The organism is Dethiosulfatarculus sandiegensis, assembly GCF_000931935.2.
Classification (GTDB): domain Bacteria; phylum Desulfobacterota; class Desulfarculia; order Desulfarculales; family Desulfarculaceae; genus Dethiosulfatarculus; species Dethiosulfatarculus sandiegensis.
The window spans coordinates 1-57,671 of the sequence record NZ_AZAC01000038.1 but is presented as its reverse complement, the minus strand read 5'-3'; the positions used below and the strand labels follow the sequence as shown (position 1 = coordinate 57,671).

Sequence of the window (57,671 nt, the reverse complement as noted above, 5' to 3'; positions counted from 1 at the left end):
GGACCAGCTCACCCAAGGCGTGAGTGTAAGCGCCGAACAGTCGGCCAAGGCTTCGGAGGAACTCTCTCGCCAGGCGGGCGAGATGCGGGAGATGGTGGAAAAACTGACCGCCCTGGTGGGGCGGCCAGGCAACGGAAAAGAAGATTCTCCCCCCCCCTCCCAGATTAAGTGTCACTAATGTTAAGCAATTGGAAATTTTAGATTCTCAGCCGGATGATTTCTCCACTGAAGCTTGATTATGGCCCTGATACAATTATTTTATAGCTACATATTAGCTAGGCATGGTAATCTGATCCCGGCACCTGAATCAGTTCGGTGATTAGCTTTGCTTTGGGCAAGAGGAGGGTGACACCGTATCCTTAGGGTGCTGGCAGGGCCGGTGGGTTTCCGACCCTGCCTTTTTTTGTCTGGATCAAGGCCTGCCAAGCAGGATGCGGTTTTCCTAGAGGTTTGACTTGCGCAGCTCCCTTGAATAGAGGCTGATTATATCCCTGTGGGAAATAATGCCGGTGAGCAGCCTTTGCTTTTCATCGTTTATGACCGGCAGGGTGGCATAGTCCTTGGCCGAGATGATATTCAGGGCCTTTTCCAAGGTGTCATCTGGAGTTACGGTGCGCACGTCTTTGGTGGCAAGTTCCTGGACCACCACCAGGTCCCAGAGGTCACGGTCAAAGGAATGACCGGCATAGTCTGCATGGGAGACGATTCCCACCAGCCGGTTATCCTTATTCACCACTGGAAAAGATGCGTGCTTGGAGTGAATTACATATTGGTTGAAGTCTCCTAAATTCATGCTTTGGGGTACGGAATCCACGCTGGTGCGCATGGCCTGCTTGACCTTGAGTGAACGCAGGAGATTCATCTCCTTACCGGATTGGATGTCCACACCCCTGCGTAAAAGTTTGAGTGTGTAGATTGATTCGGGCCTTATCTGGCGGGCCACCAGGGTTGAGAGCACGCAGCCTATCATAAGGGGCAGAATTATCTGATATCCGCCTGTCATTTCAAACAGGATTAAAAAGGCGCTTAAGGGTCCGTGGGTGGTTCCCGCCACCACTGCGGCCATGCCCACAATGGCATAGGCCCCGGGGCCGGCGGTTATTTCCGGCCACAGACTGTGGGCGGCAGAGCCAAAGGCGCCGCCCAGCATGGCCCCCATGAAAAGGGAAGGCGCAAAGATGCCGCCGGACATGCCGCCGGAAATAGTGAGGCTGGTGGCCAGTATCTTCACCCCCAGAATAAGGAGCATCATCCACCAGACCAGTCTGTGGTCCAGGGCAAGTTCAATTCCCTCATAGCCCACCCCCAAGACCGAGGGGAACAAAAGGCCAATGCATCCCAGAAGCAGCCCGGCCAAGGGGGTTTTGAGATACTCGGGGAATTTTATGGAATCCACCAGGTCTTCCATTTTGTAGAGGCAGGTGGTGAATCCCACTGCCACCACACCGGCCACCAGCCCCAGAACCGCGTATATGGCAAATTCATAAGGCGAAATCAGTTGGTAATCCGGCACCAGAAAGGCGGGAAAGTCCCCCAGGTAATAGCGGGAAATGGCTGTGGCCAAAACAGCGGAGATAACAATGGGTGAAAAGGTGGTTATGGCAAATTCACCGAGTACGATCTCCAGGGCAAACATCATGCCCGCAACCGGCGCGTTAAAGGTGGCTGCAATTCCCGCGGCAGAGCCGCAACCAACCAATATGCGCATTCTGCCCGGAGAAGCCTTGAGCAATTGCCCCACAGTGGATCCGATAGCAGAGCCGATCTGGACAATGGGGCCTTCCCTGCCCACTGAACCACCGGCGGCTATGGAAAGGGCGGAGGCCAGCGATTTGATTATGACCACCCTTTTACGGATCAAACCGTCTTTTAAAGTGACGGCCTCCATAACTTCAGGCACGCCGTGGCCTTTAGCCTCCCGGGCCAGGAAATAGATGATTGGCCCGACCACCAGGCCGCCCACCCCGGGGATCAGGATTTTCTGCCACCAGGGCAGAGCAGCCAGAACATCCAGAATGTTGCCCGCTGAACCATAGCAAAGGGTTCTCAGAAGATCAATGAGCAGGCGGAAGCCCACAGCACCATAACCACCTAAAACTCCGACAATAAGGCCGAGAATCATCAGTCCGAATTGATCTTGAGTCCAGGCCGTTCTTTTAATTTTTGTTGATTCCGGCATTTTTCCTTTGTTTGTTCTGGATTTTTTCAGTGTTGGCTTAGGCTCGGTCACATTATGCCCATAATACATATCAGGGTTTGCAGGGGAAAGAAAGGTTTCAAATAACGCAGGGTTAGGTGTTTAACCTCTTGCTGCTTCATGTAAACGAAAAATATCGTACAGTGTTAGCGGCTTGGATTGCAAACATAAAACCGGTTTAGCCGGAGGGAGGTCAGGCAGGAGCCTGAAAAGACAGATGAGAAGTGAATTCTTTACAGGCTGGATGCAGAATCAACAGCCTATTGATTGGCGCCAAGTAGATAAGAATCCCTGGTCAGGGAGAGCGGCCTGGTAAAATCAAGTCTTTAACAATTGTTTTTTCAAGTCAGGGAGGACTTTGTCAGCAAGCTAAAGCCGGACCCTGAAACAGGGCCCGGCTTTTATCAGACTTGAGTTATTGATCTATCAGGCCTTGGGCTTTCTGTAGAAGTCAATGGTCTGTTTCAGGCCCTGATCCAGGGGAGTTGTGGCCTCCCAGCCGATGACGTCTTTGATGTGGGAGACATCCGGTATACGGCGGGGGATATCCTCATAGCTCTTGCCAAAGACTTCCGCATGGGGCTTGAAGACCAGGTTGTTGTCAAAACCTCCGGCTTCTTTCATGGCCTTGGCCAGCTCCAGGATGCTGGTCTCCAGGTTGGCGCCGATGTTAAAGCAGCTTCCCAGGGCGGCGTCGTCCAGGGAGAGTTTGACCACTGCGTCGGTTGCGTCTTCGATATAGGTGAAGCAGCGGGTCTGTTTGCCGTCGCCGTGGACCACCACATCGTCGCCGTGCAGGAATTTTTCCAGGAATATGGGGATAACCCGGCCCTGGCCCAGGTCATCGCAGCGGGGCCCATAGACGTTAAAGAAGCGCATGATCACAAAAGGCAGGTTTTCCTGCTGGCCATAGGCATAGCAGTAATGCTCTATCAGGGCCTTGCCTGTGGAGTAGCACCAGCGATTGATGTTGGGCGGTCCCAATACCCGGTCGGCGTCTTCTTTCCAGGGCACATTGGGGTTTCTGCCCATGACTTCGCTGGTGGAGGCGAACACGAACTTTTTGCCTCCCCTGGCGCAACGGTCAAGAATAATCAAAGAACCCTTCAAGTTCACATTAAGCACATTCAAGGGCTCGGTGACATAGCGCTTGGGGTCCGCTATGGCGGCCAGGTGTATAACGATGTCGCTTTGATCGACCAAACGCTCCACCACCTCCTGGCCCAGGATGGAATCCTGCACAAAGCGGAATCTGTCTGATTCGAAAAGATGCTCAACCTTATAGGGCGAGGCATTATCTAAAGCGGTGACCTGATGACCGGCCTTGATCAGGTATTCACAAACATAGGAACCAATAGAACCGGCTCCACCAGTAACCAAAACACGTTTCATGTTCTGCTCCAAAATGCCCGCCGCCAGTCCGCATACTGCAAAAACGGCGCGGGTTTTAAACCTTAAAACAACAGGCCGGGGTTATCGCGGCCTGGATTATTTTGTTGAGCTCTTACGAGGGCATTGCACCCGTTGGGTTGGGCTGGTAGGCCTGGTTAACCCAGAGGTGAAATGGAGTATAAAAAGCTTCCTGAAGCGTCAATGTACCGGACAGGCCTTTGTGGGTCAAGGTAAGCCGGGTCAGTCTTTTGGGTGTAATTATAGCAAAACCTTATATCTTGCACAGGTGCTGAAAACCGGTGAATCTCGGTTAAAAGTGAGAATAGAGGTCCCTTCATGACTTAAATGAATCCAGTGGCGAATTTTTTATCACGAAATTTCTTTTAAAATAAATAGTTATGGAATATGGATTTTCAGGGGTGGAGCCCGACCCCGGACCGTAAATCCATCTATGGGGTCAGATAACTCAGATCTACACCCCGGTTTCTTTTCAATTGCGTGAGTTTCGAGGGATGCTTTTGAGCTGATTACCTGAAATTCGGGTTTGCCCAATTGGCCTTCCTCAAAGTTCAGGAGGCCTTTGGCAGCAATCTGGTATAGTTGCTCTAAGAGTATGGTGAGGTGCCTTTTCACCTGCCGTAAAATTTGTTTAATCTGTTTTTTTTCGGATATGATCTCGCATATGATTAGAATCTTGCAAAATAACCTGCCGGTGTTGAAGTTTTCCTCTTTGAGCAAATTAGACGGGTTGGTGCATGCCGTCACCACCCGCCAGGGTGGTGTGAGCGATCCTCCTTTTGACAGCCTCAACCTGGCCGGAGCGGAAGACAGCCGGGAAGCCATACAGGAAAACCTGAGCCGTTTGTGTAAGGCCATGGGCCTCAAGGAGCTGGTTCAGGTCAAACAGGTGCACGGCAGGGAGATAAAGGCGGCTGAAAAAGGTGATGCCGCCTACCTGGGAGAGGGTGACGGCTTGGTCACCGACCGTCCCGGATTGGGGCTTTTGGTAAAACAGGCCGATTGCCAGGCCGTGATATTGGCTGCGCCGGGCAAGGCCGTTGCCAATCTGCACGCCGGTTGGCGGGGCAATGTGGCTGATATGCCGGGATACGGGGTCGAGTTTTTGGAAAAAAACTACCATGTAGATCCCGGTGAAATTCACGCCGCGGTTTCCCCCAGCCTGGGTCCTTGTTGCGCTGAGTTCACCAACCATGCAACAGAGCTGGGCAGGGCCTTTTTGCCCTATGAAGTCAGTGAAAACCATTTTGACCTTTGGCGGGTTACCTTTGATCAACTTACCGCCAGGGGAGTAAAACCCGAAAATATTGAAATAAGCGGCTTGTGCACCAAATGCGGCCGCGAGTTTTTTTCTTATCGAAGGGAAGGCAAAACCGGCCGTTTCGGCACGGTGGCCGCCTTGACTAGAGGAGAAGACAGATGAGTTTGCGGGTCAAGGTGATATCCAATCAACCTGCAGGTGAGGGTGTCTATTTATTGGAATTAGAGCCCCATGAATTGGGACGGGGGGCTATGCCCGGTCAGTTTGTGATGCTGAAACCCGCGCCCGGCCGGGACCCGCTTTTGGCGCGTCCTTTTTCCATTCACGGGGTTACTGAAAACAGCCTTTCCGTCCTTTACAAGATTATCGGGCGGGGGACAGCCCTTTTGAGCGGGTTTTCGGCAGGGGATATAGTGGAGGCCTGGGGCCCTTTGGGCACGGGCTATAACCTGGATTATAGAAAGCCCCTTTTGCTGGCAGGAGGCATGGGCATTGCCTCCCTGGCTTTTGCCGCCTCTTATCTGCAGGAAAACGGGGTGGATCCTGAATCTATCTATGGAGCCGCCACGGTGAGAGACCTGGTGGAGGGATATTATGATAGTGACGGTCGTTACTTCATCTCAGGCGCCCCCTGGCAGATCATTACCGAAGACGGCACTTATGGGGAAACGGGGCTGATCACCGGCGGCCTGGATGAAAAACTGGCAGGTATAGACGGGGTGCTGGCCTGCGGCCCCTTGCCTATGCTCAAGGCAGTGGCCCAGGTCTGCGCCGAAAAACAGGTTCCGCTGGATGCTTCTCTGGAAGCTCCCATGGCCTGTGGCCTGGGAGCATGTCTGGGCTGCGCGGTTCCCGCCAGCCAAGGCGGCTATCTGAGGGTCTGTAAGGAAGGGCCGGTGGTGGATGCCGGAAAAGTGGATTGGGAAAGAGTTTAAAAAGCCCTGCTTTTGATTGTTGCTACGGGCTGACAGGGTCATGAAAAAAGGAGTTTTTGAATGACAAAAGAGCCTTCACTGGCTGTTGATATAGCTGGGCTTTTATTTTCCTCTCCGGTGATCGCGGCCAGCGGCACCTTTGGCTATGGCCGGGAATATGACGATTACCTGGATCTGGAAAAAATCGGCGGTTTTGTAACCAAGGGAGTGAGCCTCGAGCCCAGGGACGGCAACCAGCCTCCGCGCATTGCCGAGACTGCCTGCGGCATGTTGAACGCCATTGGCCTGGCCAATATAGGCCTTGAGAAATTTTTAGCGGATAAACTGCCTTTGGTGGAAAAAACTCGGGCCAGGTGTGTGGTCAACCTTTATGGTGAATCGGCCGAAGAGTTTGAAAAACTGGCCCAGGCCCTGGATGCCCGTCAGGGGGTGGACGCCCTGGAATTGAATGTCTCCTGCCCCAATGTAAAGGGCGGGGGCATGGCTTTTGGCCAGGATGCCAAGGCCGTGTATGAGCTTACCCGTGTGGTGCGCCAAAAGACCAGCCTGCCGCTCTGGGTCAAGTTGACTCCCAACGTGGCGGACCCCGTGCCCATGGCCAAGGCTGCCGCAGATGCCGGGGCCGATGCCTTGAGCCTGATCAACACCATCTTGGCCATGGCTATTGACGCCCGCACCAGAAAACCCAAGCTGGGCAACGTATATGGCGGGTTAAGCGGCCCGGCTATTAAACCCGTGGGCCTGCGCATGGTGCATCAGGTGTCCCGGGCCGTGGATTTGCCTGTTGTGGGCATGGGCGGCATCATGACCGGTAGTGATGTGGCTGAATACCTCTTGGCCGGGGCCAGTGCGGTTCAGGTGGGCACCGCCAGTTTCTCGGACCCCGCTTCCTGTGTGCGTATTGCCGATGAGCTGGCTGCTTTCATGAAGGAGCAGGGAATCGCCGAGGTCAGGGAGTTGATCGGCGGCCTTTTAAGCTGATAAAAGCTGCTTTAGAGCTAAAAAACCCGGGCCAGGCGGCCCGGGTTTTTTTAGATTAATTTTTCGCTAAGGCTAGCAGACCTTGGTCACCCAGCCAAAGGGATCGGGACGTTCGCCCCACTGGATGCCGGTGATCTCGTCATACAGGCGGCGGGAGATATCGCCCGTCTCGCCCTTGCCCACCGGGATTTCCTGGCCGCGGTAGGTGAAGGAGCCCACAGGGCTGATCACCGCGGCGGTGCCGCTGCCAAAGGCCTCGTCAAGCCTGCCGTCTTCCTGGGCCTTGATCACCTCGTCGATGGTGATTTTGCGCTCGCTCACCGGGATGTTCCAATGCTTGCAAAGGGTGATCGCCGAGTCGCGGGTGATGCCTGGAAGGATGGTGCCGTCCAAGGGGGCGGTGGTGACTTCGCCGTCGATCACAAAGAACATGTTGGAGGTTCCGACCTCTTCGATGGTCTTTTTGTCGCAGGCATCGAGCCAGAGCACCTGGGTGTAGCCTTCCTCATGGGCCTTTTCTCCGGCAAACAGGCTGGCTGCGTAGTTGGCCGCTGTCTTGGCCTCTCCCAGGCCGCCGGGCGCGGCCCGCACGTATTTTTCTTCCACGTAGATTTTAGTGGGGGCAAAGCCTTCGGGATAGTAGGCTCCCACAGGTCCCACCATGATATAGAACAGGTAGTTGTCGCTCACCTTGACCCCCAGGGCGGCCTCGGTGGCGATCATGTTGGGGCGGATGTAAAGGCTGGTGCCCGGAGCCTTGGGGATCCAGCCTTTTTCGGTGCGCAGAAGCTCCATCAGGCCTTCTAAAAAGATGTCCTTGTCAGGGGCGGGCATGCAGAGCCTGGCACAGGAATTGGCCATGCGCTTGATATTGGCCTCAGGGCGGAACAGATAGACTCCCCCGTCCTTGCCATAGTAGGCCTTCATGCCTTCGAAAACCTCTTGGCCGTAATGCAACACCAATGCGGCCGGGTCGAGGGCGATGGGGCCGTAGGGGTCAATGCGGGCATTGATCCAGCCCTTGCCCTCTTCATAGTCCATAGCAAAAAGATGATCGGCGAAAATACGACCAAATCCCAAGGCATTTTCATCTTTGGGTTTGGGTTGCAGTTTGTCGGCAGGCAGCAGGTTTTTTTTGATTTCCATGATTCCCTCACTCCTTGGATATGAGTCCCGCTTTCGCGCGGGACAGACTCTCGATATAAGGCGCCTTGAGAACTCCCACTTCAGTAATAATTCCTGTAATCAGGTCATTCGGAGTCACATCAAAGGCAAAATTTAGGGCGTCTGCTTCCGGCGGAGCCAGAAGGCGGCCCCCTATATGGGTTACCTCGGCCGGGTCCCGCTCTTCGATGGGGATGGCCTCTCCAGTGGGGGTGTCCAGGTCCACAGTGGAAAGCGGCGCGGCCACATAAAACGGCACATTGTGCCTCTGGGCCTGCAAAGCCAGGTTGAAGGTGCCGATTTTGTTGGCCGCATCGCCGTTTTTGGCTATGCGGTCCGCACCCACAACACAAATATCCACCATTTCCCTGGACATAAGTACGCCCGACGAGGAGTCTACCGCTACCTTTACGGGAATGCCCTCCTGGACCATCTCCCAGGCCGTTAGACGGGCGCCCTGCAGAAGGGGCCTGGTCTCATCGGCAATAACACTGACCTTTTTACCTGCCTCATGGGCTGCTCTGACAACCCCCAGGGCCGTACCGTAACCACCGGTGGCCAGTGAACCGGCATTGCAATGGGTAATGATCACCGCCGGGTCCGGAACCACGGCCGCGCCGTTTTTACCCATGGCACGGTTTATCTCTATATCCTCATCCAGCATGCGCTGGCTTTCGTCCTTGATAAGCGCTTTGATGCCTTCGATATCCAGGTCGCTTTTGGCGACCAGGTTCAGGATTCTGTCGCAGGCCCAGCTCAAATTCACAGCCGTGGGCCGGGCGGCCCTCATAACCTCGACCTTTTCGGCAAAACGCTCCATGAAAAGGTCTTTGTTTTTAATTCGGATGCTTCGGGCAGCCAGGGCCAGGCCCATGGCGGCGGCTACGCCAATGGCAGGCGCGCCCCTGGTGGCCAGGGTCTGAATGCAGTAGATCACCCGGCGCATGTCGCGACAAGGCATGAATACAGTCTTGCCCGGCAGCTTGCGCTGATCCAGGATCATTACTACATCGTCCTCCCAGTACAATGTAGGAATCACTTGTCTTAACCTTTCAAAAGGGTATCCAGCAGCTGGTTGACCAGCTTGGGGTTGGCCTGTCCCTTGGTGGCTTTCATGGCCTGGCCCACGAAAAAGCCTTTCAGCTTTTCCTTGCCTGCCCTGAACTGTTCCACCTGTTGGGGGTTATCGGCCAATATCTGTTCTAAAACGGCGGTAAGCTCTCCCATATCGCTTACCTGCCTGAGGCCTTTTCGTTCCACAACCCTGCTTGCGCTTTCGTTGTTTTCGAACATTTCGGAAAAGACCTCTTTGCCCATCTTACCGCTTAATTCTCCCGAGTCCACCAGGTTTAGCAATTCGGCCATGGCTTCCGGAGAAACAGGGCTTTGACGGATATCCAGACCGGCCGCGTGGAGCTGGCCCAGAAGGTCTCCCATAATAAGGTTGCTGGCCGCCTTGGCAGGGACCTTTTGTTGTACAACCTTTTCAAAATAGTCGGCCAAATGCCTTGAGGCGGTCAAGACTTCCGCGTCATAGGCCGGCAGGCCGTATTGTTCCACAAACCGAAGCCGTTTGGCCTCGGGAAGTTCGGGCAGATTTTGGTTAAGGCTTTCCACCCAGTCTTGGTCAACCAAAAGTGGTAAAAGATCCGGGTCCGGGAAATAGCGGTAATCGTGGGCTTCTTCCTTGCCGCGCATGGAAAGTGTCTTGCCCCCGTTTGCGTCCCAAAGCCTGGTTTCCTGCCGCACCTCTCCTCCGCTCTCCAAAAGAGCCCTTTGCCTGCGGATTTCATAATCCAGGGCTTTGGCCACATTGCGGAAGGAGTTCATGTTTTTTATTTCGGCCCTGGTGCCGAATTCTTTTTGCCCCCTTGGCCTTAAACTGATGTTGGCATCACAGCGGAAAGAACCTTCCTCCATGTTGCCGTCGCAGATCTCCAGGTAAACCAAAACGTTGCGCAAAGCCCTTAAATAGGCTGCCGCCTGCTCAGGGGTGCGCATGTCCGGTTCGCTGACTATTTCAATTAAGGGGACGCCGGTTCTGTTAAAGTCCACATAGCTCACCTGCTGGTGAGGATCATGGACCAGCTTGCCTGCGTCTTCCTCCATGTGGATTCTGGTAATGCCGATGGTGCTTTTTTCGCCTTCGACTTCAATATTGAGATGCCCGTGTTCGGCAATCGGCAGTTCGTACTGGCTGATCTGATAGGCCTTGGGAAGGTCCGGGTAAAAATAATTTTTTCTGGCCCAAACGCTTTTGGAAGCAACCCGGCAGTTGGTGGCCAGGGCCGCTTTTATGGCAAACTCCACAACCTTTTTGTTCAGAACCGGCAGCACGCCGGGCATGCCAAGGCACAAGGGGCAGACATTGGTGTTGGGCGGCTGCCCGAAGCTGGTGGAGCATGAGCAGAATATTTTGGTTTTTGTCAAAAGCTGGGCGTGGACCTCCAGCCCTATGACGGCTTCAAAATCCATGGAGTCCTTCCCGGAAATTTAGGGGGGATCAAGCATTAACAATTGATAAAAAATACCCTTCGTAAATGAGGCAGTCAAGACTTGGTAAGAGGTGTTCACGCGGTTTGACGATTTTTGTTTCTTAACCTGGCATTGTGACTATGGGTAAAATCGGTATACTTGGAATATGCCGGGAAAAGATTAGACCTTGGATTTTTCGTTGTGATCTTTGCCTAGAGGTTTATGGGATGACATCCCAAGGTCGTGTAATTTTTAATCTATGTGGCTTGGTCGGGCCGCGTTCGCCAAAAGGTGGGGGTAAAAAGTTTCCCCAAAAAGGCTGACATAACAAAACCTACCTTTGGCCTGCCCCGCCGAGGATCGGGCATGATTCAAAACGAGGTGGAAGTGCTGACAAAAGAGGCCCCGGTGCTCTTGGTTTGGATGCCCACCGCCTTGAGCGGGCTGCTGGAGATAGCTCCGGAGTTTTTTGAGAAATGGCTGGCTCCTCATTTGGATCTGGGGTCCTCACCCATATTCCAGCTTTCTTCTATTTTGTCCAGAAAAGACCCCCAGGAGATGAATCTGGTCTGCCGGGCCGTATACGATAATCCGGAAGTAGGGGTGACCCTGACCCGACGCTGGCCGGACAGTTTTATCCGCCAGCTCATTGCCGCGAACCAAAGGCTCACGGAGATGTCAGGCAGAAGCCTTCGGCAATTGCTGAGAACCGGTGATATGCGGCTGTTTCAAACCAGGCGGCACAGCGCCAAAATCAGCGCCTCCATGCAGGCCAAGACCGAGTTTTTGATTCCCTACACCGGGCGCGCATCCTGGAAACGCCCGGATGCCAGGCCCAATATTTTTGAATTTGTAGCGATTCCTTTTTACCTGGGCGAAGAGCTCTTTGTGGCCGGATTTGATCGGGAAGTGACGGATTAATGGCCCCCCTTCCCAATCTCAGATCCGCACGCAGCTTTAATTATTGATAGGATCTAAAATAACCCCTTCAAATCAGCCGGTTTTTCAATAATGCGTTTTGCGCCGGATTCCTCAAGTTCGGCTCTGGTCCCAAATCCCCATAAAACCCCGATTCCGGAAATTCCGTTTTCACGGGCTCCTATGATGTCATGCCTGCGGTCGCCTATCATCAGGGTGTCTGCCGCGGCCATGGATTCTTTTGCCATGATGTGGGCCAATAAATGGATTTTATTTGTCCGGGTCCCATCCAGTTCACTGCCGTAAACCTGTTCAAAATAGATATCCAAACCAAAATGATCGATAATCTTTCGGGCGTAGACTGCGGGCTTGGAGGTGGCTACAAACAATGAATTGCCTGCTTTTCGTAAAACCCGCAAGGCCTCGGGAATGCCCTCATAAACCTGATTTTCAAACAAACCCTTTGAGCCGAATCGCTCTCGATAGTGAGCCAAGGCGGTTTCAGCCAAGTCTTTGTCATCGGAACCCAGTAATTTTTCCAGGCTGCCTAATAGAGGCGGCCCTATGCACCAGGTGAGGTCCTTTCGAGCCGGTGGTTCTATCCCCACTTTCTTCAAGGCATAGATAATACAGTTGGTAATGCCCGGAAAAGGATTGGTTAGGGTTCCATCCAGATCAAACAGCAGGTTCATTATCATCCTTTTGGGTTAACTGGAATCATAGCATTACGCTGATTTTTGAACTCTTCATGCCCGATATTGATGAATTTATTCTTTGGCGGGCTGTTTGGGGATAGCCTGCCGGGATTTTAGAAACAGCCTTCTTCTTACCGTCCGGACGAGTTGTTTCTAAGGCAACGGCCTTTGGTTTAGGTGTTTTTCGGTTAATCCACTTTTGACTTGGTCATCAAAAGCACGGCCACTGCGCCCAGGCCGGCCAAGGTTCCGGCCAGCCAAAAAGCGGCGTTTATATTCCAGATATCCGTGACCAGTCCTGCCAAAAGCGGGCCGCTGAAAAAGCCCACGCTCATGGCTAGGGTTAGAAGGCCCATCACCACTCCCATGCCCGAGCCCAGGCGGCGTCCGTGGCTTACCGCCAGGGCGCTTAAGGGGGGGATAACCATGCCGGCCCCTATTCCGTCGAGCATCACCAGGATGAGCAGGGTCTCAAATCCTCCGGCCAAAGGCAGCATCATGCGGGAAAGGGCAATGGCCAACTGGGCCGAGCCTGCCATGAGCGCTCTGGGCCATTTGTCAGCGAGCCTTCCGGCCAGTGATTGCAGGGCAGTCATGACAAACATGTTTGCCCCCAAAAGCAAACCTACTTTGATGCTGGAAAGCCCTTTTTCCTGGCTCAGAACCGGTAAAAAGGCCAAAAGACAGCCCATGGCCGCCGCGTTTCCGGCCCTGCAAAGACATATGCCCCATATTTGGCGATCTTTTAGGAGAATTAACTGATTGGTCCAGGCGGAGTTTTTGTTTGCTGGCTCCTGGACGGCTTTCGGGTCCTTGATTTTGAGGGCTATCATCAAAAGGCTGACGGCGCTCATGGCGGCCATAATAATGAAGTTGGCGGCTACTCCAAAGTAGTCATAGATTGCGCCGCCCAAAAAAGGTCCCATGCCCATGCCCAGGAGCAGGGCGGTGTTAAAGGAGCCAAAGGTGCGCCCCTCCCGTCCCGAGGGCGAGATATCCGCCACCAGGGCCATGCTCACCGGCAACACCATGGCTGCGAAAACGCCGTGCAAGGCTCGCAGCAAAATAATGTCCCAGGCGCTGTCTGCTGTGATCATGGCCAGGGCTACAACACTGTAGCCTCCCAGACCGGCGACAATGAATCTTTTGCGCCCATGGCGGTCGCTAAGTGCCCCCACCAGGGGCATGGCAACCGCTCTGGCCAGGGAAAAGGCACTGAAAATGAGGCCCAGGGTGAGGCCCGTGGCCCCCATGGTTTGAGCGTAGATCGGTAAAAAGGGAACAATAATGCCCACACCGAGCATGGAGACAAATATTGCCGCGCCAAGTATGGCAAGACGCACCCTATTTGGGGAAGTTGTCATATTTTTATTATCACTGAACTAATGCTTAAGCCTAGCGTGCGGCTTTTTTCAGAATAAAACCGTTTTAAGAAAGTGCATTCTAAAATAATTGTAAGTTTAGTCAGATAGACGGATCGAGACTCGCACCAACGCCTTACTGGGCTTAGTTTTGCGTGTGGACTTTATTGGGTTTTGAAAACCGGGTGACCAGAGGTCGAAATCAGGCTTTGGGGCCTTTTTCTTCTTTTTGGGGTTCTACTGCACCGGCTTCCAGTATGGTGAATACTGGTTGCGCCTTTTGGTCGTGCTCGTGGTGTTTATCATCTTCATGACAGTGATGACCCGGGTGGCTTTTTCCGCAACAGTCGCACATGATGCGTCTCCTTAAACCGAAATATTGTCCCTGAATTATGCCTTATATTTTTACAGTAAATGGCTTTTTTTTGAAGTTTTGTTTTTCCCGGTGGAGTGATTGGTAAAAAAAATAAGAGAATTATTTGAAAAATGCGGTCTGACTTTCAGGTGTATAAACAGGCCGCCCGGCTATATTCAGATAACCGGGCAGCTTTGAATTTTATTTGACAGGCCCTATGCTTACCTGGTCAACCTTCAGCACCAGCCGGTCGGCCGCGCCCCTGGGAGTGATTGCCGAGACCCGCACCCCTTTCAGATCCAGCCCGATCTTGTCACCGTTATTTGTCTTATATAAAATTTTCCCCAGGGTGACCTTGGTGCGGGCCTTGAGCAGTTTTTTGAAATCATCCTGGCGGGCATGAGTTTTTTTCACAACAAAGAAATTATAGGGACGCTTTTTAGAGGTGAAGATTTGGGCTGAGATGCTGCCCGGATTAGCCAGAAGTTTGTCAATCCGCTTCAGTCCTTTAATGCTGAACATGACGTTTACACAGTCAAACCATCCCCCAGAGCCCATTATCCGGTGTGGGCCGTCCACACCTTTCAGTTTAAAAAAAGATCGATAGTTCGTAGCGTTTGCCGGAAGTACCAGAGCCAAAAGAAGAACCAGACAGACAAACAGGCTGAGCCGCATTTTTTTCATGAGGTGTTTTCCTTTGGATTGTCGGTTTGAATTGACTGCAGGTTCAGATGCTAGCTTTTATCGGCGTGTCAGTCAAACAAGGTTTTTTTGTGATCCGTGATTGTAAGAAAAATCGGCTGAAAGAGGATGTGCTTAACGCCTGCCCTGATCCCACCGGCCAGTTGAATCAGTGGCTGTCTCCGCGCCCTGGACCTTTCTTTGGCGCAGACTTGAAAATAACCTGGCCAAAAGCAACCAAAACGGCAGGGAAATGGCCAAAAACAACCACTCGGCCGATGTGTCCGGCTCCGCCCGCCATATGTCGTGAAAGGCGGCCAAGTCCAAGAACAGCCAAACCAGGGCCAGTCCAAGCATCCCCTCCTGTTTATATTTAGCTGGAAGCATTTGACCAGACCTGCCTTTGTTTTACTCCCCGGTTAATTAAGTGACTGCCATTTCAGGCGGCATCAACCGTTTTTTAGCCCAAAATGATGTTTTATTTGGGGCCTTAAAGCTGCAATCAGCTTGCTTTTGAAGCTAATGACACACCGTGTCGGGCTGTTGCGGGCAGCTCCGTCGTTTCAGCGAACCGGCCTCAACTCACAGCGGCAACCCAGATGAATTGGGACCAGGGCAAGTTTTCTGAGCTCATCGGGGGCAAAAACGCGGCCATGATATGCCCGGCAGTCCTGACAAGTAAGTTTGTCCTGCCTGGTGACCCATTTAAGCCCGGCAAGTTCACTGCGCCCCGCATCATAGATCACTCTTTTCCACATGGCCCTTTTTTCAATTTCAAAGCCTCTGGCTTCTTCGGGGCTCAATCCTCCCTGGTAGGGCAAGTTTTTGTACCAGTCCGGGTCTTCCCTTATCTGACGGTCTATTTCCTGCTCCGCCTCCACAATAAACTCGGCCATTGTGCGGTGGGTTGCCTCTGGGGAGTCGTTTTTTTTACGGGCTTTACTAAAGGGCCAGACCATGAAAACCTCCCGGGCTGTTTTTTCTCAACGCAAAAGTACAGGCGGGTGCTCCTTCAAAAAATCATTCGGGGTTATTGTTCCGGCTGCCAGGGCCTTGAAGGCCTTTTGCGGAGCGGAGATCCTGTTTTCGAGCCTTTGCGGCACGGCATAGGGATCATCGGACGGTGATATTTCACCCTCAATAACTAAAACCAGGTTCTCAATTTCCGGCAGGGGCAAGAGATCGTCCCCGCAGGCAATGGCGAGCGGCAGGGCGCTGTTAATCGTGGTCTGGGCCAGAAAAGGCGCCTTGGCCAATACTCCCCAGGTGGGTTGTCTGAAGTGAAAACGCACAGTCAGGGTTTTTTCTTTCAGTGAAAAAGAAGGCCAGGCGAATCTTACCCCCAAAAAGGGGCAGGAAAGCTGGATTTCCTTGAAAAAGGCAAGGCAGGAGGCGGTCAGGGCGCTTTGGTCCGGGTCCTTTTCCATCCCCTGGCCCATGATGTCCTTGAGCCTGTGAAGGACCATCACCCTGCTTATGGGAGGCAGGGTGGCGTCCCTGTTAAGCATGGTCAATTCCGGTGTGACCACCCTGCGGCGGACATCCTGATAGACAACCTTATCTGTGTATTGTGCAAAACCCGCCGCCTTGGTGCGAAAACGGAATATGGTTTCATAGTTATAGTCACGGTCTCTGACCTTGGTGCCCAGGGTGCGGTCTTTGGCCTCGGCCCGCCATTTCAGGGTTACTTCACCTTTTTGATCGGTCACAAAAGGACCCTGCCCAAAAGGCGAACCGCTGATGGGTTCGATAAGCAGGCTCACGCCTTTAACTGGACGATCCCTTGCGTCAAGGGCCCGCAAAGTCACGGTCTGGTGCATTTGCGGGGCTTTTTCGAGGCTTTTTACCAAAGAGGCCTTCTCGGGGGCGGCTGCGCAGCCTGCGCAAAAAACGGTCAGCAACAAAAGGCCGCAGAAAAGTTTTCCGAAATGCCCGAGGCCCTGGGGTGAATGTTTCACTTTTTCTCCTCTAACTTGGCAAAGCGCTTAACCTTGGGAATCAGCCGTTTTAGATATCTGTGTCTTGCCGAGCCGTGAATAGCGCCGTCTTCCCAGCTCAGGGTAAGGTGAAAGATCGGTCCGTCTTTTGTCTCAAGGCGCTGATAGCTTTCAATGGCAGCCAGAAAAACCGGTTCATGCTTGGGGTCGGGTTCCGGGGCCTCAAAAGACACCTGTGCTGTCTTGGGATTGATGTTGTATATGTCCATCAAAACATGACTGCCGTCTATGAAAGGGGTTTTCAAGGCCAGGACACACCCCTTGCCGTTAAGCGATATTACATCAACCTGCACCTGTCCAGTCAAGGGTTCCAGCTTCTTGGCGTCAAGCATCCTCAGACAGGCCCTGGCTATGGCTGATTGGCCTGTGGGAGTGGGTGTATTTGTCATCACTATCCTTTGTGGTTAGCCGCGCTTGGGGTAGAGCCGCGAGGTTATGTAAACCATAATGCAATGCATTCCAGCAAAAGGGCCGGTCTTTCCCCCCGTTGTTGTTTTAGTAGGCCGGCTCCAGCTTTTATCACGGTCCTGTTTTGCATGCTGCTTATGGAAATTCTGTCTCGGTAATTAAGTATTTGCAACTGATTTTACCCGTTCGGGCCGGGCATTTAAAAATAATTACCGGAAGTTTGTTTTATATCTATTCATAAATAAACAAATTTTCAGAAAAGAAAAGCTCAGCTGCCGACTGATTGACACCCTGGCAAGGGCGTGTTAATTTTGGCGCTTAAAGTTTCTAATACATTAGGAGACGAGCCTCCCATGCTTCAAATAATGCGCGATAATGTCGGCAACTGGTTCATCAAGATTCTATTGGGCGCCATTGCCGTGGCCTTTGCCCTGTCTTTTGGGTTTTATGACTACGGCGCCCCCAAGGTTGTTGCCCTGACGGTGAACGATCAGGATGTCACCGAAAGTGAAATCAGGGAAGTCCAAAACCGTCAGACTGAGCTTTTGCGTAAACAGTATGGCGATCAGTTCGACAAGATTGCTCCCATGTTGAAGCTTGAGGAGCGGGCCAAGGAAATCCTGATCAACCAGATCCTTTTGGACCAGGCTGCCCGGGAGATCGGCATCGAGGTGGGCAATGCGGAGGTTCAGGCCTATATCCAGAATATTTCCATCCTGAAGGTGGATGGGAAATTCAACAGGCAGGCTTACCAGTATCTTCTCAACCAGCAGAAGATGACCGCCCGGGATTTCGAGGATCAGGTGCGGCATGATATTGCCATGAACAAATTGAGATCCCTGGTTACGGCAAACGCCCAGGTTACTCCCCTGGAGCTTAAGCAGGCCCTGAGTCGGGATCTGGCCAAGGTGAAGGGCGCTTATCTGGCCTTTAACGCCAAGGATTTCGAGGACAAGGTCAAGTTGAGCCAGGAAGAGCTGAAATCCTGGTACGACCAGAATAAAAGAAGATTCCTGGTGCCGGAAAAGTTGGTTGTGAGCTATGTCAAGTACCCCCTGGCCAATTATCGCGACCAGGCGGATGTGCGCGACGACGACATCGAATACCAGTATGAAATCGACCGCAAACGCTACTTTACTCCGGAAAGGGTCAAGGCCAGCCATATCCTGTTCAGGCTGCCTGAAGGCGCCAGTAAAACCGAGATAGAAGCGGTGCGTAAAAAGGCCGAAGAGGTGATGGCCCTGGCTAAAAAAGACGGAGCCGATTTCGCCGAGCTGGCCAAACAGCATTCCGAGGGACCCACCTCCACCAGGGGCGGGGATCTGGGCTATTTCGCCCAAGGGAATCTTTTCCCCTCCTTTGAGAAAAAAGCCTTTGCCATGAAAACAGGCGATATTGACCTGGTCAAAACTCCTGTGGGCTGGCATGTGATTAAGGTTTTTGATCACAAGGACGCCTCCTTGACCCCCTTGGAAAAAGTCAGGGGCGAGCTTCGCGCCAGGTTGGTTGAGAATCAGGCCAGGAACCTGGCCGAGGCGGCGGCGGAAAGGGCCTTTGACCTGGCCGCCCAGGGTCTTAAGCCCGAGGAGCTGGCCAAGGAAACCAAGGGTGACTTGGGAACCGCAGGTCCCATGCCGATTAGCGGACCGGTGCCCGGTCTGATGGGGCTCAAGGAATTGCAGCAGGCCCAGGCCGGCATCGAGCCTGGCCAGGTCATGAATGTGCTGAACTATGACGGCGGCAGCATTGTGGCTTATATAGACAAAAGGATCCCCGAGACTGTGGAGCCCTTTGAGCAGGTGGAAGAAAAGGTTCGCCTGGCCGTGAAGAGCAAGAAGGCCGCTGAGATGGCCGAAAAGGCCGCCAGGGACCTTCTGGCCCGGCTGGCGGGCGAGTCCGACCCCGGGGCCAAGCTTTTGGCTGAACAGGGCGCCAAGGAAACGGACTGGCTCGGCAGGATGGATTCCGTCAAGGAAATTATGGCCTCCGGCGCTTTGCAGAGGGCCTTGTTCATGCGGCCGGATTCCAAACCCGTGCTTACCGCTCCGGTGAGGGTGGGCGACACCTTTATCGCGGCGGTTAAGACCGGTTTCCAAAAGCCTGCCGACTCTGAGATGAAGGCCAAGGAAGATGACGTCAAGCAGCGTCTTCTGGTGGCCAAGCAAAGGTCTTTGGAGACCAAGTTCATGCAGGATTTAAGGGCAAGCGCCGTGATCAAGGTGGACGCCTCCCAATAACGGCCATTTCAGCCCTCATAAAAGCGTTAAACAGCCCGGGGGCGCATTTTTGCACGCCTCCGGGTTTTTTGTTTGGGTGAACACCCGGAAATCAAACTGGGATCAAATGAATATGCAAACCGTGGAACTCAAGCCCATCGGAATCTTGCGCACCGGGCTGAAAACCAGAAAAGACGCTCCTTTCCAGGGGGCGGAATATGACCATGAGGGTTGGGTGGAGCTGGACCCGGAATACGCGAAAGGGCTTATGGGACTTGAGCCCGGCCGGGACCTGTGGCTGCTTTGCTATCTTAACCAGCACCGCACCCCGACCATGACCCTGCATCCCAGGGGCGATGCCGCAAGGCCTCTCACCGGCATCTTCAACACCCGCACCCCCAACCGCCCCTGCCCCATTTCATTGACCCTCACCAGGCTTTTGGAAGTGAAGCAAAACCGGCTTTTGGTCTCCGGGGTTGATCTTTTGGACAACACCCCGGTTTTGGATATCAAACCCTATTTAAAGGGAGTTGACAGCCCTTTAAAGTAAGGCGAGTGGGTTATGGAAAAAGACAGGTATGATGATCAGCAGCATTTCTGGTGCCCCATGTTGGGCCAACCCATGACCTTTGCCTATTGCCGCAAGATGCGTGAAGGCAAGCCCTGTCACAGGGTGGTTGCCTGTTTTTCCCCCCATTTTGACGTGGAAGCCTATCTAAAAGAGCAGTATGGTGAGGAAGAAGTGAAACAGATTCTCGCTCCGGCTTCCGGCCGTATGGAAAAGATAATGGACACTCTGGCCGGAGAGACCGGGAAGAAGGGGGATTGAAAGACACATGAGCAAGCTGACTGTTGTGGTTGAAAATACGGCTCAGGATGAAAAGTTGGGTTCTGAACACGGTTTGAGCCTTTGGCTTGAACATCAGGGAAAAAACCTTTTGTACGACACGGGCGTGGGTAAAAACCTTTTACCCAACCTCAAGGCCCTGGGGCTGAACCCGGCGGTTCTGGACGGTGTTGTACTGAGCCATGGTCATTACGATCATGTCGGCGGCCTGGCCGCTCTGTTAAGGGTGCGACTGGAAAAGGGGCTTGGAACGCCCATATGGTGCCATGAAGCGGTTTTCGCCCCCCACCTCAAGCAAAAGCCGGGGGAAGTGGTTTCCATCGCTCCCGAGGGGCATGAAAAGGCCAGATACGAAGACCTGGGCGCCAGGTTCACCTTTGTGGAAAACAGCCTTTCCTTATGGCCCGGCGTGCGCCTTTGGGCTCCGATTCCCAGGGTGACGGATTTTGAGGGCCCGGCCCCCAGCCTGGTAACCATGGATGGCGACAAGGTGGTGCCCGATCCCTTTACCGACGATCTGGCCATGACGGTCGAGACTGAGCAAGGGCTTAACGTTATTACCGGCTGTGCCCATTCCGGGGTTATAAATGTGCTCTTGGCCGTTGAAAACGGCTTGGGTAAAAAAGCGGATCTTTTGATCGGCGGAACCCACCTGGGGCCCGCGCCCAAGCCCCAGCAGGACAGGGCCCTGGCCGAGCTCAAAGCCAGGGAGGAACTCAAGGTGGCTGCGGGCCATTGCACAGGCGAAGACATCCAGAGAAAAATGGCCCAAATACTGGGGTCCCGTTTTCTGGGGCTTAGCGGAGGAATGGTCCTTTCCCTATGAGTCGTCGCGCCCCTTTTTTGCAAAGAGAGATGATAAGCCTCTGCGGCAAGGCCATGCATGGCTGGGCCATGCTGGAAGAAAATGACCAGGTGGCCGTGGCCCTGAGCGGGGGCAAGGATTCCCTGGCCCTGCTCTGGCTTTTGGCCGAACGCAGACGCCGCATACCGATTGACTTCGGCATCAAGGCCATACACATAGAGATGGGCTTCGGCACGGTGGATGTCCCGGCCTTGCGGGAGTTTTGCCAGGGGCTTGGGGTCGAGTTCCATCTTATTGAAACGGATTACGGACCCAGGGCTCACACCCCGGAAAACCGGGAAAAGAGCCCCTGTTTTTTCTGCGCCATGCACAGGCGCAGGGAGCTTTTTCAGAAGGCCTCCCAACTGGGCTGCCGCAAACTGGCCCTGGCCCATCATCAGGACGATATCCATGAGACCTTTCTCATGAACCTTTTGTACTCGGGCAACCTTTCCACCATGCTGCCGGTGCAACCCTTTTTCGGCGGCGAACTGGTGGTGATCAGGCCCCTTTCCCTGGTGAGCGCGGACCACACCAGAAGGTTCAGTAAACTGATGAACTTCCCCGTGCAGCCCCCCTGCTGCCCTTCGGCCTCCGAAGGTAAAAGGGCCAGGGTGCGGGAGCTGCTCAACTCCTTATACCGAGAGAATAAAAAGGTGCGCCCCAGCATCTGGGGCGCGCTCACCAACTCGGGGCTCAAGATGCTGCCCAGCGCGCCTTCCACCCAGCCTTTGCGAAAATCCAAAAAAGACAAAGAAAATTAAAAAAAAGGCCATCTGGGGATATAGCCTTCCTCAGGTGGCCGCTAATGACCGGATGGTGGCTTTTCTCCTGGTTGGACTAAGTCCACTTTATTCAAAGCGTTGCTGAGATCGATTATCTATTTCTTTTTCTTGGCGAATACGCTTTTTAATATTAATTAATTTTTTTCCTGCAAATTCAATTACCTCCTGTGATGGGTATTCTAGGAGCTCAGTAAAGGCTTTTGCTCGGACCTCAAGCAAGTGTGTAAGTGAGCCTCTCATTGCGTGGATAAAAGTGTCTTTAAAGATAAATTCTGCTATGCCGATTTTATTTTTAGCAGCGCTTAATAACCCTAATGCATGCTCACTTATTGTGACGCATGTTGGACTTTCCAAATCGTTTTCTTCTCCTCCTACAGGCGTATAACATGATATTCCGGCAGCAGCTGTTTGAATCCTTTCTTCATCTCCATTACACCATTTTAATATGCGATCTATTGGAATAAGGTTAAGGATGGGTCGTCGTGTTGGAAAACAATCTCTAAATAGTAAGTTCATTATATCAGTTTTTTCTTTAGAAATATTGAATACAACATCAAGGAAGAGTTCTGGAAAATTTCGGATAAGAGTTTCTATTATGTAAGTTAATTCAAATGAGTGAAATCTAAAGCTATCTACTGCTTCACAGAGCGATTCAATGATTGCGATAATTTCTGTTGCTGGCGTAGTAATTGAAAGACACTGTTCGCTGATTAAATCTAAACTAGGCTGAGAGTAATTATTGTTTTTAGCCATACTAAGAAATTTGTAGATTGTCTGTCTTGCCACAGCTAGTAAAATATGATCAGGTTGTTTTTCCCTACTATTAGTATCAAACAACCGCATGTCAAGAATATCTAATGTGGTAAAAATACCCTCTTCTAGTTCATTAATTGCGCTTAAAATTTTTGCCAGATCAAGGTCGGAAATTGATTCATGTATCTGAGTATACATGAGGCTTCTAAATCTCCAAGCTTCAAACTCGCCACTACAAGCTATTTGATTCAGTTTTTTTACTCCCCATGGAGTTATTGGCGTAGCTCCTAGTAAAAATACAAAATGCGGCTTAAGTTCTAGTATATTTAGTGTTTTTTCCTGTAGTTGCTGAGCTGAATCGGGGTCTTCAGGATGAACGCCTTTAATGAATCCACTAAATAAATAGGGAGTAATTTCGTCAAGTTGGTGTGATTGCATTAACCTTACAAGAAAATCAAATTTTGCTTGTTTGTCTGGTGAACCCTTAGCTAAACCTTCACCAAACAAAACGAGAGAATTAGAGTTTGTTTTCCAGGGTTTTTCCCCAAACTTATCGAGGTAAGCTACCTCATGAGCGACAAGTTCTCCTAATTCAATAATTCTATTATTTATTCGTTTTAGCTCTTCTTGGCTTTTGGGGTAATGCCTATAAATTGGAATAAAGACATAAGCTTCTATTTCAGAATAAGGGTCGGATGGGGCGGCTAACTTTTCAAGTTTTTCGAGGCAGCTAAGGGCAGGATTTGATTTTTTAGATTCACGATTTATGGTTAGCTTTATGGATATCCATAGGTCTGGCCACTTTCCACCTAGGGCGTGCTCTCTTGTAATTTGCTCCAATGTTTTGAAGCATCCTACAAGAGACCATAATTCAAAAAAATTACTCGCCAGCATGTCCCTTGCCCAACTTCTAATATCCTTTTGATCTGCTTTTCAAAAAGGCCTTAGCTGGTCAATAAACCCTTCGTACCAATTCAGTCTTTCTGGATTTATTTTTGGCTCCCAACCGAAATCTCTTATTCGTGCACCGAAGCTAAAGGATTCCATTGCAATCCAATGAGAAGTTTTAAAGGCGGAATCAAATAATTTTTTTCCAATCTCTAGATTCCTGGGGTTGCCAGAGGTTACTAAACGCTTAAGGAATTGTTGTCTTTGTGCCGGACTGGCTTGTGTCCCAGACAGGTATAACGAAAAAAGCTGGCTAAAAAGATGCACAATGCTGTTATTGTTTTCATCTTTTCTTTCTGTTTCAGCGAATTTCAGAATAATTGTTGCGGCGCGCTCAAATCTTTCATCATCATACGCGAGTTTGCATAAAAGCCTTACGACTTGATGGGAGTTTCCGTTGTTTCTTGAGGTGAATTCGGGATTGAGTGCTGCATCTTCAATTGCTTCCAGCACTTTATCGGGTAAAACAGGAGCGATATAGTAAAGAACATTTAAGAGGTCTTCTCCACAGCTTGTAATATCTTCTAGTGGAGCTCCTTTTTGCATCCAAGATTTGACCAGGTCACGTGCAGGTCCAAAATCATGGAGAAAACTAAGTCTATGGGCACAGGATTTTAACAATCGTAGGTTTTGAAATTTAAAAAGTTCCTTATTTATTTCAGCAAGGGGAATATTCTGAAGTGCTCTTTTGGCCAAACGATTGGCGAGAGCATGTGGCAAAACAGCCCTCCAGTTTCCACGGCTTTGAGCAAGTTGACTTCTCAATAATTCCGCATGCCTTCTATAAAGGGTGTTTCGAGCGATTCCGAAAATCTTGGCCAACACCCCTATTTCATCGTTAAAATCCGTTTCTGAGATATTGAAAGAAAAAACGAGTGATAGAGCTTCTGCACTCGCCAGCAAGCTATCTGTAAGCCCCTTTCGTTGGCTGAAAAGTCGTTTGAAAAGTTCTTCATCAGTAAATTTTGTAAGAGTTTCATTGCTGTCAACACGGCTAGCCAAGGCTATGGCAAGCCGTGGGTTGCCTCCCGAGAACTCAGCTGCTTTTTGGGCATTTATGGCCCCCAAAGCAGGAAATCTTCGTTGAATTAGCCTGGATACAACTTTTTCGCTTGAGGGTTGTAGATGAATTACTTGTGTTTCCTCCGGCTGATCATCAGAGATGTCATATTCGATCGTGATAAGGCGTAACCGAGCTTTATCCTGAGTAATTTTATTCTGTAAATCACGGTGAACCTCTGGTGGGCAATTGTCCAAAACCACATACGGGCTAAAATTATTGACAATTAGGTATGAAATCAGTTCAAGCGGAGTTGGGGTGAGGTCAACCCCAAGATCTGCATAGACTACATTTAATGAATTGATAGCATTTCCCCCAACCTCGTTTTCAAACAGCGCTTGGGCAAATCGGGTTTTACCAACTCCCGAGAGCCCGATAATCCGGATAATGCTGCCTGGGGCACGCAATTTGTCTCTGGTTCGCCTAATTCCATCAGTTAGAGAGATAGGCTTTCTTTGGGAAGAGCTTGTGTCTACCACACAGAGATGTTCATCAGACAAGAAATCGTCATTTTGATTTGGTGGTGTTGCGGCCCATCTACCAAACGGCATCCAACCTGAGAGTGGTTTACCCAGCCGCTTACGAGCCCACAATGCCACTCCGGGATGAAGCCTTAACCAACTTGCCAAACGATCGCTTCCATAAAAATCAAGAAAAAGATCGTTTTTGTTTTTTAGATCGGAAACAGCGGCTTCCATCCCATGAATTCGTTCTTCACGCATCAGGTAAGAGCAATCATCCTTGCCGCTTACAATTATGTATGCTCCTTTTTTATCTGCCAGCTTTGCAATAACCGGTTTCAAAGTTCCATTAGCTGTCATCTCTTTGGTGCAGGCAGATTTAGGCATGCTGTTTTTCTTAACTTGAAAACCGGTGTTTGCTCGGGGAACAAAGTCTGGTTTGGGTAGGACTTCACTTTCCTTTACGTTAACATCAAGGCCGCCATCCGGGGCTTCTTGGGCACCTCCCCAAAATACATTAGACATCGAAAGGCCCTGCTGAATTAATTCTGCTTCGCACAGCCGAGCGACAAGCTTTCTTAAATCACTGTCAGTCATCTCAGAAATGTCTTTAGCCTTAATTTCGAAAAAATCCATGCTAATCCATTTATTGGGCCAATATTTGGAATAAGTTAAATACGCTGGTCCTATACTTGAATTTTTATTTTAATATAATTTAGTGCCTGACTAAAGTAAAAATATCTCTAATGACTAACTAACAATAAATTGGAAACTAAATAACCAAGAAATGCTTATTTCCATAGTTAGTAAAAACTGTTTTACCTGGCATTTACACAAACTAAGTGGAATTAGACAAAAATGTATATGTTTAATGTGTTGTGGCACGTAAATTGGTTAATATATGTAAATTATGTGAACAAAATATGTATTAAGAACCAAGTTTTGTTTCGATCTGGTGAGAAATTATAAATTAAATATTTATCTTACAGCAATTGTAGAATATTGACTCAGGCGGTTAACTCTTGCTGTAGAGCTTTAATGCATTGAGTTAATTTCCACTTTATCGTTCTCTATATAGAGGGTGCTCAGACAAAAGGTAAGTACCGGAGTTGCCGCTTAGGCAAAGCAAGGCGTGATTCAGACCGATGCTGTTATTCAAATAAAAAGGGGGGTCCTTAAAATGGTTGTTCCCCCCATTCATTTGGATCAGAGTTGATCGTACTTGAGTTGTTTTTAAAAATTAAGCCATATCAGAAGGCTATAATGCTCCACCACTTTTTTAAGATGCGGCGACGCCTATTTTCCAACCATTGCTTGATTGTTGGGTGTTCCAGTATTGTGCGTACAATCCCTTTTTTTCAAGCAGCTCCGGGTGAGTCCCCGCCTCTGAAACCCCGCCGTCCTGAACGACAATGATATTGTCGGCATTGCGAATGGTCTGAAGTTTATGGGCAATCACTAACACCGTCTTTTTTTTAACCAATTCCTGAATCGCCAGCTGGATATGGATTTCGTTTTCAGGGTCGAGGGCTGCGGTGGCTTCGTCAAGCAGGATAATGGGGGCGTCTTTCAGCATGGCCCTGGCAATGGAGATGCGTTGTTTTTGGCCGCCTGAGAGCTTCTGCCCGCCTTCTCCCACTTTTGTGTGAATGCCGTTTTCCAAAGCCCCCAGAAATTCCGTGACCTGTGCCTTTTCCGCCGCCCTCATTATTTCCGCTTCGCTTGCCTCAGGCTTCCCGATTTTGATGTTGTTCAAGATAGTGTCGTCAAACAGGTAGACATCCTGAAACACTTGGCTGATCAGGCTGTAAACCGTTTTGGGAGACATATCCTTCAGGCTGATGCCGCCAATGGTGATATCTCCTTTTTGCACATCCCAGAACCTGGCAATGAGGTTTGCTATGGTTGTCTTTCCTGAGCCTGAAGGGCCGACCAGGGCGGTGAGAGCTTTTTCGGGAATGCTCAGGCTGACATTTTTAAGCACTTTTCTCTCGGTATAGGCAAAGGTCACATCATCAAAGACAATTTCATGTTTTTCAGGCCGGAGGTCTTTCCCCTTATCCTGCGGCGGAGCTTCCAGCAATTGCCGGATTCTTTCCACGCTAACGTTCATATAATTGAGTATGGCGTAACTTCCCATGGCCAATTGCAAAGGTGCGTACAAACGGTAACCCACTATGAGAAAAGCGATAAACACTGAAATGGAGATTAAAGGGCCGCCCGAGTGGTTAAGCCGGGACAGGGCCGCATAGACCATCAGCAGGAAAAAAAGCTCGAATACCACCAAAGCCGTTATCACCAAAGGCCCTACCGCCGCCTCCAGTTTCACGCTGTTTTGCCGGAGGTCGTCAAATGCCGTTTTAAGCGAGGAAAAACGGCTGCCGGTCAGGTTAAATGCTTTCAGATGTTGTACGCCCAAAATATATTCTATGAATTTGCTGCCGGTTTCGTTGCGCGAGGCAACATGCCTAAGACTGAATTTTTGAGAGATTTTTGTGGAGATAAGCATAAGCAAAAAAGCGCAGGGGATTGCCGTGATCATCAGCAGAGCCAGTTTCCAGTCCATGATGAAAAGGAAAACCGACAAAAAAAGCGTGCCGAATACGGCGCCTATCAAACTTTGAAAATGCTCTTTGAAAATTGCTTCAAAATTGCTGACATCCTGTAAAACCACGGAAGCAAGGTCGCCGGGATCCCGCAGTTTATAATACCCAAGCGAGAGCTTATGAAGCTTATCTCCCAGCATGAGCCTGAGTTTGGCCGTCATGGTCAGGATGGCGGCGTTTGTTTTGACCATAACCTTGCCGGCCAGCCACAGTTGCAGAACAAGCATCACCGCCAGGGCGATAACCTGCAGCCATAGCCTGTTGGGGTCGGGATGCTCGCGAAAAAGCTCCCAGATAATCAAAAGCAGCATTCCCGTGGGTGCAGCCAGCAACATGCCGTGAAGCATTTCCCCCAACGCGGGTGGGGCCAGTTCTGCTTGAGTGGTTTTTATGAGATAGAGCAGGTTTTTCAACATACGCATGATCATAGCCTCGTTCTTTATTCGGCAGCCGTTTTTAAAAAACGGCCGGTGATTTGACCCTTTAGGATTTCAAACTCTCTGGCCCGCTTATGGGCATGCCACATTTTCAAATAGAGCTTGCTTCCCTTTAGTAATTCATCGTGGGTCCCTACGGCCTGGAGATAACCGTCATCAAGTAAAACGATCTGATCGACTGCGGTGATGCTGGAAAGGCGATGAGCGATGATGATCACGGTCTTGTTTTGAATGAGTTCGCTGATGGCGGTCATGATCAGGTGTTCATTTTCCGGGTCGCTGAACGCGGTGGCTTCATCCAGAATCAGTATGGGCGCGTCTTTTAAAATGACACGGGCCAGTTGAATGCGCTGCTGTTCCCCCCCGCTTAGATGGACTCCCTTGTCGCCGATACGGGTCTCATATCCGTTGGGCAGGCGCATGATAAAATCATGACACCTGGCCGCCTTGGCGGCGGCGATCACCTCTTTTTGAGTTTTTTCCATACCCATCAGAATGTTGTCATGGATGCTTTGGTGAAACATCATATTGTCCTGGAACACAAAGCCGACATTTGCCATGAGGTCATGAATGGGAAAAGCCTTTATATTGACTCCGCCTATGGTTATGCTTCCTGATTTAAGATCGTAAAATCGGGCAATAAGTTGTCCGGCTGTTGATTTTCCGGAGCCGGACGGCCCGACCAGCGCGGTGATGGTTCCCTGGGGCACGGAAAAACAGAGATCCTTGATGACGTCTATGCCATGGACATAAGAAAAACGGGCGTTATGAAACTCCAAGGAAAAATCTTGCGGAATCGGGGTTTGTCCGCTTTTCTGCTCCTCGATTTCAAACAGGATTTCATCCATCCGCTTCACCCCTCGGTTGATCATGGTGATTTCAAAAGTCATTGTCGTCAGCTTGAACAAGGGCCGGATATAACCCACACCGAGGATGAGAAACAGAAAAAAGACCGGGAGTTCAAGAGTCCCATCAAAATACAGGTATAAACCGAAGGCCAGGACCGGCAGGAGGGCATTGCTTAAAAAACTGATAATCATGCCCCAGGGCGCAGCCATCAATTGGGTCCAACCCCTCATGTGATGATCGTATTCCTTTACCGTGTCGCTGTATCTGGCAAAGGCGGAAGCGGTTTGACCGAAAATTTTCATTACCGGCATGGCTCGGACAAATTCCACAATTCCGGCGTTCATTTCCTCCAGAGAGTTGTGGTATTTTTTTGCCCTTGTCTTGCCGTCTCGGGATCCCAAAATGGTGTAAAAAACAACGAGCAACGCAATAAGGGGCAAAAGGCTTATCAGAGCCAAACGGTAGTCCATCACAAAAAGATAACCGAGAATGAAAAACGGCAGGAAAACGGCCCTTACCGTATCGGGCAGGCTATGGGCTATAAAAAGCTCTATTCTTTCCACGTCATCGGCAATGATTTTTTTAAGGGCTCCCGAACTGCGGGCCCCAAGGTATCCCATGGGGAGTCGGCCCAGTTTGTCTGTGATTGCCAGGCGAAGCTTGTAGAGGATGTTAAAGGCGGCGATGTGGGAGGCCATTGCCGAGGCGTACATTGCAATCCCGGAAAGAATCACGGCAAGAAAGCCCCATATCAACCAGGGAGCAATCTCCGTTTCGTCAATCCGGCCATTCAGCAGCTCCTTAAGGATATAAAAGATCAAAATATAGGGAATCATGGTCAGTAGTGCATGGATTGCCGCCAAAGCCGACGAAACCAGCAAAAGCCCTTTTTTCTGACCCGATAATTCCAAAAGGCGGGGTATTCCAGATTTATTTTTACTCATTGTTTTGCTTGGCTGTTTGGTTGTCTTCAAACCGGAAGTGAATTATTCTTGTTAACCTTCTGCCCCAGGGAATAAACCGCAATAAACTTATGCAGCCCCAACGTTTTGGGTAACGGTTGAAAAGGGAGTATTCGTTAATTATTTCAATACCCAGATTCCAATTATAGAGTTCACTGGTTTTCCCTAATCCCCACTTGAATTCAGCTTTAGTTTGAGAAACGGATTTGTGGTGTTTGACAGACATTTTGGTCGATATTTTCGGCATGGTGTCAGTGATAATTTCAACTTGGGGAAAGTGGGCCTTTATTTGTCTGAACAGCTCTTTTACTTCGTTCTCCTCAAAGTACATAAGCACTCCTTCGGAAACGATAAGCACCTTGCTTTTTTTACGACCGGCCAGTTCGGATACATCATCCAGCCAGGTGTAATCAAAGGCTGATTTTTCGATATATCCGTACCGGGGAGGGGTGGGGGATATGAATTTTTTCCGCAAGTTAAGCGCTTCTTTAACGTCCAGTTCGAACCAGGTTGCAGATCCATTGTCAATGCGCTGGAATCGGGTGCATAATCCAGCGCCTATGTTGACGATGATCCCGTTGGGATTTTTTTTCAGGAACTGAGATGCGACTTCATCAAAGACTTCGGTGCGGACCGAAACACCCACTCCGGATAAACGGTCTTTGTCGAATTTTTGAAAGTTGTACCCCATGCGGCCGACCCAGTCCTCGGCAAGCTTATCGCTTATGATGCCGTCTTTGCGCGCACTCTCCTTGGCTCGCAAGTAAACGGTAATTAATAGCGTTTCGGAAACACCACCCATATCGACTTTTGTTTTCGTGTTTTCCTGCATGTTTATTTCCCGAAGTATCATTTTTAGCTTTTAGGGAAGATGTATTTTCTTTTTTAAAGGGCCGGGACTTGGCCCTTTAAAAAAGAAAGTATTTTTAAAAATGATAGACAACTCCTATACCAAGTGTGCGACCCCTGGAGCCCACACCCGCGATAACATCGCTTGCGTCTATGACCGATGTCCCGAGGTTGTATCCATAGAGTTCGTATACTTTGTCCAGGAGGTTTTCCCCCCATACGTAGAACTCAAAATATTTACTTATGATCCCCGTACGGAAGCTCAGTTGATTGTAGGCATCAAGTTGGAAGCTGTTTGCCGCGTCTCCTTCTCTTTTGCCCACATACCTGTCTGTGAGAGTTGTAAGGAGGGAAGGTGATTCCAGGCCCCAGAAAGTTGGCAAGGGTAAATTATGGGAGATGGAAACGACCGCGTTCCATTCGGGGGTGTCGGGGATGGCATTTCCTTCTTTTACATTCTGCGAGCTGTCCGGAACACCGGTTATTTCGGCGTCTGTGTAGCCTCCACCGGCTGTGATGGTAAAGCCTTTTCCGGGTTTCCAGAAGCCTTCGACCTCGGCTCCCATGGTCTGGGTGTCGTTGTTGCCTATTTTGTTGGTCATTGTGGTCAGGTCAACATACGAAACATGGTCGTCTTTAATATCGTTAAAGAATAGAGCAATATTGAGTCCAACCCCGCTGTCCGCCGTTTCCAGCTTCATTCCGAGTTCGTAGCTGTCAACCTTGGCGGCGTCGACGAGCAGATCGGAATTGTCCCCACTGTATATGTAACCTGTGGCCAGGTCTTGATAGGCTTTTGCCTTATATCCCCTGGCATAGGTTAGATATGTGTTCACATTTTCCGTCACCGCATAGCCAAGAGAGGCCCGGCCTGTGAAAAATGAGGAGGACATCTCATCAGAATCCGAGGTGGGACCGTAATAGGCGGCAAAGGGGTTTGTGCCCGAGGGCGTCCAGTTTGATTTATATTCCTTTTCCTCCCATGTGTAGCGCAGGCCTCCGGTAAGTTTGAGCCTTTCCGTCACGGGATAAGTGATTTCACCGAACAGTCCGTAGTCCGTGGTTTTATAATTCGAGGCGATCCTGCCGTTCATGGCCATATAGCCAAGAATGTACTTGTAGTTGTATTGGTTGCTTAAATCTCTGTCAGAGTGGTAATAGCTCAGTCCGGTCACCCAGAAGACATCATTTTCCGGCTTGGAGGACAAACGGAACTCCTGATAAAAGGTATCCATGCTGGATTCCCTTAAGGTCTCATTGCCCTCGACAATGTCCATTCCCAAAAGCGCCCTGGAGAGCAGCCTGTCATAAAGGAGACGGTCTTCGCTGCTCTCCACCTGGACATAGCCTGTGACGGATGTAAGCACCATGTTCCCGAAGTCATGGTTTACGTCCAAGGTCGCCCTTTGGCTTTCACGGTTGGCGTCAAGGCTGCCTTTGGGGGCATATAGTCTCTGCTCATCGTCATAGGGCGCGAGGAGCATGGCTTCGGTTCTGTTGTCTTTTTCTTCGTGCGCCAGTATCAGAGTCGCATCGGTCTTGTCCGTGGGCTCCCAAAGCAGGCTGCCTCTTGCGATTATATCTCTCGGTTCACTGATCGGATCATCGGTGCCGTAATATTCAACCTGATTATCAAAGCCCGAGTATTTTGCGGCAAAACGGGCGCTCAGCGTCTCTGTCACCGGACCGCTCACCGCCGCTTCGGTGTTAAATGTGTTTTCTGTACCGTACTCTCCCTTGATATAACCTTCCGGATATCTGGTCGGCTTTTTGGTGATAATGTTTACGGCCCCGGCTTCGCTGTTTCGCCCCATCAGCGTCCCCTGCGGCCCTTTCATCACCTCGATCCGCTCTATATCCAGGATAGACATGGATGCCGTGCTTAAAGATTGCGGAACCCCGTCCATGTTTATGAGAACCGAAGTATCATCTGAGCCTATGAGGTAAAGGGAACCCACACCTCTGATGCGCATGATATCCGAGCCCAGGCTGCCGTATGAATAGACCTCCACCCCCGGTGTCTGCCTGAGGACTTCCTCAAAACTGTTAAGTCTTCTGTTTTCCAACTCCGTATCGTTGATAACCGTGAGGCTGAAGGGCACATCCTTTGCCGATTCCTCGGCCTTCCTCGCTGTTACGCTAATGGCTTCAAGTGTCTCAACGGTTTTTTTGGGGTTGGTTTCGCTGTATGCATCAGAAACGAGGAATACTCCGAATAAGAGGCTCAGCCCCATAGACAAGCCCTTGCCCAACAAGTTCTTCACAAACCCACCTCCCGTGAAAATCCTTTTTCAAAGCAGAGTCCGTTAGTGGATATGAAATGAAAAAGTTTGATTTAAATAATATAATTGAGTAGTATGAAATTTCTAAGGCACGCTATCATAGAGCGCCCCGGGGCGCTTGCGTTTCATCCATTATTTTTGACGTTTGATAAACCCGGGGCTTGAGTGGATGTGTGGGCAATATGGTCACGGTAGATACGCATAAATTGGCTGAGGGCTCTTCATTTTACGCCGATGGGCAGCTTCAGTCAGTCACAGTGAATCCGAGGTACGGCTCCGGTTATTTATCCCAGGTGAGATCCCTAACCAGCGGCATCTCGGTGGTGATCCAAAATTTTTCGTTACACGGCGAAGGGGCGTTCCGCCTGCCCAGGGATCAGGAGTCGTGCCCGCCTGTGATAGCTTTTTTCACCTGCTATTCGGGCGTTGGGCAGATCAGCTATGACAGGCCCAGGATTCCATTGGGAAATGGCTTTTCCAATATTAATTTTCCCGAATATACAGCGGCTCTTTCCATGGATGTGAAAGGCAATACTCCCATTCAGACATTGATTGTGTGCATGGAACTTGCCGTTTTTGCCGAGTTGACGGGGAAGACCGGTGACGAATTAATCGAGGCTCTGGAGATGCTCAACTTTCACGCTGGTGAAAGACAAAAGAAAGACTGGTCGAGAAGTATTGATTTTGCGCAGAGAATGTGTGGATACCAAGCCCTTGATTCTTTTATAAACCATCCTCGGGACACTCTTTTTCTGGAAGCAAAGGCGCTTGAGCTGGCAGCTTTGCATATAAGGCAACTGGAACATCTGACCGGGAAGACGGATCAGAGAGAGGCTGCTTCTCAACATGTGGAGAAGATTGCCCAGGCCTGCCTTATTCTAAAAGAAAAGATGGCCGCACCGCCCGGCGCCCGCGAGCTTGCCCGGAAAGTGGGGCTCAATCACAATCAGCTTGTTCGGGGATTCAGGGAGATGTTTGGCTTGGGGCCATTTGAATATCTGCGGGCCATACGTCTTGAAAAAGCGCGTGAGTTGATCGCCGGACATGAATGCAATGTAACGGAAGCGGCTTTCAATGTGGGGTATTCAAGCCTCAGCCATTTCAGCAAGGCTTTTCGGGATGAGTTCGGTATAAATCCTAAAGCTTGCGCCTGAATCTCTTTTCATTTCGGGCTGCCGGATGCGCCGTTTCGGCAAAACAAGGCGCGTATAAAAAAACAGAAAGATTCGGTTTTACAAAAAAAGGGGGAGCCCGTTAACACGGTTGCTCCCCTTTCAATTGGTCCAGAATTGAGGGCGGCTCAAGCTTCCGGAGCCGCGCTAGCCTCTGGTTTTTTTCTGGGCCTGCGCCGTCTGGGGCGGCGTCTTCTTTTTTGGGCGGTCTTGCCCGGAGGGCCTGCCAGGGCGCGCAGGTTGTGGTCCAGGAATCTGGCCAGCTCGCAGGCTGTGTCAAAGTATCCTTTTTGAGTGATTTTTTTGGGCAGGCGCAGGCCGGGCTCCTGGTTTAGGACAAAGGCCATTACGCCGGAAATCTGATGCGCCCTTTCCAACATGCGCTTGGCAAAGGCCACCGGGCTGGCCAGTTCGGGCAGCTTTTCGCGCACGAAATTGGCCCAGGCGATCCTGCCGGCCCGTCCCGGGGGAAGATCGATATCCTTGGCCAGTTCCTCCAAGATCGGCCAGAACAATAGCGCCAGAACCACCGAGCCGTCGAGTTCGCGTTTTTTGGCGATGGCCTTGTCCACCTTGGACATGAAAACTCTGGCCCGGCTTCTCAAGGGGCTGCCGTTTTCGCCGTAATAGGGCTCCAGGGTGGGCAGGAGGCTGTAGAGCACCTGGGTGTCATGGGCCAGCTCCAGCCAATCTGCGCAGGCTCCGCCCATTAGGTCTCGCAAGAGTTCGTCCCTGATGCGGCTGGTGGGGCACAGCTCAAGGGCGTGCCGGTTGATGTTGATCGCCTCCAGGGTTTCCGGGGTCAGGGTGAAGCCCAGCCTTGCGGCGTGGCGCACAGCCCTGAGCACCCTTACCGGATCCCTGTGAAAGCGGGTCTCGGCATCGCCGACCGCCCTTACCCGGCCGTTTTTCAGGTCATCCCATCCGTCTACGAAATCCACCACACTGAAATCGGCGATGTTGTAGAACATGGCATTGATGGTGAGGTCCCTGCGCATGGCGTCTTCGGCCGGAGAGCCAAAGGTGTTGTTGGCCCCCAGCACTTCGTTGTCATCGGGGTCTGATGCCTTGCGAAAGGTGCTGACCTCTATTATCTTGCCGCCGCGGAAAAATACCTGAACAAGCCTGAAGCGTCTGCCGATCACCCGGCTGTTGCGGAAAAGTTTGTGAACCTGCTGGGGGCGGGCGTCTGTACCCACATCAAAGTCTTTGGGTTTTTTGCCCACCTCAAGGTCGCGTACACTGCCGCCCACCAGGAAGGCCTTGAAGCCGTGGCGATGCAGGCGGTACAACACCTTCAATGCGTCGGGATCGACCTTTTTGCGGCTTATTTTATGCTCTGGCCGGGGAATAATGCGCGGTTCGTGCACTTCCGGCTCTGAATTGGATTGGTCTAAGTTGTGGTCCAAATCTGCATCCGGTCAAATTTGATATGTAGTTAATTGGTTTGTCATTATAAGCGAATACTGATTTTCGACAAAATATGATCTTCAAACCCAAATATTCTATAGCATGAAGGCCCGAGGCGGAAGTATACAAGAAATGGTTGCCTGACAGGTCTTCATTATTAAGCGATCAGCGACTTTTTAGGGGTCGTTGATCGCCAGTGTTGAATATACCATAATAAGCTAGTGTATGCCGGTTTGTATTGCAAGAGGCAATGATATATACCGGTTTGGAGAAGAAATGTCTGCTGAACTGTTGAATACAGCCCGAAAAGCAGCCCGGGCCGGGGCTGATGTCCTTAGGAGCATGTGGAATCAAAAACTCACGGTGGAGAACAAGGCCAAGTTCGATTTTGTGACCCAGGCGGATAAAGCCAGTGAAAAGGCAGTGCTCAAGGTTATAACCGACAACCACCCGGATCACCGCATCCTGGCTGAGGAATCGGCCCATGAAAAACCCCGGGATGCAGATCAAGGGGTGCTCTGGATCGTGGATCCCTTGGATGGAACCAATAATTTTATCCATCATATTCCCCATATCTCGGTAAGTGTGGCCGCCTGCCGGGACGGACGCCCGGTGGCGGGTGTTGTATTGGATGTCACCAGGGATGAGGAATTCTACGCACTGGCCGGAAAAGGCGCTTGGCTCAATGACAGGCCAATTAAGGTAACCGACTGCGCGCAAAAGGAAAAATCCGTTCTGCTCACCGGCTTCCCCTTTAGGGTTAAGTCAAAGTTGGATGACTATCTTGCTCTTTTTAAGACGCTTTTCCTGGAAGTAAGCGGTATGAGGCGGGCAGGCTCGGCAGCGTTGGACCTGGCTTATGTAGCCGCCGGACGAGCCGAGGGATTTTGGGAGATAGGCTTGGAACCCTGGGACGTGGCGGCGGGCATGCTTTTAGTGGAAGAGGCCGGCGGCAAGGTGACTGATTTTTCCGGCCGGGACCGGGCGCTTTGGAACCGGGAGATGGTGGCGGCCAATCAGCCTCTTCATTCCTGGCTTCAGGAAAACTGCAACCGTTTTCTTGTATCCTGATAGGTGAGAAAAAATTGGCGGATAGATGAGGGCTGTTGGTTTCGGCGGGGATTTTGTTGATATCACAAGGGAGCAAACCTGGACGCAAACCCGCCTTGTTTGTTGATTTGTATTTGGCCCGTGCTCTTACTACAGCTTTTTTCAGGATTCAAACCCGCTTAACTAAACAGGCCTTTATCTGTTAACTGCCTCCACCCCAGATGTCCTCCCAACCAGGGGCGCAAAGGTCAAGTTCATCGATTTTTGAATCCTGCTTAGCCTTACGGTAATAACAGAAATCGCAGGTAAAATCGGGCCACATATTGGCAGCAGCGATGTCAAGACACAATAGGTAATACGGGCACTGCAGGTTTCGGTTACCTGGCACACTGCTTGGATTGGCATCGTCTGGCAATTGCAAGGGCTGCTCCTTGCTGAAGTGGCGTTAATGTAGTCGGCAGGAAACTAGCATGTTTTTACGCAGGGTGCAAGTTCCGATAGGCTTACCTACGTGAAATGGTGAGTAAATAAATGTTGGCACATGTTGACATGGATGCGTTCTACGCCTCGGTTGAGGCCTTGGACCGTCCTGAGCTGGCCGGAAGGCCCATAATTGTAGGCATGGGAAAAAGAGGCGTGGTTTCGGCTGCTTCTTATGAAGCAAGGGCCAAGGGGGTTAGATCGGCCATGCCTGTTTTTCAGGCAAGGAGGCTTTGCCCGGAAGGCGTGTTTCTGCCGGTCCGCAAAGAACGTTACGGTCAGATGAGCAAAAAAGTAATGCAGATTTTAAAAGAGTTCACCCCCCTGGTGGAGCAGGTGAGCGTTGATGAAGCTTTTTTGGACTTGACTGGCACCAGCGGGCTTTGGGGAAGCGCTCATGAGACCGGTGCGGCCATAAAAGCCAGGATGCGTGCACAGACCGGCTTGGTGTGTTCGGTGGGCATGGCTCCCGTGCGTTTTCTGGCCAAGATAGCCAGCGATCGGGATAAGCCTGACGGCCTTACCGTGGTTCAGGATCTGGAGGCATTTTTAAAAACCGTCAGTTTAAAGGAAGTGCCCGGAGTGGGCAAAAAAGCCCAGGCCAAGTTGGGACAACTGGGTTTGAGGCGGCTTTATGATGTAAGAACCTTGGGTCAAAAGCGCCTGGAGGGGCTTTTGGGAGTCTATGGCCGCCGGTTGTGGGAACTTTCCCAGGGAATTGACCCCACTCCGGTCAGTGTGGAGCGGGAGGTGAAGTCAATCAGCCATGAGGTGACTTTGTCTGAGGATTCAAAAGATCCGGATCTTTTGCAGCGGCTGCTTTTGGGCATGAGCTCCAAGGTGGCCAGGAGGGCGAGGTCCGGCGGGGTCCTGGGGCGTACAGTTACTCTCAAACTCAAACATTCGGATCACCGCCAGATAACCCGCAGCCACAGCCTGGGTGAGGCCACAGACCTGGCCGAAGAGATTTATGAAGCAGCCTGCAAGCTTTTGACAAGCTACAGCTCCGAGGGCCCTTTCAGGTTGATAGGCGTGGGCTTAAGCAACTTGAAAACTCCGGAACAGGTCCAGGGCTGGCTGCTCAGCGACAAGGGCCGGGAAAAACTCAAAGCCGTGGCCAAGGCGGAGGATGAGCTGCATAAACGCTTTGGATCAGGGGTTTTGAAAAGGGCCGGGGAGATGGCCCCACTGGACCGCAAGCAAAAAGTAAAGCATAATGAAGCCGAATAGGGCTCCAAGATTACTGGCCTTTACAGCGGTCAGCCTTAATTCTGAGCCTCAAGCATTTCAAGTTGGCGGCTGATTGACTGAAACAAAAAAATAAATTGGCCGCGACCGGGCCTTTTTTTGCGCTAAAAAGTTGTAAAGATTGAAAGACAAACCCGGGAAAGGTAAGGAAAGCGGGATCGGGAAAACCAATAATTGATTCTTAAGGGCTCTTTAATTTCCGCTTAAATGCAAGGCTCTTTCGAAAAAAACGAACCATGCAGGAGAGGATAATATGCCCAGTTTTGCTCAGACTCATTCGCGCGTTACCAGCTATTATCTCTTACAAAACGATGTTGACTTAAACGAGGTGCTGATACCGGCGGCCAGGTGGAAAAAGCCGGTTTTGATTGTTCCGGCCCTGGCCAGCGAGTTTACCGCCCCGGAAAACAGGCCGGTTTTTGAGAATATGGTCCGGGAACTGGCCACGGCGAACTATTTGGCTCATATCATTTTCGGGTTGGATAAGGCCTCGGAAAAAGATGTGAAGCTTTGCATAGATATTCTGCAAAAAGCCGGAATGAACAATTACGTGATCCAGTGGAACGACGGCCCTGCCTTTAGCGGCATCTACCAGGACTTGGAGGATGCGGGTGCAGATCTGAGCCAAAGAGGCAAGGGACGCAATGTTTTTATGGGATTCGGGGTGGCCTCCGCCTTGGGGGCTACCTGCGTGGGGCTTTTGGATGCGGACATAAGAACCTTTAAACGGCGTCAGTTGGATCGGTTGTTTTTTCCGGTTTTAGTGAATAATTATCCATTTTCAAAAGCTTTTTATGCCCGTTGGGATGGTGAGCGCCTCTACGGCCGGGTGAAAAGGCTTTTGCTGGACCCGTTTTTGCTGGCCTTGAAACGTAAGTTCGGGGAAAGCAAAAATGAGAAAATGCTCCGGCTGGTTGATTTTCTTTTAAGTTTTGATTACCAACTCTCCGGAGAGGTGGTGATCGACACGTGGCTTTTGAAGAAGATGCGCTATGCCCTGGACTGGGGGGTTGAGATCTTTACCCTGGTGGAGGTTTTTCGAAAGGCTTCCCAGGTGGCCCAGGTGGAGTTCACCAGAGGACGTTTTGACCACAAGCATCAGAGAGTCAGCAAAGAGGACCCGCGTTCCGGGTTGCATCGCATGTCTTTGGATATAATTTCATCCTTGCTTCATGCTCTGATTGTGGAAGAGGGGCTTGAAGTAGGCGAAGAATTTTTCCGGGATCTGGCCCTGACCTATGAGTCCATTGCCGAGGAATCGGTGAAAAAATACTCTGACAATGCGGAGTTCAACGGCCTCAACTATGACCGGGAGTCAGAGGAGCACATCATCTTTGAGGTCTTGAGCAAGGCCATTGTTCAGGCCGGCGATTTTCTGGCTTCGCCCGGGCAGGCTGCGGAAAGGCTTTTGCGCTTAACCGCAAGTTTTGATGAATTCGCGCCTTATGTGAAAAAGGGCTTGCAGCAGGCCATCATAGAGGTGGAGGAAAAGATAAAGCACCAGTCCCTGGATGTGCGCTATCTGCCCTCCTGGGAGCGGCTGCTTTGGCGTCTGCCCGAGATAAACACCTCGATTGTGGATGCCCTGGAGTCTGACAAACAGCGCTTCAGCGTCTCCCGTTGAGCTTGAAACAGATAATATATAGGCCGGTGCCAGTTTCACCGGCATGAAACGTTAAAGACAAGGAGTGAACGTGGCCACAGACTATGACGAGTTGACCATTCATTACGAAGAAGACGGCGAGGTGGTGGTGGAGGAACTGGATAAGGTGATCTTGCAGAAAGGCACCTGGACCAGTGTCCTTTACAGGTATCGCCAGATCGACCGTAAAACCGGCGAAATGGGGCCTCCCAAGGCAGCCCTGAGGCGCTACCAGAAGACCCACGGCATGTACCGTAAACGGGATTCCATCAATTTAAGCGAAAAAAGCGCCGCCCTACTGGTGGAAAAGTTAAACCAGTGGTTTGAGTTGGGCTGATTCCGGGTTTTCACCTGGAAGCAATGTCCCAAAGGTAAAGAACAGCCCGAAAAAGGGTTTACCGGCTACTCTGTTGCTCTTTTATGGTTCATGCTTTTTTAAAAGCTTTGAAAAGAACCGGTTGGGCAAGAGCCGGAAAGCCCTTTTTCGGGCTGTCTGCGGGAAAAAGGTTTAAAGCAAAAGGCCGGGTCAACCGTTTCCACTGTCAGCCAGGGGGCCCAAAAAACTTAAAAGCACATCAGGAGAAGGAGTGAAATCCGATTCCTGCAAATAGCTCTCTTGTCCTTTTTGAATGGCAGCCTCCTTTTTTTTGCCGACACGGTATAAACCCACCAGGCCTCTTTGCTCAAGATCGTCCAGCGTTTGCATCTGGTTGGGCCTGGGCGGCCCCACTTTCAGCAGAAACACACTGGCTTGAGAAATCCTGGCCACTCTGTCCGGAAGACAGTTGGCAATCCAGTCCCCTTTAGCAGACAAGGTGAGTTCCCTTTCCTTGGGGTTATTACAGTGGTTCCCTCCACCGCATACACCTATTCCATCGGTTGGCCGCGCGGTGAACTTTAGGCTTTTTTAATGTAGGTAAAAAGGCGCTACAGGGTGTTTATATTGAATTTTCCCTTGGCAAAGGGGCTTTTGGGGAATGGGATTTTTTTAAAAGAATAGAAAATGAATCTTTATTTTAAGGAGATGAGTGTTTTTTACAGAAAGACCTTGCTAGGACCAGGAGGTTACCCGGCCCCTTTGTTTTTTAATGCTTGAGCGGGCCTTTTTGGCTTCCAGCCGTTTTCTGCGGGCTGCCTTGCTTGGTTTGGTCGGCACCCTGGGCTTTTCTTTGCGCCCTGCCCGGGCCAGTTTGATCTTAAGGCGTTCTATGGCCTTTTCCAGATTTTGGGTCCGGCTGCGCCTTTCGGTTGCACTTACGGTGAAGCCGGTGGGAATATGGGTGAGCCTGACCGCTGTGGCCACCTTGTTTCTGTGCTGGCCGCCCGGACCCTGGGCTTTGTAGAATTCGAATTCAAGATCCGCCTTTTTCAGGGGCAGGTGCTCGGCCATGACAACTCACTTGCGCTTGTCTTTTTCCACATAAGCATAGGCCGAATGATTGTGGATGGACTCGAAGTTTTCACTCTCGACAGTAAACCAGATGATCTCGGGCACCTTATCCAGCTTGCCGCTGACCTCGCGAACCACATCTTCCACAAACATCGGGTTTCCGTAGGCCTTTTCAGTGACGTATTTTTCGTCCTGCCTTTTAAGCAGGCTGAAGACCTCGCAGGAAGCGGATTCCTCCACCAGGCGGATGATGTCTTCGATCCAGATGAATTCCTTGAACCTCACCGCCACGTTGACCACACCCCTTTGGTTGTGCGCACCCTGGTCGCTGATCATCTGGGAACAGGGGCAAAGGGTGGTCACCGGGACTTTAACCTCCACCACCAGATCCAGGCCCGAGCCGTTTATACTGCCCCGGTAGGCGATGTTGTATTCCAAAAGGCTCCTCGCCCCGCTCACCGGTGCGGTTTTTTTGATGAAATAGGGGAAGTCCACCTCAATATGGGCGCTGTGGGCGTTCAAGCGTTTTTTCATGGCCTCCAGAATATCTTTTAGGTTCCGGAGGTTTATATTATCCGAATAGTCGCTCAGAACCTCAATGAAGCGGCTCATGTGCGTGCCCTTGTAATGGTGGGGAAGGTTCACGTACATATTTATGGAGGCCACGGTCTTTTGCACGCCATTGGCACGGTCCAAAACCGTTATGGGGTGGCGAATGTCCTTCACCCCTACTTTATCGATTGGTATATTGCGGTGATCTGTCTGGTTTTGTACGTCTTCCATGGCGCGTCTTATTTTTGACCTAACCTATAATCCGTTGATTTTATTACTATCTCTTTAAAAAGGGAGGGCCGGAATAAACGGCCCCCCCTCCGCAATGGCTTAATGTACCACCATTGTCAAATTTGAGCTACCAACCCCAGGTCAGGTACTCGTGGATGGAGTCCGCGGCGCCCCTGCCCGCACCGGCGGCCAGAATAACCGTAGCCGCTCCGGTGACAATGTCGCCGCCGGCCCAGACCTGCCCTTTTTTGGTCTTGCCGGTCTCTTCGTTGGCCACAATGTAACCCCACTTGTTGGTATCGAGTCCATCGGTGGTGGAGGTGACCAGCGGGTTTGCGCCTGCGCCCACCGCGATGATGGCCAGGTCGCAGTCCACTGTCTTTACGCTGCCGGGGATGGGCTCGGGACGGCGGCGGCCGCTGTCATCGGGCTCGCCCAGCTGCATTTCCTGAAGCTCGACCGCCTTCACCCAACCGTTTTCGTCGCCGATAAAGCGTAAAGGCGAATGCAGGAAGAAGAACTCGATGCCTTCCTGCTCGGCGTGATGAATCTCTTCACCGCGGGCGGGCAGCTCGTCCCTGCTGCGGCGGTAGATGCACTTCACATCGTCGCTGCCCATACGCATGGAGGTGCGCAGGGCGTCCATGGCCACGTTGCCGCCGCCAAAGACGCAGACATGCTCGCCTGTGACCAGGGGAGTGTCATACTCGGGGAAGCGGTAGGCCTTCATCAGGTTGCTGCGGGTGAGGTACTCGTTGGCGCTGTAGACGCCCATGAGGTTTTCACCGGGGATGTTCAGGAACCTGGGCAGGCCCGCGCCCACGCCGATATAGACTGCGTCATAGCCTTCATCATTCAAAAGTTCGTCCACGGTGATGGTCTGGCCGACCACCACGTTGGTTTCGAATTTCACGCCCATCTTTTCCATGAAGTTGCATTCATGGGCCACAATGGCCTTGGGCAGGCGGAACTCGGGGATGCCGTAGACCAACACGCCGCCGGGTTTGTGGAAGGCCTCAAAGACCGTAACCTCGTGGCCTTTTCTGATCAGGTCGCCGGCCACGGTGAGGCCGCCGGGGCCGGAGCCCACCACCGCCACCTTTTTGCCGGTTTTCTTTTCAATGGGAGGCATGGGAATGTCATTTTGGTTCCTGGCCCAGTCGGCGACAAACCTTTCCAGGCTGCCGATGGCAACGGGTTTGTCTTTTTTACCGACGATGCAGTTGCCCTCGCACTGGTTTTCCTGGGGGCAGACCCTGCCGCAGACCGCCGGGAAGCTGTTCTTCTCCCAGATCTTCAGGATAGCGCCTGTGAAGTCGCCTTCCTTGACCTTGTTGATAAAGGCGGGAATATCCACGCTCACCGGGCAGCCTTCCACACAGGCGGGTTTTTTACAGCTCAGGCAGCGGGAGGCCTCGAGCATGGCAAGCTCCTCGGGAAAGCCCAGGGGAACTTCGTCAAAGTTGCGCCTTCTCACCTCGGCCGCCTGCTCGGGCATGGCCTGGCGGGGAGTTTTCTCTTTCTTCTTCTTCAATTCAGTGGCCATGGTAAACCTCTCTTACTTTTAAGCTTCGGTTGAGCAGGAGCATTTTTTCTGATAGGCGTCCATGGCCTCTTTTTCCTGCTTCTGATAGGCGGTTAACCTGGCGGAAAGACCGTCGAAATCAACTTTATGGGCGTCAAATTCAGGACCGTCCACACAGGCGAACTTGGTCTCGTCGCCCACCTGCACGCGGCAGCAGCCGCACATGCCGGTTCCGTCGACCATGATTGCGTTTAAGCTCACCATGGTGGGAATCCCAAAGTCCTTGGTGACTTTGGAGCAGAATTTCATCATCGGCACGGGTCCGATGCAGACGGCTTCCTTGACCGCTGCGCCGTGTTTTTCCAGCTGCTCTTTCAGCACGTCGGTGACAAAGCCGTGGTGGCCGTAGGAGCCGTCGTCGGTGCAGACGTACAGCTCGTTGCTGGCGGCCTTCATCTCTTTTTCCATGATCAGGAGGTCTTTGTTGCGGGCGCCGATAATGGCTATGACATGGTTGCCCGCTTCCTTAAAGCCCTTGGTGATGGGGTGCAGCACGGCCACGCCGGTGCCGCCGCCGACACAGATAATGGTGCCCTTCTTCTCGATGGGAGTGGGGCGGCCCAAGGGGCCGACCACGTCTGCCAGATGGTCCATGGCGGACATGCTGGCCAAAAGCGCGGTGGTTTTTCCCACAACCTGGTAGATGATTGTGATGGTGCCGCGTTCCTCATTGGTGTTGGCCATGGTCAAGGGGATGCGTTCGCCAGTTTCATTCACCCTTAGGATGATGAATTGCCCCGGCTTGGCCTTGGCTGCAATTTTGGGCGCGTGGATCTCATTTGCCACAACCGTGCCCTGGGCTAGTTCGGTTTTCGAAAGTATTTGGTACATTTTTCCTCCGTCAGTATCCGGTTGTCCCAGACTTAATTCCGCAATTCTGTAGGAAGTGGTAGAGATACTGAACAGTCGGGTCTACCACCTGCACACCCCAATTACCACCGCTTGCCCATGAATGTCAAACCGTGATAGTTAAAAGAGCCTTGCCGATCGGATTAGAGATATAGGTTTTCAAACTTTTTGTAAAGATGTTATTACTTGACAAACCTGCGATCTGCATGGTATTTGCCGGTTGTTCTCAATAGAATTAGTATACGCGAAAAGGGTTTTCACCCCGTACATAGAATTTTGAAGCGAATAAAGTCTTAAGGAGGACGAGAAATGCCCAAGCTGCCGGACCCAACCAAAAATCCGGATTGGAAAATCGCTCAGGCGGCTGAGGAGTTCATGAAGCCCATCAAGGAGATCGCCGGAGACCTGGGGATCACCGATGACGAGCTTCTGCTCCACGGTCACTATGTGGCAAAAGTCGACTACAAAAAAGTGCTGGACCGTCTGAAAGACAAACCCGACGGCAAGTACGTCGACGTCACCGCCATCACCCCCACCCCCTTGGGTGAGGGGAAATCCACCACCACCATGGGTTTGGTAGAGGGTATGGGCCAGCGTGGCATGAACGTCACCGCTGCCATTCGTCAGCCGTCAGGCGGCCCCACCATGAACATCAAGGGTTCCGCGGCGGGCGGCGGCCTGGCCCAGTGCATCCCGCTCACTCCTTTCAGCCTGGGACTCACCGGCGACATCAACGCCATCATGAACTCCCACAACCTGGCCATGGTGGCCTTGAACGCCCGTATGCAGCATGAGCGCAACTACACTGACGAGCAGTTGGAACGCTTAAGCGGTATGAAGCGCCTGAACATCGATCCCACCAACGTGGAGATGGGCTTCATCATCGACTACTGCTGCCAGGCCCTGCGCAATATCATGATCGGTATGGGTGGACGCGCCGACGGCTTCACCATGCAGTCCAGGTTCGGCATCGCAGTCTCCTCCGAGGTTATGGCTATCCTGGCCGTGGCCAAGGATTTGAAAGACATGCGCGAGCGCATCGGCAAGATCGTGGTGGCCTACGACCGCACCGGCAAGCCCATCACCACCGACGACCTGCAGGTCGGCGGCGCCATGACCGCCTGGATGGTTGAGGCCTTGAACCCCAACCTGCTGCAGAGCCTGGAAGGTCAGCCGGTCTTTGTGCACGCCGGTCCCTTTGCCAATATCGCCATTGGCCAGAGCTCCATCCTGGCCGACCGCGTTGCCCTGAAACTCAGCGACTATCACATCACCGAGTCCGGCTTTGGCGCCGACATCGGATTTGAGAAGTTCTGGAACCTGAAGTGCCGTTACAGTGGCTTGAAGCCCAACTGCGCGGTGGTGGTTGCCACCATCAGGGCGCTGAAATGCCACGGCGGCGCTCCCATCCCGGTCCCCGGCAAGCCCATGCCCGAAGAGTACAACGGCGAGAACGTGGGTTGGGTCGAGGAAGGTTGCAAGAACCTGATCCATCACATCGAGACCGTGAAGAAGGCCGGCATCAACCCCGTGGTCTGCATCAACGCCTTCTACACCGATACCGACAATGAAATCGCCGCAGTGCGCCGCCTGGCCGAGGCCGCCGGCGCCCGCGTGGCCTTAAGCCGCCACTGGGAATACGGTGGCGAGGGCGCTTTAGAGTTCGCCGACGCCGTCAAGGACGCCTGCGAAGAAGAGAACGACTTCAAGTTCCTGTACGACCTCGAGTTGCCCCTGCGCGATCGCATTGACAAGATCGCCAAGGAAGTCTACGGCGCAGACGGCGTGGATTACTCCGACACCGCCCTGGCCAAGGCCAAGAAGATCGAGGCCGATCCCGAGCTGAGCAAGCTTGGCACCTGCATGGTCAAGACTCACCTCTCCTTGAGCGACAACCCGGCCCTGAAGGGTGTGCCCGAGGGATGGCGTCTGTTCGTGCGCGAGATCCTGACCTACGGCGGCGCCGGATTTGTGGTGCCCGTGGCCGGCACCATCAGCCTGATGCCCGGCACCGGCTCCAACCCGGCCTTCCGCAGGGTGGATGTGGATCCCGAGAGCGGCAAGGTGACCGGCCTGTTCTAAAAAAATTGTCCGCAAGATAAAGGAAGGGGCCTTTTCCTAAAGGGCCCCTTCCTTATTCTATGGAGCGCATGAAAATAGTTTTTGCACTTTTGGAATAAGCAGAATTTATTTGTGTAATTCAGCTTAGTTTCGTCCAACCCCCCTCTTTTAGAGCAGCTCCTTTTCATGGTTTTCACCTAAAGCGATTTACTAAATACCTACTATTTAATAGACTGTTAATAAATAGACTTAATTAGGGTTCTACTTGACCCCTAAGTGAGATTTTTCTATGATAGAGCCTACTAAGTCCATAGAGATAGTTATAATAAGCGTAGCTCGTGCTATCCCCCGGTCGGGGCGTTAATGATGCGGCAGGCGTCCCGCCGCAGCCAGGGGCCTGACGAAAAAGTCGGTTCGCCGTTTTTTTCGGACACTATCTGAATTTCAAGCTTACATATTCTCCAGTTCAAGCGGTTTCATAAAAGACAGGTCCCTGATTCAGTTAAAAGCGGAGGTAGGGATAGGTGTTCCAGTAGTGCCGCCTGAAGCAGGGGTGAAAAAATATGGCAGGACCGGTCGCGGGTAAGGTCGGGGCTGTGATGGTGGTGGGCGCCGGCATCGGCGGCGTTCAGGCATCCTTGGATCTGGCTAATTCAGGTTACTATGTTTACCTGGTTGAAAAGGGCCCGGCCATCGGCGGCCGCATGGCCCAGTTGGACAAAACCTTTCCCACCAATGATTGCGCCATGTGCATCGTCTCCCCCAAGCTGGTGGAGTGCGGACGCCACTTAAACATCGAGATAATTACAGATGCCGAAGTAAAGGAGCTCAACGGCGAGCCGGGGCGTTTCATTGCCAAGGTGCGCCAAAAGGCCAGGTATGTGGATATGGAGGCCTGTACAGCCTGCGGGGACTGTATAGAGGCCTGCCCTGTGGAGGTGCCTAACGAGTTTGACCAGGGCCTCAGCAAAAGAAAGGCCATATACAAAAGTTACGCCCAGGCCTTTCCCAATGCCTATGCGCTCACCAAACTGGACCGCGCTCCCTGCAAGATCGCCTGTCCGGCCAATTTGAATGTGCAGGGCTATGTGCAGATGGCCAAGACAGGGGATTATGAAAGATCCTTGAGCATCATCATGGATGACCTGCCCCTGCCCGGGGTTATCGGCCGCATCTGTCCCCATCCCTGCGAGGATTCCTGCCGCCGCCTGGATGTGGACGAGGCCGTGGCCATAAGGGATATCAAGCGCTTTGTGGCGGATCAGGCCGGGCTGGATTCAGTGGTTCAGCCCGAAGTCGAGCCCAGGAGCGAGAAGGTGGCCATAGTGGGTTCGGGCCCCGGCGGTCTGGCCTGCGCCTATCACCTGGCCAGACGGGGCATAAAATCCACTATCTTCGAGGCCTTGCCCGTGGCCGGAGGCGCTTTGGCCGTGGGAGTTCCAGCCTATCGCCTGCCGGAAGGGGTTTTGGCCGGTGAAGTGGAATATATCAGAAAAATGGGGGTGGAAATAAAGACCAACACCCCCGTTGGCCGGGATATAACCCTGGATGACCTGCGCCGTGACCATGACGCGGTTTTCCTGGCGGTGGGCGCTTCCAAGAGCTTCAACCTGGGGGTGCCCGGCGAGGAATCAGCCAATGTGGTTACCGCCCTGGATTACCTAAAGGCCAAAGCCCTTTCCGAAGAGGCGCCTCAAGGCGGGGAAGTGGTGGTCATAGGCGGCGGTAATGTGGCCATAGACGCCGCCCGCACGGCCCTGCGCAACCAGGCCAAGGCCGTCACCATGGTCATGCTGGAGTCTGCCGAGGAACAGCCCGCCAGCCCCTGGGAAATAGAAGAGGCCCTGGAAGAAGGGGTGTATTTCATTCACCGCCGGGGAGTCAAGGGAATCATCATAAAAGGAAACCAGGCCGTGGGCCTGATTTTGAAGCTGTGCACCAGGGTGTTTGACGAGGAAGGCAGGTTCTCGCCCGAGTATGACGAGACCGAGGTGATGGAGATCAAGGCCGACCTGGTGATCACCGCCATTGGCCAGAAACTGGACCCGGATTTCATGGGCGCGGGAGTTGAGATTGAACTCACCCCCAGGGGAACCATTGCCACGGACCCGGTGACCATGGCCACCAACCTGGACGGGGTCTTTGCCGGAGGCGACGCAGTCACCGGCCCCTGGATCGCCATCGGCGCGGTGGCCGCGGGCAAGCAGGCCGCCATCAGCATGGAGCGCATGTTCATGGGCGAGGATCTTCAGCAAGGCAGGGAACCCCTGGAGATGAAGCCGCCTGAAGAACAGAACTATAACCCCATTGAGCCGGATCTGCCGAAGATCGAACGGGCCCGCATGGCCCAGCGCCCGCCTGAAGAGCGTATTAAGGATTTTGACGAGTTTGAGGCGGGGCTCAGCCCGGAGCAGGTGGAAAAGGAAGGGGCCCGCTGTCTTAACTGCGGGGTCTGTTGCGAGTGCCTGCGCTGTGTGGAGGCCTGCAAGGCCAAGGCCCCCGCCCATGAGGATGTGGACAGGGATCTTGAGCTGGAGGTGGGCAGCGTTATCATGGCTCCGGGGTTTGACCCCTTTGATCCTTCCCTGTTTGACACCTACTCCTATGCCAGGCACCAGAATGTGGTCACGGCCATGGAGTTTGAGCGCATCTTGAGCGCCTCCGGCCCTTATCAGGGCCATTTGCAGCGCCCCAGCGACGGGGTGGAGCCCAAGAGGATCGCCTGGCTGCAATGCGTGGGCTCCAGGGATATCAACCGCTGCGACAACGGCTATTGCTCCGCGGTCTGCTGCATGTACGCCATCAAGGAAGCGGTGATCGCAAAAGAGCATGCCAGCCAAGAACTGGACACATCCATTTTTTTCATGGACATGCGCACCTATGGCAAGGACTTTGAAAAATACTATGAGAGGGCCAAAGACGACCATGGCGTGCGTTTTATCAGAAGCAGGGTTCATACCATAGATCCGGTGGAAGGAGACCGCCTGCGCATTGTTTACGCCACTGAGGACGGAGAGTCCAAAGAAGAGTATTTCGACATGGTGGTGCTCAGTGTGGGGTTGCAGACCGGGCCCGAGGCCATGGAGCTGGCCAAGACCATGGGTGTGGAGTTGACGGACTATAATTTCACCGAGACCAGCTCCTTTGCGCCGGTGGCCACCACCCGTCCCGGGGTCTTTGCCTGCGGCAGCTTTGCCGGTCCCAAGGATATTCCCCAGACCGTGATGGAGGCCTCTGCAGCGGCCTGCGCCGGGTCTGTCGATCTTGCCCAGAGCAGGGGCACTTTGACCCGCGCCGTGGAATATCCCCTGGAAAAGGACATAAGCGGAGACGAACCCAGGGTGGGGGTCTTTGTCTGCAACTGCGGCATCAACATTGGCGGGGTGGTGGATGTGCCTGGGGTCAAGGAATATGCCGCGGGCCTGCCCCATGTGGCCTATGTGGATGAAAACCTCTTTACATGCTCCCAGGACACCCAGGCCAAGATCAAGGACGCCATAGAAGAAAACCGGCTTAACCGGGTGGTGGTGGCGTCTTGCAGCACCAGGACCCATGAACCGCTTTTCCAGGAGACGATCCGCGAAGCCGGTTTGAACAAGTACCTGTTTGAAATGGCCAATATCCGGGATCAGGATTCCTGGGTGCACCAGAAGGAGCCGGAAAAGGCCACCAACAAGGCCAAGGACCTGGTGCGCATGGCCGTGGCCAAGGCCGCCCTTATAGAGCCTTTGCACCAGGTGAGCCTGGCGGTTAAGAAAAGCGCCCTTGTAATCGGCGGCGGGGTGGCCGGTATGAACGCGGCCCTTTACCTGGCCGACAGCGGTTATCCGGTCTGTCTGGTGGAAAAGCAGGGGTTTTTGGGCGGCAATGCCCATCTTTTGTTAAACACTTGGAAGGGCGAGGATATAGCCCCTTACCTGGCTGAGCTTATCCAAAAGGTGGAGGAACACCCGGAGATCGCGGTTCATATGAAGAGCCGGGTCAGTGATGCCAAGGGATTTGTGGGCAATTTCCAAACCACCCTCACCCATGAAGACCAGACCCAGACTGTGCTGGAACACGGGGTGGCGGTTATCGCCACCGGCGGCAAGGAAACCCAGCCCAATGAATACCTTTACGGCGAGCATCAGGCCGTGCGCACCAGCCTGGAGTTTGACCAGGAGATCAAGGGCGACCCGGACCTGGCCCTGGGCCTGGAGGCAGTGGCCTTTATCCAGTGCGTGGGTTCCAGAACACCGGAGCGGCCCTATTGCAGCCGCCTTTGCTGCACCCATTCGGTGGAAAGCGCCATCAGGGTCAAGGAAAAGAACCCGGCCGCCAGGGTGTTTATCATCTATCGGGATATAAGAACCTATGGAGTGCGCGAGGACCTTTACAAAAAGGCCCGCGAGCTGGGGGTTCTCTTTATCCGCTACACCCTGGATCATAAGCCTCTGGTTTCGGCCGAGGGCGGCAAGGTGGTGGTCCGGGCCAGAGACCATGTGCTGGGTCGTTACATTGATTTCCCGGTGGACAGGCTGGTTCTGGCCGCCGCCATTGCCCCCAACCCGGTGGAAGAGCTGGTGAACGCCTACAAGACCCAACTCGACGCGGAAGGCTTTTTTTTGGAGGCCCACATGAAGCTCAGGCCGGTGGATTTTGCCTCTGACGGCCTTTACCTGGCCGGGCTGGCCCATTTCCCCAAACCCATAGACGAATCCATCGCCCAGGCCTCTGCCGCGGCGGGGAGGGCGCTCACCGTGCTGGCCACGGACACCATCAACGTGGGCGGTGTGGTGGCCACGGTTAATCCGGACAAATGCTCGGTCTGCCTGACCTGTGTGCGCACCTGCCCTTATCAGGTGCCCAAGATCAAAGACGGAGCAGCTTATATCGAGGTGGCCTCCTGCTATGGTTGCGGGGCCTGTGTGGCCGAATGCCCGGGCAAGGCCATAACCCTGCAACACTTTACCGATGAACAGATACTGGCCAAGGAAAAGGCGGCCATGGGTTGAGCCGCCTGAGGTTTTAGCTGGTTTTCCAAAAAAGGAGCCTTCACATGGCAAATGACTTTGAGCCGGTGATCCTGGCCTTTTGCTGCAGGTATTGAGCTTACTCAGCTGCGGACCTGGCAGGTTCGATGAGGTTGCAATACCCAACCAATGTAAGGGTGATCCAGCTTCCCTGTTCCGGCAGGGTGGACATCCTGCACCTTTTAAGGGCATTTGAAGATGGGGCGGATGGAGTCTACGTGGCCGGCTGCATGGAAGGCGATTGCCATTTCCTGACCGGCAACTTAAAGGCAAGACGCAAGGTCGAGTTTGTTAAAAAGATACTTGAGGCGCTTGATATTGAGCCCGAACGCCTTGAGATGTTCAACATGAGTTCTGCCGAAGGCCCCAGGTTTGCCCAGGTGGCCCGGGAGTTCACCGAAACCATAAGGCAGTTGGGCCCAACCCCGGTTAAGGGTGAAAAGGCCGCCTGATTTAAGCGGCCCGGCTTAACGGAGTTGTTTGGGCGGCACGTTGCCTGCCTGGCTGGCTGTATGGAAATGAGGATCTGAAGGCCTCAAGGGGAGTTTCCTATGATCATTGGGGACAGTAAACCGCTGGAAGAGATTCTGGAGATGATCCGGGACAAGCCAAAGGTGCTTGTGGTGGGCTGTAGGGGTTGTGTCACGGTCTGTAACGTGGGCGGTGAAAAGGAGGTTGGCATCCTGGCCAGCTCCTTACGCATTGCCCGCAAAAAGGCCGGTGAGCAAGAGACGGTCGATGAGTTCACCCTGGAACGCCAATGCGACCCCGAATACCTGGAGGAGCTGGAAGGCAAGGCCGGGGAATACGACGCCCTTGTTTCCATTGCCTGTGGAGTGGGGCCGCAGTTTCTTTCGGAGCGCTTTCCCAATATCCCCATATTTCCGGGCATAAACACCACCTTTATCGGCGGGGCCTTGGAACACGGGGTCTGGACTGAAAGGTGTCAGTCCTGCGGCAACTGTATTGTGCATCATTTCGGCGGGCTCTGCCCCATTGCCAGATGCAGCAAGAGCCTAATGAACGGGCCTTGCGGCGGCTCGGCAAACGGGAAATGCGAGATCGCCCAGGATGTGGATTGCATCTGGCATTTGATTGTGGAGAAAATGGAGGCCATGGGACGCCTGGAGGAGCTGGAAAGGGTCTGGCCGGTCAAGAGTTGGCTCACCTCCAGGGACGGCGGGCCGCGCACCAGAATCAGGGAGGATCTTAAACAATGAAGTCCGGCAGTAATCTGGAAAAGGTATTGGCGGCCGGACACTTTGCCGTGACCGGCGAACTGGGGCCACCCAGGGGAAACAACGCGGAAGAGGTTCTTCATAAGGCCGAGCATCTGAGGGGGGTGGTGGATTCGGTTAATATCACCGACAACCAGACCGCCGTGGTGCGCATGAGCTCCGTGGGGGCCTGCCGCATCCTTTTGGATGCGGGCATGGAGCCCAATCTGCAGATGGTATGCAGGGACAGAAACCGCATTGCCCTTATGAGCGACCTTTTGGGGGCCACGGCCCTGGGCATCAAAAACGTGCTTTGCCTTTCCGGCGACCACCAGAGGTTCGGCGACCACCCGGAGGCCAAAAACGTCTTTGATCTGGATTCCATGCAGCTTTTGGACACCTTCCGCCGCATGCGCGACGACAAGGTGTTCTTAAATGACAAGGAGCTGGACGGCGCGCCCGAGATATTCATCGGCGCGGCTGCCAACCCCTTTGCAGATCCCTTTTCCTTCCGGGTCCCGCGCCTGGCCAAGAAGATCGCCGCCGGGGCGGACTTTATCCAAACCCAGTGCATCTATAACCTGGACAAGTTCCGGGAATACATGAAAAGGGCGGTGGACCGGGGCCTGCATGAAAAATGCTATATCATGGCCGGTCTCACGCCTCTCAAGTCTGTTGGTATGGCCAAGTACATGTCCAAGTTCGTGCCCGGCATGGATGTGCCCCAGGAAATGGTGAAACGCCTGCAAGAGGCGGGCAAGAAAAACCAGGCCCAAGAGGGAATCAAGATCTGTATCGAGGCCATCCAGGAAGTAAGGGAAATCCCCGGCGTGGCCGGTGTGCACGTCATGGCCATTGAATGGGAGCACAGGGCCAAGGAGATAGTAGAAGGCGCAGGGCTTCTGCCCAGGCCGCAAGTCTAAGAAAAGCCCCGGAGGAGTCAAGCCGGGGGAAAAAGTTTAAATCCGGGCCGCGGCCCGGATTTTTAATGGGGATGATTTGTGAATATGTGATTTATTTTTAACCCTTTTTTTGAGGCCCAAAAAAATATGCGCAATATCAATAGGTTAAAAAGAGGCTTAAAAAAAGGGTTTTTTGGCTAAAAATAGAATATCTTCTTGCAAATTAAGATGTTATAACAAAACAGCTCTAGTGAACTGCCGCATAGGCAGCTTAGAAATATGAGTAAAGTTGATGATTTTACAAAAGCCCGTGAACTGCCGCATAGGCAGCTTAGAAAGTGTTCGCCCCAATTATTTCACGAGACAATTTGTGAACTGCCGCATAGGCAGCTTAGAAACGGTCATCGACACGGGCAAATTCGAGCGCCCAGTGAACTGCCGCATAGGCAGCTTAGAAATTGGGGTTTTATTAACCAGCGGGCAGGGAGGCGTGAACTGCCGCATAGGCAGCTTAGAAATACCAGTAGGAGATTAGTCTCATTTCAAATGCTGTGAACTGCCGCATAGGCAGCTTAGAAATCCCGGACTGTCGGGGAATCGGATCGCTCTTAGTGAACTGCCGCATAGGCAGCTTAGAAACATTAATCGGGATTAAATAAATTATGGGGAATGTGAACTGCCGCATAGGCAGCTTAGAAAGCAAGCAAAACTTTCATACAGGCTCAGCTTGCATGAACTGCCGCATAGGCAGCTTAGAAATGGCTAATTCGGCGGCACCCACACTACCCGCCGTGAACTGCCGCATAGGCAGCTTAGAAATCATGGCCTTCGGAGATCAACCAGTTTACAAAGTGAACTGCCGCATAGGCAGCTTAGAAAAAAATAGCTGCAAAATGCCCGATTGTTTTGGAGTGAACTGCCGCATAGGCAGCTTAGAAACGACAGCCCTGCATCTCAGTATCTGGCGACCGGTGAACTGCCGCATAGGCAGCTTAGAAAGCCGGTGAGCGTCGACCCGTGGCCGCTGATTGGTGAACTGCCGCATAGGCAGCTTAGAAAATCGGCCTGTTAAGCCGGGACTCACCCCTAATGTGAACTGCCGCATAGGCAGCTTAGAAACTTTTGGAAAAGGTGGTTGGGATTATGAGTTCGTGAACTGCCGCATAGGCAGCTTAGAAACGGTAAGGGTGGTGGCGTGGCTGTGTTTATTGGTGAACTGCCGCATAGGCAGTTTAGAAAAGCTGGGGCAGGGGCGAGTCATTGAAGCAAATGTGAACTGCCCATAGGTGGCTTAGAAATGAACGGTCTGGATAATTCCCTGTGGAATGAAGATAGTATTGTTTATGAAACCTGTAATTGATAGTTGTATTTTTTCAATGACTTAGTTGTTTGTAGAAAAGATAACGCCTAAAAAAAATAAAAAAATCTTGAATTCGCCTATTTTTATTGTTAATATCCTATTAACAATAAACTAGTATGAGGGGCGAAATGAAAATTGATTTCCTCAAAGATTGGGTTGTCCCAAATATTCCCAAGGATTTTTGGAGATTTTTTGAGGAGCAACAGACCGAAGCTTTCCATAATGCACACCGTACAACTGTAAATAGCTACGAAGAATCAGAATATCTCCAACTTGTAGGTCACGTTAGGCACGCAATGAGCGAAATGGCTTTTAGAAATGCTGCTTCGCAGGCCAATTTGTTAGTCGAATCTTTGTCAACTAATCCTGTGGGTGGAAAATATAGCCTCGCTATAAGAGGGGACTTCCAGTTACTACGTACCAATATCCAGACCCATTGTGGGCCGCCAAGACCTAGCAAGTTTCGGCGAGAGTACGCAGCTTACAATTTATGGCTTCAGCCCCAGCAACTCGGCCTATGGCATTCTCCGCCGGTTTTCTTAAAAGATAAGTTATGTGGCATGATACTTGTTACACGTCGTAAAAAGGGTGGAGACCCAACAGTCCCTGCATATATTGGGTTGGGGATACCCAGCCCAGATTTGAAATCCTGGTTAGGTGGTCCATATCCCATTCAAAAGATAATAGCAAGCTATAGTGATAGTGGAGTAATTTTACTAGAGACTGCGTTAAAATTGCGCCAACAAAGACTTCACCAAACTGAAAAGTAATGGTAAATAAGTAACTAACTTATAACAATTTATATTGGTAAAGGAAGTTACTTTATGCGCACAGGAACGCCTGGTTTTCAGCCTGAGCGTTTGGTGGAGGCCAGGGAAATACGTGGATTGACACAGTTGGCACTTGGTGAATTAATTAAAAAACCTAATACGACTATCTCTAGGTGGGAAAAAGGTATTCAATCGCCGGAAAATGATGCTTTACATGTATTGGCATCTGCATTGAACGTACCCGTCTCTTTTTTCTTTAAGACAGTATATAAAAATGAGAATAAACCTTTCTTTTTTAGATCAATGGCTAGTGCCACACTTCAAGAAAGAAAAAGAACCAAAAATAGAATGCGCTGGCTTCAGGAGATTTCTATTTTTTTGCAAGAATTAGTTGAACTGCCAGCCGTGAATGTTCCCCAAATAGGTGTGAAAAATTATCAAGAAATAGCAGAAAATGATATAGAAAAGGCTGCGGATAGTTGCCGTAAACTTTGGGGATTAGGTAATGGACCGATTTTAAACCTTTTGTTGGCCTTAGAAAATAACGGGATTGTAATAGGGAAAGAAAAAATAGGTTCGACCAAAATGGATGGATTGTCTAATTGGTGTGAACTCGATGGACGACCATACTTATTGATCGCAAGTGATAAAGATTCTTGTGTGCGGTCCCGTCTTGATGCGGCGCATGAGGTTGGACATTTGGTCTTACATAGTAATATTGATAGAGATATGTTGACCAAGAAAGAGCATTTTAAAGAAATAGAAGCGCAGGCATTTAAATTTGCAGGTTGTTTTTTAATGCCTTCAGATACTTTCGCTGCAGAAGTTTGGTCCCCTTCATTAGATGCATTTTTAGTTCTTAAGGAAAGATGGAAAACTTCCATTAGTGCCATGATTATGCGTTGTAGGGATCTTGGCCTAACTTCAGATGAATATGAAAAGAGGCTATGGAAATATTATAGTTATAGAGGATGGCGTAAAAAGGAACCCTTAGACGATACATTAGCGATAGAGAAACCTAAACTACTAAGAAGGGCAATTGAGTTATTAATTAAAGAGGGGGTATATTCTCGTCAGCAACTCATCGATAATTTACATTTGCCTTCATATGACGTTGAACATCTTTGTTCTCTTCCTGTAGACTTTTTTGAAAAGTCATCAACCTCCAAAATAGTTAACTTGCCTAGGATTAGGAAAAATAAAGCAAATAACAAAAAAAAATATAGAGGGGATGTCGTTCCTTTTCGAAAGGATTAAATCACACTCTTAGACTTATAATTTGTTGTTGGTCAATAATTAATTAAAAGTGAGGTTGTTGCTACCTGATACGGCGCGAAATCGCATCTGTAAAATCAACCAAGCGCAGGTTAATCCCTAGGCACGTATGTGTTATAGCGGATGATCGTCAGCAGGAGCAAAACTATAATGTGGGCTGTTAAGGGCTGTGGCTGGGGCAGAAAAGCTGAACAGGTCGCTTTATTGCGGGTAAGCGAGAGGTAAGCAGGCGGCTTAATCCCAACAAGGCTTTAAAACCAACCGATGAGCAGGTAGTCAGCGTACAACTCTACCCGCCACCCTGTCACCGTTTTCCAAATGAGGGTATACCTTCCCAGTTTTGAACGCTCTCAGTCACATATTTAATCCTGCTTGAACAAGCATCGATAGGTTAGTGTCTCTTTTGTTCAATGATCCCCCGCCAGCAGACTCCGGTTCGCTTAGTAGCAAGCCCGAACTATATGCCCCGGACATGAGCCTGTGAACCTGAAAACATCGATACTTAGACCAATGTCACCCCGCCGGTTGTTCCACCCCCTCGTTTAAAATATTAATGTAGGTTTCATAGCAGTATGTCCTGCCGTACTTGCCGCCGGTGATTTCCTTCACTATCCCCATCTGCTCCAATTTGGCCAGGGCCTTGGTGGCTGTGGGGACAGATACCCCGGCGGCCTGGGCCAGCTTGCCCAGCTTGGCGATTGTTTTTTTTGGATAACGTAAGATATTTT

47 protein-coding genes, 1 pseudogene and 1 CRISPR repeat array (1 of these 49 running past the window's edge) are annotated in these 57,671 nt (G+C 51.7%); of the genes and pseudogenes, 22 read left to right on the top strand and 26 right to left on the bottom strand.

The window, feature by feature from the left end; genetic code table 11:
* A protein-coding gene (locus tag X474_RS19790) for a hypothetical protein (RefSeq protein ID WP_052515436.1) crosses the window boundary here: on the top strand, window positions 1-178 show its 3' portion. 74 nt of this gene lie to the left of the window's left edge; only the last 178 of its 252 coding nucleotides appear in the window; the start codon falls outside the window, past its left edge; the stop codon is at window positions 176-178.
* Window positions 179-442: 264 nt separating this feature from the next.
* Here the strand turns inward: X474_RS19790 and X474_RS19785 are convergent, their stop codons facing one another.
* Together X474_RS19785 and X474_RS19780 are read right to left on the bottom strand one after the other, a co-directional pair.
* Complete coding sequence (locus X474_RS19785) at window positions 443-2,179, bottom strand: chloride channel protein (RefSeq protein WP_044351390.1); 1,737 nt, start codon at window positions 2,177-2,179, stop codon at window positions 443-445.
* Window positions 2,180-2,623: 444 nt separating this feature from the next.
* Entirely contained in the window at window positions 2,624-3,589 is a 966-nt protein-coding gene (locus X474_RS19780; protein ID WP_044351389.1) for an NAD-dependent epimerase/dehydratase family protein, read from the bottom strand.
* A 682-nt stretch (window positions 3,590-4,271) separates the two neighbouring features.
* Between X474_RS19780 and X474_RS19770 the strand changes: the two genes are divergently transcribed.
* From X474_RS19770 to X474_RS19760, 3 genes are read left to right on the top strand one after another with little or no spacing between them, the layout of a single operon-like run.
* Entirely contained in the window at window positions 4,272-5,030 is a 759-nt protein-coding gene (locus tag X474_RS19770) for a purine nucleoside phosphorylase YfiH/LACC1 family protein (RefSeq protein WP_044351404.1), read from the top strand.
* Entirely contained in the window at window positions 5,027-5,803 is a 777-nt protein-coding gene (locus X474_RS19765) for a dihydroorotate dehydrogenase electron transfer subunit (RefSeq protein ID WP_044351386.1), read from the top strand. The genes X474_RS19770 and X474_RS19765 overlap by 4 nt, the downstream gene beginning before the upstream one ends.
* A gap of 60 nt (window positions 5,804-5,863) precedes the next feature.
* The gene (locus X474_RS19760) at window positions 5,864-6,784 is read left to right on the top strand and encodes a dihydroorotate dehydrogenase (protein ID WP_044351384.1); all 921 of its coding nucleotides are present in this window, start codon (window positions 5,864-5,866) and stop codon (window positions 6,782-6,784) included.
* 72 nt (window positions 6,785-6,856) lie between these two features.
* Here the strand turns inward: X474_RS19760 and X474_RS19755 are convergent, their stop codons facing one another.
* From X474_RS19755 to gatB, 3 genes are read right to left on the bottom strand one after another with little or no spacing between them, the layout of a single operon-like run.
* Window positions 6,857-7,930: a branched-chain amino acid aminotransferase gene (locus X474_RS19755; protein ID WP_044351382.1), complete on the bottom strand. Its 1,074-nt coding sequence runs from the start codon at window positions 7,928-7,930 to the stop codon at window positions 6,857-6,859.
* Window positions 7,931-7,937: 7 nt separating this feature from the next.
* Complete coding sequence (mtnA, locus tag X474_RS19750) at window positions 7,938-8,984, bottom strand: S-methyl-5-thioribose-1-phosphate isomerase (protein ID WP_082464520.1); 1,047 nt, start codon at window positions 8,982-8,984, stop codon at window positions 7,938-7,940.
* 8 nt (window positions 8,985-8,992) lie between these two features.
* The gene (gene gatB, locus X474_RS19745; RefSeq protein WP_044351380.1) at window positions 8,993-10,423 is read right to left on the bottom strand and encodes an Asp-tRNA(Asn)/Glu-tRNA(Gln) amidotransferase subunit GatB; all 1,431 of its coding nucleotides are present in this window, start codon (window positions 10,421-10,423) and stop codon (window positions 8,993-8,995) included.
* A 366-nt stretch (window positions 10,424-10,789) separates the two neighbouring features.
* Between gatB and X474_RS19740 the strand changes: the two genes are divergently transcribed.
* On the top strand, window positions 10,790-11,344 hold the full coding sequence (locus tag X474_RS19740; protein ID WP_156360849.1) for a hypothetical protein: 555 nt from the start codon (window positions 10,790-10,792) through the stop codon (window positions 11,342-11,344).
* Between the two features lie 53 nt (window positions 11,345-11,397).
* Here the strand turns inward: X474_RS19740 and X474_RS19735 are convergent, their stop codons facing one another.
* From X474_RS19735 to X474_RS19705, 8 genes are all read right to left on the bottom strand, one after another.
* Window positions 11,398-12,033: an HAD family hydrolase gene (locus tag X474_RS19735; protein ID WP_082464517.1), complete on the bottom strand. Its 636-nt coding sequence runs from the start codon at window positions 12,031-12,033 to the stop codon at window positions 11,398-11,400.
* A 191-nt stretch (window positions 12,034-12,224) separates the two neighbouring features.
* Window positions 12,225-13,400: an MFS transporter gene (locus tag X474_RS19730; RefSeq protein WP_044351376.1), complete on the bottom strand. Its 1,176-nt coding sequence runs from the start codon at window positions 13,398-13,400 to the stop codon at window positions 12,225-12,227.
* A 199-nt stretch (window positions 13,401-13,599) separates the two neighbouring features.
* Complete coding sequence (locus X474_RS26310; protein WP_156360848.1) at window positions 13,600-13,752, bottom strand: hypothetical protein; 153 nt, start codon at window positions 13,750-13,752, stop codon at window positions 13,600-13,602.
* Between the two features lie 201 nt (window positions 13,753-13,953).
* A complete protein-coding gene (locus X474_RS19725; RefSeq protein WP_044351374.1) occupies window positions 13,954-14,436 on the bottom strand; it encodes a hypothetical protein in 483 nt (160 codons plus the stop codon).
* A 132-nt stretch (window positions 14,437-14,568) separates the two neighbouring features.
* Window positions 14,569-14,820, bottom strand: coding sequence for a hypothetical protein (locus X474_RS19720; RefSeq protein ID WP_156360847.1), 252 nt, complete (start codon window positions 14,818-14,820; stop codon window positions 14,569-14,571).
* Window positions 14,821-14,996: 176 nt separating this feature from the next.
* A complete protein-coding gene (locus X474_RS19715) occupies window positions 14,997-15,392 on the bottom strand; it encodes a structural protein (RefSeq protein WP_044351371.1) in 396 nt (131 codons plus the stop codon).
* Between the two features lie 24 nt (window positions 15,393-15,416).
* Window positions 15,417-16,391 (bottom strand): hypothetical protein, encoded by a 975-nt coding sequence (locus X474_RS19710; RefSeq protein ID WP_044351369.1) that lies wholly within the window; start codon window positions 16,389-16,391, stop codon window positions 15,417-15,419.
* On the bottom strand, window positions 16,388-16,819 hold the full coding sequence (locus X474_RS19705; protein ID WP_044351368.1) for a hypothetical protein: 432 nt from the start codon (window positions 16,817-16,819) through the stop codon (window positions 16,388-16,390). The genes X474_RS19710 and X474_RS19705 overlap by 4 nt, the downstream gene beginning before the upstream one ends.
* 372 nt (window positions 16,820-17,191) lie before the next feature.
* On the opposite strand from X474_RS19705, the gene X474_RS19700 reads away from it, so the two are divergent.
* From X474_RS19700 to X474_RS19680, 5 genes are all read left to right on the top strand, one after another.
* Entirely contained in the window at window positions 17,192-19,075 is a 1,884-nt protein-coding gene (locus tag X474_RS19700; protein WP_044351367.1) for a SurA N-terminal domain-containing protein, read from the top strand.
* Between the two features lie 106 nt (window positions 19,076-19,181).
* Window positions 19,182-19,604, top strand: a complete 423-nt coding sequence (gene tsaA / locus X474_RS19695; protein ID WP_044351403.1) for a tRNA (N6-threonylcarbamoyladenosine(37)-N6)-methyltransferase TrmO — start codon at window positions 19,182-19,184, stop codon at window positions 19,602-19,604.
* A gap of 12 nt (window positions 19,605-19,616) precedes the next feature.
* Window positions 19,617-19,883: a hypothetical protein gene (locus tag X474_RS19690; protein ID WP_044351364.1), complete on the top strand. Its 267-nt coding sequence runs from the start codon at window positions 19,617-19,619 to the stop codon at window positions 19,881-19,883.
* A 7-nt stretch (window positions 19,884-19,890) separates the two neighbouring features.
* Window positions 19,891-20,727: an MBL fold metallo-hydrolase gene (locus tag X474_RS19685; protein WP_044351362.1), complete on the top strand. Its 837-nt coding sequence runs from the start codon at window positions 19,891-19,893 to the stop codon at window positions 20,725-20,727.
* Window positions 20,724-21,509 (top strand): tRNA lysidine(34) synthetase, encoded by a 786-nt coding sequence (locus tag X474_RS19680; protein ID WP_044351361.1) that lies wholly within the window; start codon window positions 20,724-20,726, stop codon window positions 21,507-21,509. Before X474_RS19685 ends, X474_RS19680 begins: the two co-directional genes overlap by 4 nt.
* 87 nt (window positions 21,510-21,596) lie before the next feature.
* On the opposite strand, the gene X474_RS26590 is transcribed toward X474_RS19680, so the two are convergent.
* The 6 genes from X474_RS26590 to X474_RS19655 form a co-directional block, all read right to left on the bottom strand.
* Complete coding sequence (locus X474_RS26590; protein WP_197282203.1) at window positions 21,597-23,177, bottom strand: hypothetical protein; 1,581 nt, start codon at window positions 23,175-23,177, stop codon at window positions 21,597-21,599.
* Between the two features lie 39 nt (window positions 23,178-23,216).
* Window positions 23,217-25,388 carry a hypothetical protein gene (locus X474_RS26585; protein ID WP_197282202.1) on the bottom strand — a complete coding sequence of 724 codons (2,172 nt, stop codon included), beginning with the start codon at window positions 25,386-25,388 and terminating at the stop codon, window positions 23,217-23,219.
* A 643-nt stretch (window positions 25,389-26,031) separates the two neighbouring features.
* Complete coding sequence (locus X474_RS19670) at window positions 26,032-27,780, bottom strand: ABC transporter ATP-binding protein (RefSeq protein ID WP_197282201.1); 1,749 nt, start codon at window positions 27,778-27,780, stop codon at window positions 26,032-26,034.
* Between the two features lie 17 nt (window positions 27,781-27,797).
* Window positions 27,798-29,588, bottom strand: a complete 1,791-nt coding sequence (locus tag X474_RS19665) for an ABC transporter ATP-binding protein (protein ID WP_197282200.1) — start codon at window positions 29,586-29,588, stop codon at window positions 27,798-27,800.
* Complete coding sequence (locus X474_RS19660) at window positions 29,581-30,438, bottom strand: class I SAM-dependent methyltransferase (RefSeq protein WP_052515432.1); 858 nt, start codon at window positions 30,436-30,438, stop codon at window positions 29,581-29,583. The genes X474_RS19665 and X474_RS19660 overlap by 8 nt, the downstream gene beginning before the upstream one ends.
* Before the next feature lie 94 nt (window positions 30,439-30,532).
* Complete coding sequence (locus X474_RS19655) at window positions 30,533-32,719, bottom strand: TonB-dependent receptor (protein ID WP_052515431.1); 2,187 nt, start codon at window positions 32,717-32,719, stop codon at window positions 30,533-30,535.
* A 200-nt stretch (window positions 32,720-32,919) separates the two neighbouring features.
* Between X474_RS19655 and X474_RS19650 the strand changes: the two genes are divergently transcribed.
* Window positions 32,920-33,891, top strand: coding sequence for a helix-turn-helix transcriptional regulator (locus X474_RS19650; RefSeq protein WP_156360846.1), 972 nt, complete (start codon window positions 32,920-32,922; stop codon window positions 33,889-33,891).
* A 146-nt stretch (window positions 33,892-34,037) separates the two neighbouring features.
* Here the strand turns inward: X474_RS19650 and X474_RS19645 are convergent, their stop codons facing one another.
* Window positions 34,038-35,318 carry a tRNA nucleotidyltransferase/poly(A) polymerase-related protein gene (locus X474_RS19645; RefSeq protein WP_044351359.1) on the bottom strand — a complete coding sequence of 427 codons (1,281 nt, stop codon included), beginning with the start codon at window positions 35,316-35,318 and terminating at the stop codon, window positions 34,038-34,040.
* A gap of 277 nt (window positions 35,319-35,595) precedes the next feature.
* Here X474_RS19645 and X474_RS19640 point away from each other — a divergent pair, with 277 nt between their 5' ends.
* From X474_RS19640 to X474_RS19620, 4 genes are all read left to right on the top strand, one after another.
* On the top strand, window positions 35,596-36,390 hold the full coding sequence (locus X474_RS19640; RefSeq protein ID WP_044351358.1) for an inositol monophosphatase family protein: 795 nt from the start codon (window positions 35,596-35,598) through the stop codon (window positions 36,388-36,390).
* 510 nt (window positions 36,391-36,900) lie between these two features.
* Entirely contained in the window at window positions 36,901-38,079 is a 1,179-nt protein-coding gene (locus X474_RS19630) for a DNA polymerase IV (protein WP_044351356.1), read from the top strand.
* A gap of 271 nt (window positions 38,080-38,350) precedes the next feature.
* Window positions 38,351-39,721: a glycosyltransferase family protein gene (locus X474_RS19625; protein ID WP_044351354.1), complete on the top strand. Its 1,371-nt coding sequence runs from the start codon at window positions 38,351-38,353 to the stop codon at window positions 39,719-39,721.
* A 70-nt stretch (window positions 39,722-39,791) separates the two neighbouring features.
* A complete protein-coding gene (locus X474_RS19620; protein ID WP_044351352.1) occupies window positions 39,792-40,076 on the top strand; it encodes a hypothetical protein in 285 nt (94 codons plus the stop codon).
* Window positions 40,077-40,265: 189 nt separating this feature from the next.
* Here the strand turns inward: X474_RS19620 and X474_RS19615 are convergent, their stop codons facing one another.
* From X474_RS19615 to X474_RS19595, 5 genes are all read right to left on the bottom strand, one after another.
* Complete coding sequence (locus X474_RS19615; RefSeq protein ID WP_044351351.1) at window positions 40,266-40,553, bottom strand: hypothetical protein; 288 nt, start codon at window positions 40,551-40,553, stop codon at window positions 40,266-40,268.
* Window positions 40,554-40,790: 237 nt separating this feature from the next.
* Window positions 40,791-41,129 carry a peptide chain release factor-like protein gene (locus X474_RS19610; RefSeq protein ID WP_044351350.1) on the bottom strand — a complete coding sequence of 113 codons (339 nt, stop codon included), beginning with the start codon at window positions 41,127-41,129 and terminating at the stop codon, window positions 40,791-40,793.
* A 6-nt stretch (window positions 41,130-41,135) separates the two neighbouring features.
* Entirely contained in the window at window positions 41,136-41,912 is a 777-nt protein-coding gene (gene folE2, locus X474_RS19605) for a GTP cyclohydrolase FolE2 (RefSeq protein WP_044351349.1), read from the bottom strand.
* Window positions 41,913-42,039: 127 nt separating this feature from the next.
* Window positions 42,040-43,458 carry an NADPH-dependent glutamate synthase gene (gltA, locus tag X474_RS19600; RefSeq protein WP_044351348.1) on the bottom strand — a complete coding sequence of 473 codons (1,419 nt, stop codon included), beginning with the start codon at window positions 43,456-43,458 and terminating at the stop codon, window positions 42,040-42,042.
* Between the two features lie 18 nt (window positions 43,459-43,476).
* A complete protein-coding gene (locus tag X474_RS19595; protein WP_044351346.1) occupies window positions 43,477-44,328 on the bottom strand; it encodes a sulfide/dihydroorotate dehydrogenase-like FAD/NAD-binding protein in 852 nt (283 codons plus the stop codon).
* Between the two features lie 327 nt (window positions 44,329-44,655).
* Here X474_RS19595 and X474_RS19590 point away from each other — a divergent pair, with 327 nt between their 5' ends.
* The 7 genes from X474_RS19590 to X474_RS19560 all read left to right on the top strand — a co-directional run bounded on the left by X474_RS19590 (window position 44,656) and on the right by X474_RS19560 (window position 56,925).
* A complete protein-coding gene (locus X474_RS19590; RefSeq protein WP_044351345.1) occupies window positions 44,656-46,428 on the top strand; it encodes a formate--tetrahydrofolate ligase in 1,773 nt (590 codons plus the stop codon).
* Between the two features lie 542 nt (window positions 46,429-46,970).
* Window positions 46,971-51,401 (top strand): FAD-dependent oxidoreductase, encoded by a 4,431-nt coding sequence (locus X474_RS19585; RefSeq protein WP_044351343.1) that lies wholly within the window; start codon window positions 46,971-46,973, stop codon window positions 51,399-51,401.
* Between the two features lie 44 nt (window positions 51,402-51,445).
* Window positions 51,446-51,871: a hydrogenase iron-sulfur subunit gene (locus tag X474_RS19580; RefSeq protein WP_082464515.1), complete on the top strand. Its 426-nt coding sequence runs from the start codon at window positions 51,446-51,448 to the stop codon at window positions 51,869-51,871.
* 99 nt (window positions 51,872-51,970) lie between these two features.
* Window positions 51,971-52,639: a methylenetetrahydrofolate reductase C-terminal domain-containing protein gene (locus tag X474_RS19575; protein ID WP_044351340.1), complete on the top strand. Its 669-nt coding sequence runs from the start codon at window positions 51,971-51,973 to the stop codon at window positions 52,637-52,639.
* On the top strand, window positions 52,636-53,559 hold the full coding sequence (locus tag X474_RS19570; RefSeq protein WP_044351339.1) for a methylenetetrahydrofolate reductase: 924 nt from the start codon (window positions 52,636-52,638) through the stop codon (window positions 53,557-53,559). The genes X474_RS19575 and X474_RS19570 overlap by 4 nt, the downstream gene beginning before the upstream one ends.
* A gap of 229 nt (window positions 53,560-53,788) precedes the next feature.
* Window positions 53,789-54,777: a CRISPR direct-repeat array (repeat unit 28 nt; unit sequence GTGAACTGCCGCATAGGCAGCTTAGAAA).
* A 249-nt stretch (window positions 54,778-55,026) separates the two neighbouring features.
* Window positions 55,027-55,668 (top strand): hypothetical protein, encoded by a 642-nt coding sequence (locus X474_RS19565; protein ID WP_044351337.1) that lies wholly within the window; start codon window positions 55,027-55,029, stop codon window positions 55,666-55,668.
* Window positions 55,669-55,722: 54 nt separating this feature from the next.
* On the top strand, window positions 55,723-56,925 hold the full coding sequence (locus tag X474_RS19560) for a helix-turn-helix domain-containing protein (RefSeq protein ID WP_044351336.1): 1,203 nt from the start codon (window positions 55,723-55,725) through the stop codon (window positions 56,923-56,925).
* A gap of 531 nt (window positions 56,926-57,456) precedes the next feature.
* Here X474_RS19560 and X474_RS19555 read toward each other — a convergent pair.
* Window positions 57,457-57,671 (bottom strand): annotated as a pseudogene (locus tag X474_RS19555) (Fic family protein); the annotation flags it as partial.

Coding starts and splice junctions, on each gene's coding strand:
- X474_RS19785 (WP_044351390.1), bottom strand. CDS start 2,179: ATGCCGGAATCAACAAAAATTAAAAGAACGGCCTGGACTCAAGATCAA.
- X474_RS19780 (WP_044351389.1), bottom strand. CDS start 3,589: ATGAAACGTGTTTTGGTTACTGGTGGAGCCGGTTCTATTGGTTCCTAT.
- X474_RS19770 (WP_044351404.1), top strand. CDS start 4,272: ATGATTAGAATCTTGCAAAATAACCTGCCGGTGTTGAAGTTTTCCTCT.
- X474_RS19765 (WP_044351386.1), top strand. CDS start 5,027: ATGAGTTTGCGGGTCAAGGTGATATCCAATCAACCTGCAGGTGAGGGT.
- X474_RS19760 (WP_044351384.1), top strand. CDS start 5,864: ATGACAAAAGAGCCTTCACTGGCTGTTGATATAGCTGGGCTTTTATTT.
- X474_RS19755 (WP_044351382.1), bottom strand. CDS start 7,930: ATGGAAATCAAAAAAAACCTGCTGCCTGCCGACAAACTGCAACCCAAA.
- gatB (WP_044351380.1), bottom strand. CDS start 10,423: ATGGATTTTGAAGCCGTCATAGGGCTGGAGGTCCACGCCCAGCTTTTG.
- X474_RS19740 (WP_156360849.1), top strand. CDS start 10,790: ATGATTCAAAACGAGGTGGAAGTGCTGACAAAAGAGGCCCCGGTGCTC.
- X474_RS19735 (WP_082464517.1), bottom strand. CDS start 12,033: ATGAACCTGCTGTTTGATCTGGATGGAACCCTAACCAATCCTTTTCCG.
- X474_RS19730 (WP_044351376.1), bottom strand. CDS start 13,400: ATGACAACTTCCCCAAATAGGGTGCGTCTTGCCATACTTGGCGCGGCA.
- X474_RS26310 (WP_156360848.1), bottom strand. CDS start 13,752: ATGTGCGACTGTTGCGGAAAAAGCCACCCGGGTCATCACTGTCATGAA.
- X474_RS19725 (WP_044351374.1), bottom strand. CDS start 14,436: ATGAAAAAAATGCGGCTCAGCCTGTTTGTCTGTCTGGTTCTTCTTTTG.
- X474_RS19720 (WP_156360847.1), bottom strand. CDS start 14,820: ATGCTTCCAGCTAAATATAAACAGGAGGGGATGCTTGGACTGGCCCTG.
- X474_RS19715 (WP_044351371.1), bottom strand. CDS start 15,392: ATGGTCTGGCCCTTTAGTAAAGCCCGTAAAAAAAACGACTCCCCAGAG.
- X474_RS19705 (WP_044351368.1), bottom strand. CDS start 16,819: ATGACAAATACACCCACTCCCACAGGCCAATCAGCCATAGCCAGGGCC.
- X474_RS19700 (WP_044351367.1), top strand. CDS start 17,192: ATGCTTCAAATAATGCGCGATAATGTCGGCAACTGGTTCATCAAGATT.
- tsaA (WP_044351403.1), top strand. CDS start 19,182: ATGAATATGCAAACCGTGGAACTCAAGCCCATCGGAATCTTGCGCACC.
- X474_RS19690 (WP_044351364.1), top strand. CDS start 19,617: ATGGAAAAAGACAGGTATGATGATCAGCAGCATTTCTGGTGCCCCATG.
- X474_RS19685 (WP_044351362.1), top strand. CDS start 19,891: ATGAGCAAGCTGACTGTTGTGGTTGAAAATACGGCTCAGGATGAAAAG.
- X474_RS19680 (WP_044351361.1), top strand. CDS start 20,724: ATGAGTCGTCGCGCCCCTTTTTTGCAAAGAGAGATGATAAGCCTCTGC.
- X474_RS26590 (WP_197282203.1), bottom strand. CDS start 23,177: ATGCTGGCGAGTAATTTTTTTGAATTATGGTCTCTTGTAGGATGCTTC.
- X474_RS26585 (WP_197282202.1), bottom strand. CDS start 25,388: ATGGATTTTTTCGAAATTAAGGCTAAAGACATTTCTGAGATGACTGAC.
- X474_RS19670 (WP_197282201.1), bottom strand. CDS start 27,780: ATGCGTATGTTGAAAAACCTGCTCTATCTCATAAAAACCACTCAAGCA.
- X474_RS19665 (WP_197282200.1), bottom strand. CDS start 29,588: ATGAGTAAAAATAAATCTGGAATACCCCGCCTTTTGGAATTATCGGGT.
- X474_RS19660 (WP_052515432.1), bottom strand. CDS start 30,438: ATGCAGGAAAACACGAAAACAAAAGTCGATATGGGTGGTGTTTCCGAA.
- X474_RS19650 (WP_156360846.1), top strand. CDS start 32,920: ATGGTCACGGTAGATACGCATAAATTGGCTGAGGGCTCTTCATTTTAC.
- X474_RS19640 (WP_044351358.1), top strand. CDS start 35,596: ATGTCTGCTGAACTGTTGAATACAGCCCGAAAAGCAGCCCGGGCCGGG.
- X474_RS19630 (WP_044351356.1), top strand. CDS start 36,901: ATGTTGGCACATGTTGACATGGATGCGTTCTACGCCTCGGTTGAGGCC.
- X474_RS19625 (WP_044351354.1), top strand. CDS start 38,351: ATGCCCAGTTTTGCTCAGACTCATTCGCGCGTTACCAGCTATTATCTC.
- X474_RS19610 (WP_044351350.1), bottom strand. CDS start 41,129: ATGGCCGAGCACCTGCCCCTGAAAAAGGCGGATCTTGAATTCGAATTC.
- folE2 (WP_044351349.1), bottom strand. CDS start 41,912: ATGGAAGACGTACAAAACCAGACAGATCACCGCAATATACCAATCGAT.
- gltA (WP_044351348.1), bottom strand. CDS start 43,458: ATGGCCACTGAATTGAAGAAGAAGAAAGAGAAAACTCCCCGCCAGGCC.
- X474_RS19595 (WP_044351346.1), bottom strand. CDS start 44,328: ATGTACCAAATACTTTCGAAAACCGAACTAGCCCAGGGCACGGTTGTG.
- X474_RS19590 (WP_044351345.1), top strand. CDS start 44,656: ATGCCCAAGCTGCCGGACCCAACCAAAAATCCGGATTGGAAAATCGCT.
- X474_RS19585 (WP_044351343.1), top strand. CDS start 46,971: ATGGCAGGACCGGTCGCGGGTAAGGTCGGGGCTGTGATGGTGGTGGGC.
- X474_RS19575 (WP_044351340.1), top strand. CDS start 51,971: ATGATCATTGGGGACAGTAAACCGCTGGAAGAGATTCTGGAGATGATC.
- X474_RS19570 (WP_044351339.1), top strand. CDS start 52,636: ATGAAGTCCGGCAGTAATCTGGAAAAGGTATTGGCGGCCGGACACTTT.
- X474_RS19565 (WP_044351337.1), top strand. CDS start 55,027: ATGAAAATTGATTTCCTCAAAGATTGGGTTGTCCCAAATATTCCCAAG.
- X474_RS19560 (WP_044351336.1), top strand. CDS start 55,723: ATGCGCACAGGAACGCCTGGTTTTCAGCCTGAGCGTTTGGTGGAGGCC.